Source organism: Pseudomonas sp. SL4(2022), assembly GCF_026625725.1.
Lineage (GTDB): Bacteria > Pseudomonadota > Gammaproteobacteria > Pseudomonadales > Pseudomonadaceae > Aquipseudomonas.
Genome location: NZ_CP113060.1, coordinates 1,060,001 through 1,115,582, shown reverse-complemented (window position 1 = coordinate 1,115,582; position 55,582 = coordinate 1,060,001). Strand labels below are relative to the sequence as shown.

Sequence of the window (55,582 nt, the reverse complement as noted above, 5' to 3'; positions counted from 1 at the left end):
ATGGCGGTCGGGCCGGTGAGTGGTCGGATCTCGATGACACGCGCACGGCTATCTGGCTGGCCGAGCAGTATGGGCTGCAGGTGAAGTCTCTGGCGGTGCTGGAGGCTGTGGCGGTGGTGGCGAACCAGAACCCGTTTCACCCGGTGCGGGATTACCTGCAGGGTTTGAAGTGGGATGGCACGCCGCGCTTGGCGTCTTGGGTGAAGGATTACTTGGGTGGCGTTGCGTTGGCTGGGAACGATCAGTATCCGGGCATCATGGGGATGCGCTACCTGGTGTCGGCGGTGGCGCGGGTGATGAAGCCCGGGGCGAAGGCTGACTGCGTGATCATCCTTGAGGGTGAGCAGGGGCTGAATAAGTCGTCTGCGCTGCGAGTGCTGGGTGGCGAGTGGTTTATGGATACGCCGATCCCCCTGGGTGAGAAAGAGGCTTATCAGGCTATTCAGGGTATGTGGATCATCGAGCTGGCCGAGCTGGATGCGTTCAACAAGGTTGAGAGTACCAAGGCGAAGTCGTTCTTCGGGGCTGAGGTGGATATCTTCAGGCCGAGCTATGGGCGGCGGAACATTCGCCTGCCGCGTCAGTGTGTGTTCGCTGGCTCGACGAACCAAGATGAGTACCTGCGCGACCCGACCGGGAACCGCCGTTACTGGCCGGTGCTGTGCATGAAGGTGAACCTGGCCGGCCTGCGCGCGGTGCGCGATCAGTTGTGGGCCGAGGCGCTGCACCTGTACGAAGCCGGTGAGCCATGGTGGCCGCAGGATGATGAAAAGGTGATGTTTGAGGAGGAGCAGGATGTGCGCTTCCAGGGTGATGCGTGGGAGCCGCGCATTGTGTCCTGGCTGCAGGCGAACCCGTGCGAGAGCGTGGGTGGTGATATTTTGCTGGAGAAGGCCTTGATGCTTGACCCTGGCCATTGGGGGCGGCCGGACCAGACGCGCTTGGGGCAGATTATGCATCGCCTCAAATGGCGTCGAAAGCGCATGGCACCAGAGGGCCGGGGCGGGGTGAGGCCTTACAAGTACGTGCGCCCGGACAGCTGGAAGGAGCCAGGCCAGATGCCACTGGCGCAGCGGGAGACGTTCGCATGATCAAGTATTTGGATGATGCGCTGCAGCTGTGGGCGGCCGAGTTGCACCCGCCGCATGGGGTGGAGAGGATCGGGCCGGGGTCTGGTGGGTGTTCGCTGGCGGCTCTGATAGACTCGCGCGGCGTGCTGATCCGCAGTACGCATGGCAGCCGTGTGCTGCTTGAGCAGGCAGCCGAGATCGAGCTGCTGGTGAACCGGCATCTGCCGGATAAGGAACGACAAGTGGTGATCGAGCATTACACCAACTACGACAGCCTGGACTCGCAGAAGTGGGCGGTGTGTGGGTGTAAGCGAACGCAGTACTACCAGCGATTGCACCAGGCGCATGAAAGCCTGGAGCGTGAGTTGATCAACCGGAAGCGCGCCGCATGAGGCGCGCTTTTCGTTTGTACCCCACTTGCCCTACCGGGTTTTGCCTGTGGGGCACGCTTGAGGCCGCGTGTTTGCTGGTTGCGTCCAACATCCCCACCTTTCCTATGGGCACGTATGTGCAGGTACGACGCGTGTGTACACGCGCACGCGTGCTCGCGCGCTCACACAATCTACTTATTCCTTTAGAAAGGTAGGGAAGTGGGGAACAGTTAGTAGGGACGCGGGGTGTAGCGTTGCCCCACCTTGAAAGCGGTGTAGGTCATGTGGGGTTGCGCCTGCGGCGCGGTAGCCGGGGTTTGTTATATGTGCGGTGCATTGCGGGTGCTTTGTTGTCGCTTTGCTGGTGCATTGCTGGGGTGGCAGCGTTAGGCCCTTGCTGCCACCGGAATCGAGGGGTATAAATCAGCCATCTTCGAAGAGGTCCGCAAGGGCAGCTTCACTACAAACCCGGCCACCGCGCCGGGTTTGTTGTTTATGGCGCCCCGTGGTTGCGGTGCCTTGCGCAGGGATGCGCTACCTATTCGAGCCTCGGCAGTTGCCGGGGCTTTTTTGTTTCTGGCATTAGGAGCCCGGTATGTCGACTGAACAGCAGATGCAACAGGGCTTGGCCGACTTGCCCACTTGGTTGCTGATTCTGGTTGCGCTGGCTGGCTTGGTTGGCGAGATGCGCCAGGCTGATGTGCCGGGTGTTGCGATGACTGAGATCATCAAGCGTGTGGTGCTGCGGTTCGGTAGCTCTGCTCTGTTCGGCATGGCCGCCCTGATGGTTGGCCTGGCCTGGTGGAACAACGCTTACCTTGCTGGTGCTGCTGGCATCGGCATTGGCCTGCTTGGCGCGGACATCGTGGGTGGGATCTACGCCCGCTACCTGGCCAAGCGCGCCGGGCTGGGTGGCTGATGCGTCCTGCCAAGAAGCCCAGCTCAACCTTCAAGGGTTACGGTTACCGGTGGAAGCTGGCGCGCGCTGACTTCCTGCGCCGCAACCCGCTCTGCCGGTTCTGTCAGGAAAAGGATCTGTTGGTCGCCGCTTCGATTGTCGACCACATCGTTGCCCACAAGCTGGGTGACGCCAAGTTGAGTGGCTGCCCTGACCAGATTGCGAAGGCCTGGAAGCTGTTCTGGGATCGCACCAACTGGCAGTCGCTGTGCAAGACCTGCCACGACTCGACCAAGCAGCGGATGGAGAAGTCGGGTCACCGTGGCTGCGCCGAGACTGGCCGCCCGCGCGATCCGCGCCACCACTGGAACCTCCAAGCCCCAGGGGGTAGGGGGGGTTAAAAACCCTCAAAAATTCGGATGTCGAACGACGGGGGGAACTCGCTTCGCAACGCCGGGAAAAATGGGGGGTGACCCCTTTCTGGTGGTACGCGTTGCTACGTGAAATCTGAGGTGTTCTATGTCTGGGAATGGCAACTCTGGCCGTACAGCCCAGCCTGCTGTGTTGCACCTGCTCCAAGGTAACCGGAGCAAACGCAACCCCAAGGATCTGCTTGAGGAAGTCGCCAAGCCTGCCGTTCCCGTTGCGGCACCAGATAAGCCTGACTGGCTTGATGACGCTGCTGGCCGCGAGTGGGATCAGCTGATCCCTGCTCTGCTCACGCTGGGGCTGGTCACCCGCTTGGATGGCCAGGCGCTTGGTCAGTATTGCGAAGCGGTGGCCGAGTACCAGCGTTTCACCCTTGCGATACGTGAGATCAACAACAACGTGCTGACGCCACGCGGCGGCGACGTACAGACATACCGCACGGGTGCCAAGGATCTCTCCATCTGGCGCAAGCTGCGCAATGACGCCCAGCGGCGTGCCGATGACCTCGGCCGCCAGTTCGGCCTCACGCCGCTTGCCCGCCGAGGCCTGAAGCCTTCTGCGCCGCAAGGTGAGTTATTCCCAAATGGACCAAAAGACGCCGCCGAGCGCTTCTTCACCTGAGCTGGCTGATCGTGTTACAGGCTTTGCGAATGCGGTGCTGGATGGCCTGACCGTGGCCGGGCCTGATGTACGAAACGCCTGCAAGCGCCACCTGCGTGACCTAGTTGAAGGCCCGCTGCGCGGGCTGGTTTGGGATCTGGAAGCGGCCAACCGGGCCATTGCATTTTTTGAAGAGGTGCTGTGCCTCAACGGTGGCGAGTACGAGGGGCAGCCATTCCTGCTTGCGCCCTGGCAAGCCTTCATCGTTGGCTCGCTATTCGGCTGGTACAACGTGGAAGGCTTTAGGCGTTTCCGGATCGCCTACATCGAGACGGGCAAGGGGTCTGGTAAGTCGCCGTTGCTGGCGGGTATTGGCCTGTACGGCCTGGCTGCTGATGGTGAGCAGCGCGCTGAGATCTATGCTGCCGCGACCAAGCGTGACCAGGCCATGATCCTGTTCCGCGATGCGGTGGCCATGGTGAACTTGTCGCCGCACCTGAGTGCGCGGCTGCAGCAGTCAGGCCGCGATGAAAAGGTCTGGAACCTTTACTACCCCAACAGCTTTTCATTCTTTCGCCCGATCAGCTCCGACGAAGGCCAGTCAGGCCCGCGTCCGCACATGGGGCTGATCGATGAGGTGCACGAACATAAGAACGCCAGCGCCATCGACATGATGCGCGCAGGCACAAAGAACCGCCGTAAAGCGCTGATCGCCATGATCACCAACAGCGGCTCAGACAAGAAAAGCGTTGCCGGCCAGTACCATGAACTCGGTATTCGCGTTTGCAATGGCTCGCAGGAAGGCGACAGCCTCTTTGCATTCATCTGCTCCCTTGATGAGGGCGATGACCCGATCAAGGATGAAAGCTGCTGGGCGAAGGTGAACCCCTCGCTGGACTTCATTGCAGAAGGCCAGACCGATGGCATCCCTGGTCGCCAGTACCTGCGAGAGCAGGTGCAGGAAGCACGCGGCATGCCCAGCAAAGAGTCAGTGGTTAGGCGGCTGAACTTCTGCGAGTGGACCCAGGCAACGTCACCGTGGATCGCTTATGACGTATGGACTGAAGCCTGCGAGCCAGTGGCAATGCGCATGCTCCGAGATCGCCCGTGTGTTGCTGGCCTCGATCTGGCCAGTACTCAAGACCTGACAGCGTTCGTGCTGCTGTTCTACCCGACTGTTGCAGATCCGCACTGGCGGCTTCTGCCGTACTTCTGGATACCCGATCACGAGCTTGAAGAGCGTGAGAAGCGCGACCAGGTGCCCTATGGCGTATGGATTCGTGAGGGGCATCTAGAAACAACGCCCGGCCGGGCTATCAGCAAGCTGCATGTGCTGCGGCGTCTGCAGACCATCTGCGCCTACTTCAGTGTTGATCAGATCGCCTATGACCGCTGGCGTATTGAGGATCTGCTGCAGCTGATGGAGGAACACGACATCAGCCTGCCGCCAATGAAAGGCTTCGGCCAGGGCTATCAGTCGATGTCACCAGCCGTTGATGAGTTTGAGCGCCGCTTACTCGGCATGGCCGCGCCGACCGAGGTGATTGACCTCAACGCAGAAGACTGGGAACTGGTCAGTGATGCCGCTGCTGAGGTGGTCGAGACCCTTCGCCATGACGGCAACCCGGTGATGACCTGGTGCGCCGGCAACGCGGTGATCACCTCAGACCCTGCGGGCAACCGCAAGGTCGATAAGTCAAAGGCCACCGGGCGCATCGACGGCATTGTTGCTGCCGTCATGTCCACCGGTATCAGTGGTTCCGCCTCGGTTGGTGGGGGCACCTCAATTTATGATCAAGGTGTCGGTATATGAAACTGCTCATCGCATCCTGGGTGGCTGGCCTGCTGGGCTTCGGCCTCATGGTGGCGGGCGTGGCCCAGCTCAACGTGCCGGCTGCCTGCATTGTTGCGGGCATCGGCTTGCTGTGCTGGTCGCGGCTAGCTGACCGCGCTGCCGCCGTGCAGCTCAACAATAAAGGGGCTTGAGCATGTTTCTTTCCAGTGCGCTTGGTCTCGGCCAGGGCAGTCTGACGGACGTAGGCAACGGGTCGTGGCGAGGCCTGATCGGCTCTGCTCGCAACAGTGCGGGGGTGGTTGTCACGCCGGAGTCGGCTCTGAGTCTGCCCATCCTGCAGAACTGCGTCACGCTGCTGGCAGAAAGCATGGCTCAGCTGCCGCTTGAGGTCTACGAACGTAAAGAGAAAGGCCAGCGCGAGCCGGCAATCAACCACCCGCTGTATGACGTTCTGCGCTACCAGCCCAACGGTTTTCAGACCCCATACGAATATCTGGAAGGGCGGCAGATTGCGCTCGGGCTGCGCGGCAATGGCTTCAGCTGGATTGACCGCCGTGAAGACGGCAACGTCACGGCGCTCTGGCCGCTGGACAATGACAAGACCCAGGTTTTGAAGGGCGGCGACATGCTGCCCTATTACCGTGTGGGTGCCGGTGAGCCGGTGCCGATGCGCATGATTCACCATGTGCGTTGGGGTAGCACCAACAACTACATGGGTATGTCGCCGATTGAGCTGCATGCCGAGTCGGTAGGCCTCGCCCAGGCGGTCCGGCAGTACACCAATAAGTCGTTTGCCAATGGTGTGGCAATCTCGGGCGTGATTGAGCGCCCGCGTGAGGCTCCGGCGATCAAGGAACAAGGGACTATCGACCGCATCCTGGATCAGTGGGGTGCCAAGTTCGGCGGCATGGATAACGCCAAAAAGGTCGCCATGCTGCAAGAGGGTATGACCTTCAAACCGGTATCCATGAATAACGTGGATGCCGAGATTGTGGCCATTCTCAAGCTGGCGGCGGCCGACATCGCGCGGATGTACAAAATCCCGCTGCCCATGCTCAACGACCTGGAGAAGGCCAACTACAACACCATCGAGCAGCTGTTGATCCAGTTCGTGGTGTTCGGCTTGCTTCCTTGGGTCAAGCGCCACGAGCAGTCGATGATGCGTGACTTCCTGCTGCCGCAGGATCGGCGCAACTACTTCATTGAGTTCAACCTGTCAGGCCTGCTGCGCGGTGATCAAAAGAGCCGCTACGAGGCCTATGCCATTGGCCGTCAATGGGGTTGGCTCAGCGTCAACGATATCCGCCGGCTGGAGAACATGCCTCCGGTCGATGGCGGCAACATCTACTTGCAGCCGTTGAATATGGTCGACTCCACCAAGGGTGGCGCAGACCTGACCAACCCGAAAGTACGCGCGCAGCTGGAAGCCCAGCAGCTCGAAATCGAAAGGATGCTTGCCCAATGAAACACTACCTACGAGCCGCCAGCCTGCTGTTCAACCAGCCGCTGCTGGTCGCGCCCGACATGCTCGACCTGGGCGTGCGCTGGGCCAATCACGCGATGAACCTGAACATCATCAACATTGGCGGCAGCGGTGCCGCCCTGATGCACGATGACAGCGATTACAGTGAACGCCTGGAGCGCATCGAAGAGCAGCGCCGCACCACCATTGCCCGCACCGGTATTGAGGTGATCGATGTGCACGGCGTGCTGGTCAGCCGGGGCAGCCATATCAACGCCTGCGAAACCATGACCAGCTACGAGGTACTGCGCCAACAGCTCAAGCAGGCTGTGGCCGACCCTATGGTCGAGCGCGTGGTGCTGGATATCGACAGCCCAGGCGGCGCGGCGGTGGGTGCGTTCGAGCTGGCCGCAGACATCCGCGCCCTGGCCCGGCAGAAGCCCATCACCGGCATCGTCAACTACATGGCCTACAGCGGTGGCTACCTGATCGGCTCTGCCTGCAGCGAGTTGGTGGTCAGCCAGACCAGCGGTGTTGGCTCCATCGGCGTGATTGCCAGCCACATGGATCGCTCCAAGATGGAAGAGAACATGGGGGTCAAAGTGACCACCGTGTTCGCCGGGGCGCATAAAAACGACCTCAACCCGCATGAGCCCCTGACGGAGCAATCGCTGAAGTTCCTGCACGAGCTGGTGCACGAGAGTTATCAGATGTTCGTGGCCGCCGTGGCCGATTATCGCGGGCTGTCCGCTGCCCAGGTGATTGCCACCGAAGCTGGCTTGTATCGCGGCCAGTCCGGTATTGCTGCTGGCCTGGCCGACCGCCTGAGCAGTCCGCAGGATGCGGTCGACGATCTATCGCGCGCGGTCGCGCAAAGCCGTGCCAGCCGGCAGGGCGGCCGTATTGCCCTGCGGGCCTCAGCCCTGAACATTCAAGCTCGACTCTGACCGCGTTCGCGGCAGTGACCCCAACCCGCTTCGGCGGGTTTTTTTATGCCTAGGAGGCAGTATGTCCCTTGTACTTCAACTGCGTAGCGAACGCGCCAAACTCAACGATCAGTTGCAGGCGCTGGCCAAAATCGAAGCGGGCGGCACTGCTCTGACCGCTGAGCAACTGGCTTCCTTTACGGATCTGGAAACCCAGATCAATGCCCTTACCGACAAGCTTGGCCGTGCCGAAATTGCTGAGCGTTCGGCGGCCGCTGCGGCGGTGCCGGTAAGTGAGGGCGCACAGGGCATCGCCAGCCCGCCTGCCTCGCACATTCATGTTGCAGGCCCTAATAACCCGGCCGCCACCAAGCCCGGCATCGCCATGGCGCAAATGGTGCGCTTGATCGTGCAGGCCGGCGGTAACCAGCACGAGGCCGCTAAGCTGGCCAAGAGCGGCGGCTATGGCGACGACGTGCAAATGGCGCTGTCCACTGTCACCCCAGGGTCTGGCGGCGTGCTGGTGCCGGAGAACTTCAGTACCAGCGTGATCGAGTCCCTGCGGCCCAAATCGGTTATCCGCCGCATGGGCGCGGTGAGTCTGCCGCTGAACAACGGCAACCTGACGTTGCCGCGTGTGCTGGGCAACACCACTGTTACCTACCTCGGTACCGAGGAAGATATCTCGGTTACCGATATGCAGTTCGGTGACCTCAAACTGGCTGCGAAAAAGGCTGCGGCCATCGTCCCGATCTCCAACGACCTGTTGGCCCATGCCGGCGTCAACCCGCGCATTGATGCGCAGGTGAGCGCGGATCTCGCCACCAGCATGGGGTTGTCGGAGGATCTGCACTTCATTCGTGGTGCTGGCACGGGTGATCTGCCCAAGGGCCTGCGTTACTGGGCACCGGCCGGCAACGTGCTGCCCGCGCCGGCGGGTGCCACTCTGGCGAATGTCGACACCTACCTGGGCGGCATGATGCTGCGCCTGGAGGCGGCCAACGTAGATCTGGCCGCCTGCGGCTGGATCATGGCCCCGCGTGTGCTGCGCTGGTTGCAGGCGCTGCGTGACGGCAATGGCAACAAGGCGTTCCCGGAAATCGACGGCGGCATGCTCAAGGGTTATCCGGTTGCCCTGACCACCCAGGTGCCAATCAATCTGGGTGCCGGCACCAATGAGACGGAGATCTACTTCGTCAACTTCGCCGACTGCTACATCGGTGAAGACACCAATCTGGCCATCGCCATCAGCACTGAGGCTTCCTACAAGGATGGTGGCGGCAACATGGTGAGCGCCTTCCAGCGTGACCAGACTCTGGTCCGTGTGATCAGCAAACACGACTTTGGCCCGCGCCACATCGAGTCCATTGCGGTGGGCACCGGCATTACCTGGGGTGCCGGCATGTAACCCGCGCGCCCCGACTCGTGCGGGGCGCACCTTTCTGCAATGCGAGGAATCTGTAATGAGCGAATTAAAACCCGTCACCTTCGCCAAGGTGTGGCGCGGCTATAACGTCGGTGAGACGGCCGGTTTTCCTGATGATGTGGCAGACACGTTGGTGAGCAATGGCACCGCCGTTGTATACGACGAGAATGCCGCCAAACCGAAGCGGGGCGGCAGGGCCGCGACTGCGGCACCTAAGCCTGCAGCTACTTCGGCCCCAGTATCACAGGCTCCCACTGGCGCTCCGGCACCAGTTGTTGATCCGGCTCTTGAGCCTAAACCCTAATGGCGCGTCGAATTGCCTACTCCGGCGCGCCGGCAATCACCCTGGCCGAGTTGGCGTTGCAGTGCCGTGCTGAGGCCGCTGACCTGGCACCGGAAAAGGCGCTGATCGAGGGCGTGATTATCCCTGGCGTTACTGCGCAGGCTGAGGAGCGTACCGGAGCGGCAGTTCGCGCGGCTGAGTATGTCGAGGATTGGCCGGCGCATTACAGCTCCGGCCGACCCTTGGACGTTGGCCAGGCCACTGAGATCGTTTCAGTGGCGCGCCTGCACAACGGCGGCGTGGATGTACTCACGGTGGCCACGGATCTGCGTCAGGGTAGTCGTGAGAGTTTTCTGCACTTTCCTGATGGCCGGCCTTCTGGCGAGCTGCGTATCACCTACAAGGCCGGTGTCGATTTTGCTGCCTACCCGGGTGTGCGTATGTGGCTGCTGATGAATGCGGCCACCGCGTATGAGTTTCGTGAGCGCTTTGTGGCGGGCACGATCCTGGCCGAGCTGCCGTCAACGTTCACGGATTCCATGCTGGCCGAGATCACCGTGCCGCCGAGGTTCTGATATGCGTGCTGGAACACTGCGCAATCGCGCCCAGGTGCTCAGCTTGTCGGCTGATCTTTGCACCATTGATCACGGTACGCGCTGGGTCAGTTTCCGCTCCAAGGCTGCTGGTGATGCCCCACAGGTGAGTGGCCTGCGGGCCAGCGCCATGGTTGAGGTGCGTGCTCGATTCAGTGATGAGCTGCAGCAGGGGCGCTATCTACGCCACGGTACACGCTTGCTGTACATCGCCAGCGCCCCGCGTGATCCCATGGGAACGCGGACCGAGCTGGTGTTGAGCTGTGATGAGCTGGTCGGCCAGCCGGCCGAGTATCGACCGCAGGGTGGGGTGCCGGTTTGTTGCCGGGTGCATCTGAGTCACCAGGCACCGTTCCTTGATGAGCTGGGCCAGGTTACGGACTACAAGACCAGGGTAGAGGTGGCCGTGATCGAGGTGGGGCGGCCTGAAGAGGGCGATCAGCTGTTGATCGCCGGCACGCTCTACAACGTGATTGGCTACGCGCGCGACAGTGATGATGGTGTGGTGCGCGGCCTTTGGCTGGAGGCGTTCTGATGAGGATCGGCATTAGCACCCAGGGCTTTGAGGCGGCCAAGCGGCAGCTTGAGAGCCTGGGTAAAAACATTGATCCGGTACTGCGCGGCGCGCTCAACACCACTGCTGCAGAGGTGCGCAAACGCCGCTACACGCCGGTGCTGGCGCGGATGTTCAAGAGCAGCAGTTGGGTGAATAAGCGCATCGTCATCAAGCGGGTAAACACCCGCAAGGGGCGGTTCGATGCCCGCCTGATCCCCAGCTCGGCGGGGGTGAATGTGACTGAGTACCGGCGCTGGGGTTACCAGGCCATCGACCAGACACGCGCCCGCATCTTGGTTGGAGTGTTCAAGGGCCACAAGATCGCGGCAGGCTTTGTGAACCCATCCAGCTTTGCCCGCCGGCCGTTGGCCACGCGCAGCAGCGTAACGCGCAACGTCAAGAAGCGCGGCGGGGCGTTCACTTACAAGTACGGCACTGGCACCCAGACTGGCGTTATGCCGGCCATGGGGCCGTCTGTGGCGTTCTTTTTCAAGCGTCTTACCTCGGCTACCACCGTCAGCTGGGCAAACCAGAAGCTGCAACAAGAGTTCCAGCGGCGCATGCGTCGCGAGCTGCTTAGAGGTTAATTCATGTCATCACTGCCCAAGGCCACCCAGGTCGGTAAAGACCTGCGCGCGCTGCTGGAACAAATCAAACCCATCAACGGTTACTACACCGACCTGCAGCGGGTGTATGGGCCGACCGAAACGGCGAAGGACAACGCCCCAAAACCCTATGCCCTGGTGCGGCCCGGCACCGACACACGAACCAGCACGGCCGGTTTCCAGGCCACGCGGCTTCGGTACTTCGATATCGAGGTGGTGTTCGCTAACGGCGAAGAAGTAGAGGCCGCGCTGGACGCTGTGCATATCGACATCCTGCGGGCGTTGGGGCTTGGGCGGGATCTGCCTGAGCGCAAGTTCCCTGGTCTGGTTGATGACGAAGATGAGGCCACACCCAGCTACGCCAGCAACGGCACCAAAACCCACAGCATCACCATCACCATCGGCGTGACCTACGTCGCGACCTATAACTGACGGCCGCAGGCCAGGAGCATCCAATGAGTCTCATGCTATACACCCAGCTATTTCGCGGCCCGACCGAAATTGCACCGTGGCCCAGTCGCGTGTTCGAGGAAGTGTTCAAGCTGCAGAACATGACCGCTGAACCCACCACTGCTGAAATCGGTCAGGCAGACCCCACGCGCGTTGGCTTGCCGCCGCTGGATAGCGTCACCTCTACCAGTGAAATTATCCTCACTGGTGAGGCGGTGAACTTCAGTCCCCAGGCTGCTGCTATTGCTATGTACGGCAGTGTTACCCGTGTGCCTGGTGGCTCGGTGGATGATGAAGAGGTGGATGCCTATATCGACCGCACCATCATGCTGCAGTACATCCCCCTGGTGGTTGCTAGCGTTAAGAGTGATGACGATGCGGTCACCTATACGCGCAACATCGACTACGCCATCACCGCTTCTGGCTTGCGCATCCTTCCGGGCGGGCCGCTGGCCGCGGCGATTACTGCAGCAGTGGCAGTGCCTGGTGAGCTGAAGCACGTGCCGATCAAGGTCACCTACACCTACATGACCTACGACCTGATCAAGCCTTTCACCACCGGACAGAAGTTCTGGCGGGTGCTGGTTGGCCAGGTCAACGAAGGCGGTAACAACGAGCGCCGCCGCATCGAGTGCTTCTACTGCAAGATCACGCTTAATGGCGGCATCCCACTCAACCAGGGGGCCGAGTTCGGTGTGATCCCGATTCAGATCAAGCTGCTGCCTGATCCGAACATCTTTGACCCGGATGAAGCTGCTATGTGGCAGTGGGAGGTTCAGGCTGTAGCGGCCTGACCTGCATGCTAAAGTCCCTCCCACGCCAACTGGGAGGGATGTCCTGTGCAGTGTCCAAAGTGTAATCATGAGCCAACTCTGGCTGAGATTCAGCGCTCGCCGGAGTGCTGTCCGTCATGCGGCGTGTACTACGCCAAAGTTTCGGTTTCGCCTGCTGCGGCCGGCTCTGGGTTAGTTGCTGATAATTCAATTAAGCCTGCGATAAAGTTCACCGACTGGCTTGACAGCAACCCGCGTATGAAAATAGTTGGAGCATTACTGCTGGGTATTGCAGTTGGTTATTTTGCTGGGCGTGAACACGTTAAATACGAAATCAAAAGCGCCATTCAGGGTTCGTTCAGTGAGCTTGCGGGTGCATTTTCTGGAGCGAACAAGTCGCAGCAGGGGCGCTCAGAGGTCAAGGTTGCTGTTGAGCCAGGCCCGGTTAGCGCATCATTCATCAGAAAGTCTTATCGCGATGATGGCAGTGGGCAAGACAGCATTGATATCGTCCTTGATTTTACGAATACAGGCCCGGTGGACATAAGAGCCTTTGATGGTGTTCTTCAGTTTACTGACTTGTTAGGGAACAAAATCCTTGACTCAAAGGTTGCTGTGAATGACTTGGTTGCAGCCGGAAAGATCCTGTCTTGGCAGGGCAGTATTGATTACAACCAGTACATCGATAGGCATAAGAATTTCAGGTTTGCAGATGAAGGAAGCATCAAGTTGAATTTTGTTTTGAATAAAGTTCTCTACGCAGATGGTCGATTGCAAGAGTATTGAGAACCCTAAATAAAACCCGCCTCGGCGGGTTTTTTATTGCCCCGAGGAAAGTATGAGCGAGCTAAAAATTCTGTACCCCCGGCCTGTTGTGGTGATGGTCGGGTTGCGTCAGGTGAGTATTCGTCCGGTGCAACTGCGTCACTTCGAGGTATTCGGTCAGGCCGCCGGTGGACTGATTGCGGTGATTAATACCGGCACCCCGGCTGCTGTGTATGCCTATGCCGGGAATGGCAGTGCTCTGAGCGCTTTACTGCGTACCTGTACCAACCTCTCCGCCTGGCGTATTCGCCGCATGCCAACGGCAGTGGCGCTGGAGCTGATGATCAAGGTTGTTGAGATCAACTCCGGTTTTTTCGACCAAGCCCTAGTCAAGGCAGCAAGCCAACTGGCTGGGGTTATGTCGCCCAAAGCCTGATTGCAGCCGGCCACAGTTTTGACGCGGTGGGCGGCTACACCTTTGACCAGGTTGAGCTGTTTCTGAAAGCGGTAGCCAGGCTGGATAAGGCCAATGCCCGCACAGCGATGATCGTAGCGCGCTCTGCTCAGGCCGATCAGAAAGGCTTCAAGAAGATGCTTAAGGGGTTCGACTGATGGCCGGCAAAGTTAAGACGCAGCTCATTATCGAGGGGAAAAACACCGCCCAAGGTGCGTTTGATCAGGGGGCTCGGCAGCTCAACACGTTCAGCTCGCAGGCCAAGGCTGCGGCGGGTGTCCTGGCGGGGGTGTTCTCTGTCAGTGTCTTGTCTGATTTTGTAAGGCAAAGCATTGATGCCGCCGATGCAGCAAAGAAGTCTGCGTCTGCTGTAGGCCTGGCGATCGAGGAATACACCGCGCTGCAGTACGCTGCCAAGTTGGCGGGCGTTGGCACGTCTGAGCTTGATGCCAGCCTCTCAAAATTCAACCGTACCATTGATGCTGCTGCAGGCGGCGGTAAGGCCCAGGCCGAGGCCTTTGATCGCATTGGCGTGTCAGTGCTGGATGCCGGCGGAAAGCTCAAGACCAGTGACCAGATACTGGCCGAGACAGCGGATAAGTTTCAGAGCATGCCGGACGGCATCCAGAAGTCGGCGCTTGCCATGGAGTTGTTTGGTCGCTCCGGCGCGAAGCTGATACCGCTGCTTAATGGTGGATCGGCCGGGCTCGAAGAGCTTCGCAAAGAGGCGGAAGCGCTCGGCGTAGTTATATCCACCGAGACGGCGGCGCAGGCAGAAGTCTTCAACGACAACATCTCCCGCCTTGGTGAAGCTAGTGCTGGTGCGGGTAATCAAATAGCGGCTGAGATGCTTCCTGCTTTGGTTGACGTCTCTGACCTGCTTGTTGATCTCAACAAGAATACTGAAGCATCTTCGATTTTTGCGAGCGTTCTAGCCGGTGCGCTCAAGGTTTTGGCCACGGCAGCAATTGTGGTTGGGGTGAGCTTTACCAGTACCGGCATCCTAATCGCTACAGCCGCTGCGGCAGCTGTTGCAGCAGCCAAAGGGGATTTTTCAGAAGCGCGCGAAATTCTGGCTGCTGGTCAGCGGGAGTATGTAGAGCAAACCGCTGCCGCGCTGACGCGAATCGGTACGCTCTGGTCTGACGCAGGTGAAGCGGCGGCCGCTACGGCGGTTGTGCAGAAAGAGCAGCAAGCCATCATGGCGGGTGACCTAAAACGCGCCACGGATGCAATGGGTGAGCAGCTCAAGCGGCAAGTCAAGGATGCTAAGGCTGCCCTGGCAGAGCGAGTAAAGGCTGAACGTGAGGCAGCCAAGCAGCTGGAGGAGGCTAAGCAGGCGCAGCTCGATACCGAAAAGCGCTATGCCGATGCGCTTGCTGGGCTTGGCACTGGTGCGGGTGATCCGTCATATGGCCAGGCCCAAGCGCTCAAGGTTGGCGCGCGAGAGGCGCTTGCCGGTGGTGATGTAGAGGGTGCCAAGAGGCAGGCTCAGGCCGCGCTCGAAGTGCTCAACAAACTGGGTGCGGCGGGCGAGAGCACCTATGGCTTTGAAGGGTTCATTCGCGAGCTGCAGGCGATTGAGAAATCTGCTGATCAGATCAACGTCGACAACGCGCAGGCTAGCCTCAGCAAGGCCGAGGAAGATGCCAAGCGGCTGAAAACCATTCTGGATGAGGCGACCAGCGCCAAGGTCAGTGTTGAGCTGCCGCCCGCTGAAGTGGAGCGTATCAAGGGTGTTATGCAGGCGCTTGCTGCAGAGATCAGTCAGGGCATGGTTATCACTCCGACGGTTGCGCTTCCTAAGGCAGGCGAGGCTGATGCTGAGGGCTATGTATTCGTCCCGAACATACCGACACCCCCCGGCTTCGCCAAAGGCACCAACAGCGCCCCGCCCGGAATGGCCTGGGTGGGTGAGCAAGGCCCGGAGCTGGTGAACTTCGGTGGCGGTGAGCAGGTGCTTACGGCTGCTGCCTCGCAAAACCTGATGGCGCGTATGGCCGGGCTGAGCATTCCCGATCTGAGCGCAGGGCTAGGCGAAACGGCGGCCAGTGCAGCACCTGCAATGCCAAACCTTGGCCGCATTGTTTTCGAGCGGGACGGCCAGCAGGCAATCCTTTATGCCGAGGCGGGTGAGGCACTGAACCTGCGAAGACTAGCCAACAAGTTTGGCCACAAAAAATAGCAGCCCGCCCCGTGCGGGCTTTTTTACGCCTGGAGTTTCCCAATGGCCGCACCTTTGATGCTGGGCAATATCGAGATTTTGCCGCATGCCGGTGCCCCCGAGCTTGGCGACGATGTGATCGGCGGCAGTTCAATCCTGCGCATGAGCAACGGTGACGGGCTCAAGATGACACGCTGGGAAAAGCTGGCGTTCACCATCAGCGCTGAAGGTCTGGTCCCGCCTGCCCTGGACGGGCTGAACTACAAAGAGCCGCTGGAGTTTCGCAGCAACCAGGTATCCAGCATGCAGCGCACTGACCGTGTTTTCACGCTGGTCAGTACGCCGCGCCCGGACTACGCCCCTTGGGGTTATGCGCTGGTTGGTGATCAGCTGCAGCGTGCCCCTGTTTCGGTGGTGGGCAACGTGGTCACTGTTGCTGATGTGCCGGGCGCGCGCTTGTACCAGGTGTGGTGGTTCCCGGTTTACTCGGTGATCGCCAAGCGCCCGACCAAAAGCCAATCTCCGACTAGCCGCCGTTGGGGCTGGTCCCTCGCGATGGAAGAAGCCTAATGCTAATCAATGGAGGCCCGCTCAACGGTGCGCCGTTGAATGGCGGGATTGCAGGCGGTGCTGCGCCGCCTGTGTACGTGGTTGCGGGCACCGGTTACCTCTGGCGCGAGCGGGTGCTGGTGGGTGGTACCGACATCAGCGACCAGCTGGTTGAGGGTTGGGACTCTGACCGGGAAGAGGGCGCGGCTGGTGTTGGCAGTATCGCCTTCTACCTGCCGCCTGGCCCGGTTACGCCCAGTGATTGGGTGGGCCGCGATGTCACCATCGACTACATCAGCACCAGTGCTGGGCTGACGACCGAGGATCGGGTGTTGACCGGCAAGGTGGTCACGCCGACTTGGGACCCTAGCTCGCGCGTGATGGTCTGCGAGTTGAGCGACCAGCTGCAGCAGCGGACGGAGGCCATGTCCATTGCCGAGATCGATGCGCTGACCGAGGGCGACTGGTCAGCTGATGTGTTCGATCCGGTTGAGGGGCGTAGCCGTTGGGAGTACGCCCAGGAACGGATGAGCACGCGCACCGCCAGCCTGGACTGTTCAGCCTACGGCGTGCCGCGCGTTACCAGCTGGTACGCGGCCGCGCCCGCGTTTGTATTCGGCCCCGGCCAGGTGCTGGATGGTACGCAGGGCTTTGAGCCTGTCGACCTGTCCCGTATGACCAACAAGGTGGTGATCGAGGCTGACTACCGCTACGCCCGGCTACGGCAGCGCAATGAGTACTTCAGCTGGGTCGGCGGTGGGTTCTGCGATTGGTACTTCAGCAACTCGAAAGAGCTGCCCACCGTCGAGATGGTTCAAGAGGCGGTGTCCAGTGCCGGCGGCAACCTGCTTGCCGGATACACGTGGGACTTGCTTCCACCCACCAGCCCCAACCCGTGCTTGATCGGCGTGCCATGGATCAACAGCTACGGAGATGAGGAGCTGCTGCTTTCGGCCAGCTTTGGTATGGGCCGGCGCTGGGCGCAAAGCGTGACTGAGCGCAATGTGCTGAGCGTTGAGGTGCCCACCAGTATTGCAGCTGCCGGCGCAGTTATTGAGCGCACGGGCGGCGCCCTTGAGATTGAAAGCCTGCTGGCCGAGACCTGGGGCGATACGCCGTTTACGGATGGGTTCAGCAGCCACACGGATGAGCGGGACGAACCACGGCGCGTGCTTTACCTGGTGGTGCAGTTGCTCCAAGGCGTGGCGATTGTGGTGCGGTCGCACCGTGGCACCACGGTGACCTGGCAGGTGCCCGCCAGCATGGCCATGGGCATCGACCTGACTCACACGCTGGAGCTGAATGACCTGATCCGCGCGCGCGGGAAGTGTGTGCGGATTGCGACGCGGGCTGACTACCAGGCCGGCACCGCAATCACCACGCTGACCATCGCCATCATGCGGGGCGGTGGTGATGTGGCAGATCCGCTGACGCCGCCGGCCTCGGTGGATGAGCCGCAGCCGCCACCGATTCCCACTCCGACCATCCTGCCGACCCAGCTTGGCAAGCGGCCAACATCGCCACCTTATGACGATGAGCTGCCGGGCTTCGCTGGCAATTACAGCGTGGGCGTGGGCATCGAGTACCCGCGCCGCTTCGATATCGATGCGGCCGAGATAGCCGCCGAGCAGCGTGATGAGCTGGTGGTGCCGATTGAGCGCATCTACCGGGTGCCGATCCCCAATGACCTGCTGGAGCTTTAGCCATGCCCACGCTTGCAGAGCAGCGCGCCGCGATCAGCGCAGGGGTTAACAGAACACGGGCCGCCACGGGCGCGGATGAGCGCCGCGCTACCGGCAAACGTATCGAGGCCGAGCGGCGTGGTACGTCAGTGGTTGAGGACATCAACCGTCTGATCACCCCGGTTCGGCAGCGGCGCACGCTGCGTAGCGTTGCCCCGGTCGGGGCGGTGCCCGTTACGCGGGGGCGCGGTAACTATGTGCCGCCACCTCCTCGGGGTGGGGGCGGCATGGCCAGCCCGCTCACCGAGCAGGACTACGCGGCCCGCGCATTCCATGCGCCTCGGTATCTGGAAACTAGCGATGGCCTCTTCACCCTGGAGCTACTGCCGCCGGCCAAGATCGTGATGACCGATGCGGACGGTGTTAACCATGATTTCAACTACGCGGCGCCACCATGATCGATGAGTTCTCGCTGAATTTTGGCCAGGTGCATATCTGGGGCTGGCCCTGGCATGGGCTCATCAGCCGAGCCAGTAGCTTTTCACCCAGCACGCTGCAGCTGCCCAATGGCATCCAGCGTGATCACGACATGCCCGAGCAGCCCTGGTACACCTACCGGCTAAAGGTGCCCGGCGTGGCGGAAGTTACGCGCACAGCGGAGCAAGTGGCCGCTGACCTGGCGCTGGGTATGCAGTGGCGCAACGAAGCAATTTTGTGTGGCAGCGGTTACCAGATGTACGGCAAAGACCTGGGCGGGTGGATCTACTGCGCCCCGGACGGCTCGCGCTGGATCATCAACCGTCAGGCCCGCACCGCCACCCGTATGGGCGCCATTGGCAAACCTGCTGATGTGCGCGCCCTGACGGTGAACATGCCGGCGGACAACGGGCAAGCCACCCCAGTGGTGAGTTTTGGCAGCGGCCCGGTGTTCGTGGTGATTGATGAGATGCCTTCGGACATTTCACCGGACGGTCGCCGCGCCATCCTTATGCAGTACTGCAACGACCCCGCTTATAGCCCCGGCGAGCGGCGCATACCGCTGGGCTTCTTGCTGGCAGAAGTGAGCGGCGGCCTGACCACGCCGTTTGCCCTTAACGTCACGGTGCTGCACAACCGGGCAGCCACCCTCGGGCTCAGCGCCTATGAGGACGCCATGACCGTGACCAATGACGCCTTTGGCACCCCCACTTCAGCGACGGGTTATGAGGTGCATGAATACACCGGGCGCATCTGGGCGGCCTGGTTTGATACTGAGGGTGGCTCCCAAACCTGCACCCTTGATCGGCGCTACCGCTTTCAGCAGGAATCCCCCCTGAGCGGCGCCTCGGGCTATCAGCACTTTACCCATCGCTGGCGGCTCAAGGTGGGTGGCGCGATTCGGGTGGAAGCCGAGCTGCAAAGCGAGTTTCAGTCCGCGCAGACCGGCAGCTTTAGCGGCGTTGGCACCCTCAACGGGGAAACAATCTACAACCAGACGATAGGCGGCTACCTGAAAGCCGAGCCGAAGGCCGGGCCCGGTGATGTGCTGAATCAGGTGATGTCGCGCAACTACACCTTGAGCGTCAACGCGGGTGACAGGATCGACCTGCTGCCGTTTGGCAACAACCTGTTGGCGTTCTACGTGCGGCTCACCGGTACCGGCAGCCCACAGCCTCAGCACCGTTACATCGGGGGCGCTACCCCGGTGGGTGTCGTGGCATTCAACACCACGGTTCTTGGCCCTGTTGAATCCAGCCCGCAGCGCAACGCACTGTATGGTCCGGCCTCATACGGCGCCTTAAACCCGGTTACCCGAGAATACGTTGCCCCCTCGGCGACCCCAATTGGTTGGACGTGATCATGCCTAAACGCCTGTTTCTGGATAACTGGACCGCCTTTCTTGAGGCGCCAGTCAGCGCTGCTGCTACAGCCCTGAGCGTTGGCGCCGCATTGGCCTCACGCTTCACCGGGTTAGGCAGTGGCGATTTCTACCCTGTGACGCTTTCACGTATTGAAACGGTAGACGGCCAACTGCGCGAAACCGCCTGGGAGGTGGTTCACGTCACCGCGAAGGCGGGCGGTGTTCTCACCGTTCTGCGCGCTCAGGAAGGCACCGCGGCTTTGGCTTGGTTGCAGGGCGATATGGTCAGTGTGCGCCTCACCCGTGCCGCGCTCACCGAGATATACGCCCGGCTTGCTGCTGTAGAGGCGGCCATACCTCCGGCGCCTACGGTCAGCGTGTTTAACCTCGGCCTGCTGGTCAAAGGGTCGATCTTTGGCAGCTTGGGCTGGGAATCGACGGGTGAAAACACCGGGGCAAGTGTTACCCCCTCTGGCTTGGCATTCGGGGGTGACATTGGCACCGTGCCGCTGCGTGGCATCTTTATCCAGCCGGGCATTGATGATGCTCCGGGCAGCTTCTACCTCAAGATCGCGCGTGAGTTTACGGGCGCGCAGTTGGTGAGCATTGCCGTCCAGGGCATCGGTACATTCAGTGGTGCGGGTGCCGAGTTCTTTGAGGCCTCCGGCGGTTTGTCTACCTGGACCTGGCCAATGCCTCCGCACAACTGGGCAGACGGCGTAACGCGCGCCCTCACGCTTACCTTCGAACTCTAAGCCCACCATAACGGAGTAGCCAGCCATGCAGCCGGCCCGCCTAGACCTGCGCATCATTCAGGGTGCCACCCTGCGCAAACCGCTGCTGCTGATGCAGCCGGTGTACCGCTACAAGCCGATCACCACCATCCAAGCCAGGGCACCGCTGTTGCTGACCGTGGAGGCGCATGACCTTAACGGGGAGTGGCCAATCTGGATTGAGGGCGTAATCGGTTGGAGTGAGCTGAGCCGCGACAAAACCCGCCAGCCCTTCCACCTGGCCAAGGTGGTAGACGCAAACACCCTGGAGCTGAATGCCTTCAATGGCACCGGCCGCAACGCCACTGGCGGCATGGTGGTTTACCAGCCACCTGTAGACCTAACCGGTTGCACTGCCCGCATGTTCATCCGTGATGCCGCCAGCGAACTGCTGCTGGAGTTGACCGCCGAGAATGATCGGCTGGTTATCGCGGCCCCTGGCCGCTTGATCATCACCCTCACTGCCGCTGAAACCGCCGCCATCACCTGGGCGCAAGGCCGCTATGACCTTGAGTTGACGATGAGCAATGGCGACGTCACCCGCTGGGCCGAGGGCGAGGTGGTGGTGAGCCGGGAGGTTACCCATGACTAGCTGCCCGCGCGTGCTGGTAACAGCCGAAGCTTTTGCGCTGGTGGTTGAGCCTGAGCAGGCGCCGGTTGTCTTAGTGGCGACGGGTGAGCAGGGGCCGCCAGGCCGGCCAGGCACCAACGGCGGCGAGACATTTCAGTTTGAACAGGCCACCCCATCGCCAGTGTGGACGGTCCCCCACAACTTGCAGCGCAGGCCCAGCGTCATGGTCACCGACCTTGCCGGCAATGCCGTGATCTCCGATATCCGCTACGTCGACGACAACATCATCCAAATCACGCACGGTCGGCCAGTTTCCGGCTTCGCCTACTGCAACTAGGAGCGCCCATGAAAATCACAAACCACCTAAACGCCGATGGCTTCCGGGTTCAGAACCTGGCCGACGCACTCAACCCGCAGGATGCTGTAACCAAGGCCCAGCTTGAGGCTGCTGTGCAGGGCTGGAAGTGGAAGGAGCCTGTGCGCGCATCCAGCACGGCCAACATCACGCTCTCTGGTGCGCAAACCATTGACGGCGTTAGCGTTGTAGCCGGTGACCGGGTGTTGGTTAAAAACCAAAGTTCGGCGGCCGCTAATGGCATTTACATTGCAGCCACTGGCGCATGGTCTCGATCTGCAGACTTTGATGCAGGCTCAGAGGTGGTTGGGGCAACTGTCTTTGTTTCTGAGGGAACTGCGAATGGCAACAGTCAGTGGAATATGACCACTGATGGCCCGATCACTATTGGTACCACTTCACTGGTATGGGTGCAGGTGGGTGGTGGCTCGAGCTACACCGCAGGAGCTGGCATCAACATCAGCAGTGGGGTGATCTCGATTGATGCGGCCGTGGTTGCCCGCAAGGTTAGCGCCACCATCGGCGACGGCAGCGCCACGACCATTTCAGTCACCCACAACCTCAACAGCCGGGACCTGATCGTGAGCGTGAAGGAAGTGTCGAGCAATGCCGGTGTTATTGCTGATTGGGTAGCCAACACCGACAACACCGTGCAGATCACATTTGGCACTGCCCCGACGACAGGACAGTACCGGGTCATGGTGGTGGCATGAGGCACGTAGGCCTGCGGAGTGATGCCAAAGACATTGTTTCGCAGGAGCAAGTTGATGTTTGGGCGCTCATCCCTATCGGCTCTCCATTCCCACTCTGGACTCACCTCGCCGGTGTGACGGCGCCGCCTACCGACAACGCTAACTATCGCTACATCAAGCTGACAGCCAGCGACAGCTATAACACGGGGGTTCTTACCGGCGAGTCAGTCAGTGGCTCAGCGCCGCAAGTACAGGCCACTGCGGTGATCAATGATCCTGGCAGCCCGATAAATGGGCAGACGATTCGCCTGATCAATACTGAACGGCGGGTACTCCGGGCTGGGCAGAGCGGGGTAGTGGAGGCTGACGATATTGCCAGCCATGCCCACACCGTAAATGTGAGTGCCTACAGTGGCACTCCGGGCACCTACAACTCTCGGCTCAGCGGTGGTTTTAACACTGATCTTTATCCAGCTTCCGGATTCTTCGGCATTAACAACAGTGGTGGTAGTGAAACCCGTGCCAAAAACATTGGTGCTGATTTCTACGTGAGGATTCGATAAATGCCCTATGCAGCAGAAGGCCGCATCAGTCGTGAACCGATTGAGGGCGGCCTGGAAGTCACCGAAGAACAATATGCGCAGGGCTTGGCCGGTATGCTTAAGGGGCAGGTGGTCAGCATTCAGGGCGGCTTCAGCGTTGCGCCTGTACCCGCTCCTGCGCCTGAACCTGACCCAACACCAGATCAACAATTGGCACGGCGGTTGATCACCAACAACATCGAGTATGAGCGCGCCACCCTCGCTGTTACCGCCGGTTACCCGCAACTGGAAAAGGACACCTGGCCAACCCAGGACAAAGAGTCAAAGGCATGGCTGGCCGACCCTGATAACGCGCTGACGCCTTGGATTGATCGTGCGGCGCTTACTCGGGGAATTGACCGTGTGGAGTACCTGCGGCGCACGCTGGCCAAGGCTCAGCAGTTTGAGATGGTCAGCTCCTACCTCACCGGTACACGGCAGAAGTATGAAGACCAGATCAAGGCCGGCGCCGATCCGGTGCTGGATTACACAATCCCTGGCAACCTCTACGCTGAAATGCAGGCGCAGGCCCTGTTGATCATGACTACCAATGCAGCGGAGCTGCAGGAGCTTTTATGATGCCGGTACAACTTGCGCTGTACAAAGGCAAAGGCCAGCTGGGCAATGCTGCCATCCGATGGTGGACTGGCAGCCCATACAGTCACTGTGAGCTGGTGGTGGACGGCTGGTGCTACTCCAGCTCAGTGATGGATAAGGGCGTGCGCCGCAAGCGGGTAGGGCCGGGTGCTGATGAAATCAGCCTGGGCGAAGATCACTGGGATCAAATCGAACTGCCGTGGGCAGAAGGCGCCGCAATCGTCCGCTACTTCGAAGCCACCGACAGCGACGTGTACGGTTGGCCATCACTGATTGCCAGTCAGGTTTTCAACCGCAATCGCCCGACCGAGCATGCGGCGTTCTGCTCCGAATGGTGCGCCCGGGCACTGAGTCTGCCGGCGCCATCGATCTATAACCCAGGCACGCTCGGCGAGCTTTGCGCTTGGCTTTCCACCCGCTGAAGCAGTGCTACGCTTGAAAAGCCAATGACGGCACCCCGCAAAAGGAACCTGCGATGAAGAAGAGGCGTTACGTTGAAATAGTCTTGAAGTACTTGGCCATCAGCGCGTTCGGGATATCAATGTTCTTTTTTGGGCTTCTCAATAACCCCAACAAACCCACTCTGGTGATGGAAGTCAGCGAGTGCGTTGCGCCTGAAGACGTGGCCCCGGTCACCGAGCTATAGCCTGTAGTACCCCAGATCATTACAAGCCCGCCCAGTGCGGGCTTTTTGTTGGGGTGCGATTCCCTAAACCAGGGAATACAGGCGCTCGGCTTCCTGCTGCAGGCGTTCAGAGATCGCGCGGATCTCGGCATATACCGCCACTCGTTCTTCCGCCGTTAACGGTTCATCAGCCAGGTCGGCCGGGGTTAGCTCGTACTCGGCCAGGGCCTCAGCGGCAAACCGGTTGGCCAATGCTTTTGCCAGCACCTTGCTGGGGAATTTGCTGCTCATAACAACCTCGATCAAATCGTCCGCGCGGAGCGGGCTTTAAAAACCGGAGTATCTCATGGCTCGAATCACAGCTGCCCAAGCGGGCGGCCCGAACGTGCTCGCCTTTCTGGATATGCTCGCCTGGAGCGAAGGCACCGACCGACCCGGCCAGTCGACCCGCGAACAGGGTTATGACGTGATCGTGGGGGGAGGGTTGTTCGCCGGCTATGCCGATCATCCGCGCAAGTTGATCCCGCTGCCAAAGCTCGGCATCAAGTCGACAGCCGCGGGCCGCTACCAGCTGTTGTCGCGCTACTACGATGCCTACAAGCGGCAGCTGGGGGTGCCGGATTTCAGCCCTCTCAGCCAAGACAAAATCGCAATCCAGCAGATCCGCGAGCGGCGAGCGCTGCCTGATATCCAGGCCGGCCGCATTGCTGAGGCCATCGCCAAATGCCGGAACATCTGGGCCAGCCTTCCAGGGGCGGGCTATGGCCAGCATGAGCACGCGCTGGATGACCTGATTGATCACTACCTGGCAGCTGGCGGGGTGTTGGCATGAGCGTTCTCGATCTGATCCCTGCGCCACTGCGCATGTGGGTGTTGCTCAGTCTGCTGGCTGCGTTGGTGGCCGGCGCGGCCGGGGCCACCTGGTGGGCAATCAGCCCACGTATCGAGTTGCAAGCCACTCGCGCTGATCGTGCCGAACAGGATCTGGCCGGCGAGCGTGAGCTGACTGCCCTGCAGGCGCGGGTGCTGGAAGCGCAGCAGGCCAGCTTTGCCCGGCTGGACGGGGTAGAGCAGCGCATGCAGCAGCTCGGCCAAACCCTGCAGCGCAACGCTGCCGACCATAACCGCGCCCTTGAGGAGCTGAAACGCAATGACCAAACGATTGCTGATTATCTGGCTGAGCCTGTGCCTGCTCGCCTCGGGCTGCTCTACGTCCGCCCCGAAACCACCGACCCCGCTGCCTACGTTGCCCCACCAGCCGTGCAACCTGGTGCCGTGCCGCCTACCGGCCCGGCCGCCACTACTGGTGAATGACCACTGGCGCCAGGCGCTCGATGAGTCGGACGCTGCCTTGGTGAGTTGTGCGGCGCAGGTGGTGCGGTGCATTGAACGAGATCGGGTGCAGCTGCCTGCCTCTATTCCACCAGCAAACTAATTGGCCCAGTGCCGCAGGATTATCTGCGGCACTGGGCCTTTTTTTGTGCCTGGGATATCTCCCCGATGGTCTTGCCGTCCGCCGATCAGGGGGCCGGGCCTATCATGTGATGATATTGCACCGTGTAACTCGCTGGGCTAATGTGCCGGCATAGCAACGCGAGACCTTCCTTGTGATATTCAGCAGCACCCTTCTGATGCGAGTCATCAAAGCCCACGCCCGCTGGCGTTGGCGCGCCTGATACCCCCTCGTTCTGGCCTTGCCAGACGCTTTAGTGTTGCCCTGAAACAGACCGCCAATTGATCAATACCCAGCTGCACAAATAGCGGGTATATAAGCGGGTACGGTTTTCGGGGTCTAGAAGATAAGCGCAGTAAAATCAAAGGGTTAGAACTAAAATGCTGCTGATGATCGATAACTACGACTCCTTCACCTACAACGTGGTGCAGTACCTCGGCGAACTGGGGGCTGACGTGCACGTGATCCGCAACGACGAGCTGTCGATTGCCGAAATTGAGGCGCTGCAGCCTGAGCGCATCGTGGTTTCGCCCGGCCCGTGTACGCCGACCGAAGCCGGGGTGTCCATCGAGGCCATCCTGCACTTTGCCGGCAAGCTGCCGATTCTCGGCGTGTGCCTGGGCCACCAGAGTATTGGGCAAGCTTTTGGCGGTGATGTGGTGCGTGCCCGTCAGGTGATGCACGGCAAGACCAGTCCGGTGTTCCACCGCGATCTGGGCGTCTTCGCCGGCCTGAACAACCCGCTGACGGTCACCCGCTATCATTCCCTGGTGGTCAAGCGCGAAACCTTGCCGGACTGCCTGGAAATCACCGCCTGGACGCAGCACGAGGACGGTTCGGTGGATGAGATCATGGGCCTGCGCCACAAGACCCTGCATGTTGAGGGCGTGCAGTTCCACCCGGAGTCGATTCTCACCGAACAGGGCCACGAGCTGTTTGCCAACTTCCTCAAACAACAAGTAGGCCTGCGCGGATGAATATCAAGGAAGCCCTCAACCGGGTGGTCAATCAACTCGACCTGAGCACCGAAGAAATGCAGGACGTCATGCGCGAGATCATGACGGGCCAGTGCACGGATGCGCAGATCGGCGCCTTTCTGATGGGCATGCGCATGAAGAGCGAGACCATCGACGAGATCGTCGGTGCCGTTTCGGTCATGCGTGAGCTGGCCAGCCATGTGCACTTGCAGACCCTCGATCATGTGGTCGATGTGGTCGGCACCGGCGGCGATGGTGCGAACATCTTCAACGTCTCCACGGCGGCAAGCTTTGTGGTTGCGGCTGCAGGCGGCAAGGTGGCCAAACACGGCAATCGGGCCGTTTCTGGCAAGAGCGGCAGTGCTGACCTACTGGAGACTGCAGGGATCTACCTGAGTCTGACGCCCGAGCAGGTGGCGCGCTGTATCGAGGGCGTCGGCGTCGGCTTCATGTTTGCCCAGGTGCATCACTCGGCGATGAAATATGCCGCCGTGCCACGTCGTGAGCTGGGCCTGCGTACCCTCTTTAATATGCTTGGCCCGCTGACCAATCCGGCCGGGGTCAAGCATCAGGTGGTGGGCGTGTTCAGCCAGGCACTGTGCCGGCCGCTGGCCGAGGTGCTCAAGCGTCTGGGCAGTCAGCACATCCTGGTGGTGCATTCGCGCGATGGCCTGGATGAGTTCAGCCTGGCGTCGGCGACTCATGTCGCCGAATTGAAGGATGGGCTCATCACCGAATACGACGTGCTGCCGGAAGACCTCGGGCTGAAGAGCCAGAGTTTGGTCGGCCTGGCGGTGGAAAGCCCGGAGGCCTCGTTGGCACTCATTCGTGATGCCCTGACGAAGCGCAAGACCGAAGCCGGGCAGAAAGCGGCCGACATGATTGCCCTGAATGCCGGTGCGGCGCTGTATGCAGCGGACCTGGCGAGCAGCCTCAAGCAAGGCGTGCAGCTGGCCCATGACGCCTTGCACACCGGCCTGGCCTGGGAAAAATTGCAGGAGTTGGTGTCCTTTACCGCTGTATTCAAAGAGGAGAATGCCGGGTGAGTATTCCAACCGTTCTGGAGAAGATTCTCGCGCGCAAGGCAGAAGAAGTCGCCGCGCGCCGCGCCGTTGTCTCACTGGCCGAGCTTGAACAGCAAGCCCGCACTGCCGATCCGGTGCGCGGTTTTGCCGAGGCACTGATCAGCCAGGCCAAGCGTAAGCAGCCGGCGGTGATCGCTGAAATCAAGAAGGCCTCACCGAGCAAGGGCGTGTTGCGCGAGCATTTCGTGCCGGCCGAGATTGCCCAGAGCTATCAGAGCGGCGGCGCCACCTGCCTGTCAGTGCTCACCGATATCGACTTCTTTCAGGGCGCGGATCGTTACCTGCAGGAAGCCCGTGCCGCCTGCACGCTGCCGGTGATTCGCAAGGATTTCATGATCGATCCGTACCAGATCGTTGAAGCCCGCGCCCTGGGCGCTGACTGCGTGCTATTGATCGTCTCGGCCCTGGGAGACGCGCAAATGGCTGAGTTGGCTGCCACGGCCAAGGCATTCGGCCTCGATGTGCTGGTGGAGGTGCACGACGGCGAGGAGCTGGAGCGGGCGCTGAAAACCCTGGATACGCCGCTGGTGGGGATCAACAACCGCAACCTGCACACCTTTGAGCTGAGCCTGGAAACCACTCTCGACCTGCTGCCACGGATTCCGCGTGACCGCCTGGTGGTGACCGAGAGCGGCATCCTCAACCGTGCCGATGTCGAGCTGATGGAAATCAGCGAGGTGTACGCCTTTCTGGTCGGTGAGGCGTTTATGCGTGCCGACAATCCGGGGGCCGAGCTGGAGCGCCTGTTCTTCCCTGGGCGCAAGCGGGTGATCGCCTCTCCTGATGTGGAATGAATCCATCGCACAATAAAAAAGCCGGCGCATGCGTCGGCTTTTTTATGTCTGCAGTCTTCCGCGGGTGGCTTAGCGCGTGCCGAACACCACCATGGTCTTGCCTTTGACGCTGACCAGGCCCTGTTCTTCCAGGGCTTTGAGGACACGCCCCACCATCTCGCGCGAGCAACCGACGATGCGGCCGATCTCCTGACGGGTGATCTTGATCTGCATGCCGTCGGGATGGGTCATGGCGTCAGGCTGCTTGCACAGATCGAGCAGGGTACGCGCGACGCGGCCGGTGACGTCCAAGAAGGCCAGGTCGCCGACCTTGCGCGTGGTGTTGCGCAGGCGCTCAGCCATCTGGCTGCCCAGGGCATAGAGAATGTCCGGGTCCTGTTGGGTGAGTTCGCGAAACTTGGCGTAGCTCAGCTCCGCCACTTCGCACTCGGTCTTGGCACGCACCCAGGCGCTGCGTTCTTTTTCGGCCCCGTCCTTTTCGAACAGGCCCATTTCGCCGAAGAAATCCCCGGCATTAAGGTAAGCGATGATCATTTCCCGACCATCATCGTCTTCGATCAGGATGGTGACCGAACCTTTGACGATGAAGAACAGCGTTTCACAGCGATCGCCTGCATAGATAATGGTGCTCTTGGCGGTGTAGCGGCGGCGGTGGCAATGCGCGAGAAGCTTGTCGAGATTTTTTATTTTAGGTGTAAGGGTAATAGCTACCATGCCCGAATCCCGAATTTATAAAGGTAAGCCGTTGTGCGGCTGAAGTTCTAATAATAGTTATCTCTACAAGTGTGCCAGTAAATCGCTATCTGCTTAACCACCAGTCCAATACTAGGTGTTGTTTTGCGACCTGGCTAACACTCAGCGGCGAGCTTTTGGCTCTCTTGGCACTCAAAGAGGTTGTCGCGGTGCTGTGCTAAGCTGCCTCCCTTTTTAACAGCGGAGCCCAAGTAATGAAAGCGCGTATTCAGTGGGCCGGCGAAGCCCTGTTTATCGGAGAGTCGGGCAGCGGCCATGCGGTGGTAATGGATGGCCCGCCAGAGAGCGGTGGGCGCAACCTGGGTGTGCGCCCTATGGAGATGGTGCTGATCGGCCTCGGTGGTTGCAGTAACTTCGATGTAGTCAGCATCCTGAAAAAATCCCGCCAGGCGGTAGAGAGTTGTGAGGCCTTTCTGGAAGCTGAGCGCGCTACGGAAGAACCCAAGGTGTTTACCAAAATTCATCTGCATTTTGTGGTCAAGGGGCGCGGTCTGAAGGACGCTCAGGTCAAGCGTGCAGTCGAGTTATCGGCGGAGAAGTACTGCTCGGCCTCGATCATGCTGGGTCGCGGCGGCGTCGCGATCACCCACGACTACGAGATTGTCGAGCTGGGCGAGTAAGCGGTTGCAGATACCTCGTGACATGAAAAAGGGCACCTCGGTGCCCTTTTCTGTGCCTGCGATTCAGTTCTATACGCGGTAGGTGGTGCTGGTCATTACCTTGGCCAGCAGGCTCATGCCGAACTTCACCGGTGCCGGGAAGCGCAAGCCACCAGCGTCCAGTGCGTTGCAGGCATGTTGCTCTTCATCGACACGCATCTGCTCGAGAATCGCACGGGATTTCTGGTCTTCCTGCGGGATCTGCTGCAAGTGATCGTCCAGGTGTTTGACCACTTGATCTTCAGTGGCGGCAACAAAGCCCAGGCTGACCTTGTCGCTGATCAGACCAGCCGCAGCGCCGACACCGAACGACAAGCCGTAGAACAGTGGATTGAGGATGCTCGGTTGGCTGCCCAGCTGACGGATGCGTTGTTCGCACCAGGCCAGGTGATCGATTTCTTCATCGGCGGCATGCTCCATCGCCTGACGTACCTGCGGCAGCTTGGCGGTTAGCGCCTGGCCCTGATACAGCGCCTGGGCGCAGACTTCACCGGTATGGTTGATGCGCATCAGCCCGGCCACATGCTGGGCTTGGCGCTCGTCCAGTTCGGCCTCCGGCTGCACGATAGCCGGTGATGGCCGTGCCGGCTGGCCGCTGAATGGCAGCAGGGTGCGCAAGGCAGCATCGGCTTGCAGCAGCAGGCGATCAACAGGTGAGAAGTGACGTTCGCTGGCCATAGGGACCTCCTGCGATGATTACGGCGCTCAGTTTACTCCACGCGCGGGAGAAGGTCTGTTGACGTTTCGTCGCAGCCTGGCTGCGCTTCGGCCTCAGGGCAGTTCGCGCAGCACGCGAAAACCCAGGGCGTAGTCCTTGTGTTGTGGCTGCTTCATGTCGCGCTGGCTGCTGCGCAGGTAGCTCGGGCCGCTGTTCCAGGCGCCGCCGCGGACCACCCGCGGGCTCTGATCCATCAAACCGGCGCGGTGCTGTTCGCTGCCGTCGAAAGGGCTGGCGAAGCGCGAGGCGGTCCACTCCCAGACATTGCCGGCGGTGTCATGCAGGCCGAAGGCATTGGCAGCGAACTGGCCGACACGCTCGGTCTTGCTCTGAATCAGGCGCGAAGTGGCACAGCCACGGCAATGCGCGCGCGGTCGGTTTTCCGGGCTGTCTAGCTGTTCGCCCCACCAGTAGTAGCTGGTGCTGCCGGCGCGCGCGGCGTATTCCCATTCAGCCTCGGTGGGCAGGCGGTAGCGCTGCCCGGTGACCTTCGACAGCCACTGGCTGTAAGCCGCAGCCTGGTGCCATGACACATGGATCACCGGCCGCTGCGCCGACAGCCCCCAGCCCTCGTTGTCCGGCATTGCCGTGGCGGTGGCTTCGGCGTAGTGCTGCCAGTCGGCGAAGCTCACTTCATAGCGGCCGATGGCGAAGGATTGGTTGATCTCAATCGGCGTCAGTGGCCGCTCGTTATGGTTGCCACGGCCGCTGTGGTCACCCAGCAGATAGCGCCCGGCCGGCACCACAACCAGCTGTGGTCCTTGCTGGCCCTGTGGCAATACGTCGTTAAATACGCTGCCAACCGTATGCGCCTGCGTTGGATTGCCAATCAGCAGGGCGAGCATGCTCAGCGCGCCGAGTAATGCGCGATTCAACCCGGTGGCCATGTCATCTGCCGCTGACCCAGTACATGCATATGGATGTGATGCACCGTCTGGCCGCCCAGATCATTGCAATTCATCACCACGCGAAAGCCTTCTTCACAGCCGTGCTCTTGGGCCAGGCGCTGGGCGGTAAAGAGGATATGCCCGGCCAGCGGCGTGTCAGCGGTGCTCAGATCATTGAGGGTGCTGATGTGTTTTTTCGGGATAACCAGAAAGTGCACCGGAGCCTGTGGACCGATATCGTGAAAGGCCACCACCTGATCATCTTCATAAAGCTTGCGCGCTGGTACCTCACCAGCGACGATCTTGCAAAACAGACAGTCCATGACAGTCCCCCCGGTCACTCAAAAGAGGGCCGAGTTTAGTAGACAAGGAGTGCGGGTGAAAAACGATATTCATGATCTGGGCCTGGTGTTGGATTCCAAGACCAAGCTGGTGCTGATCGAATCCTGGGACGAGCCGCGGGTGCTGGAAACCCTGACCGGGCTCGCCGTACGCCGTGGCCTTGGCTTGCAGGTGTGGTCGGTAACCGAGGGTTTGCAGCGTGTGGGCTATTCCATTCAGGAACCGGTCGACAGTGCCACCCTGGAGCCGGAAACCGCGCTGCGTCTGATCAAGGCGGATACGCAGCCGACACTGTATGTGCTGTGCGATCTGCATCCGTTTCTTGAGGACAACCCCAAGCTGGTGCGCCTGCTCAAGGAAATCGCTATGAGTGAGGACCCCAGCAAGCCGACGCTGGTGCTGGTGTCTCATGCCTGCAAGTTGCCGCCAGAGGTGCAGCGATACGCCTCACGCTTTAGCCTGTCTCTGCCTTCCGAGGAGGAGTTGCTGGCCATCGTACGCGAGGAAGCCACCGGCTGGAGTGCGCGCAACCGCAATGCCCGCGTGCGTACCGATAACCGCACCTTGCAGCAGGTAGTGAAGAACCTGCGTGGCCTTAGCCACGCCGAAGCGCGGGCGCTGGCGCGCAATGTGATCTGCGATGACGGGGCAATCACTCAGGAAGACCTGCCGGAACTGAACAAGACCAAGTTCAGCTTGCTTGACCTCGATGGCGTGCTGAGTTTCGAGTACGACACCGCGCGATTCGCTGAAGTCGGTGGGTTGAACAATCTCAAGCGTTGGCTGGGGGAGCGGCAGGGCATCTTCCTCGAAGGTAAAGGTGTCGATCTGCCCAAAGGCGTGCTGCTGGTGGGGGTGCAGGGCGGCGGCAAGAGTCTCGCCGCTAAGGCTATCGCGGGTCTGTGGGGCTTGCCCCTACTGCGTCTGGATTTTGCCTGCCTGTACAACAAGTTTTTTGGCGAGACCGAGCGTAACCTGCGTGAAGCCCTCAAGCTTGCCGAGCAGATGGCTCCCTGTGTGCTGTGGATGGACGAGATCGAGAAGGGCCTGGCCAGCGGTGATCACGATGGTGGCGTCAGCCAGCGCGTACTGGGCACTCTGCTGACCTGGATGGCCGAGCGCAAGGCTCCGGTATTTATGGTGGCCACCGCCAACGTGATTTCCCGGCTACCGCCGGAGCTGGTGCGCAAGGGGCGCTTCGATGAGCTGTTCTTTGTCGATTTGCCGGACGCGGCGGTGCGTGCCGAAATCTTCCGTATCCACTTGGCGCGGCGCGAGCTTGAAGTTGCGGGTTTCGATTTGACGCAACTGGCGGCGGCCTGCGAAGGGTTTTCCGGTGCGGAGATTGAGCAGGCGGTGGTCAGCGCCCTCTATGCATCGCAAGCCCAGCAACAGACGGTCACCCAGGCCTTGCTGCTGCAGAGTATCCAGGGGACGGCGCCACTGTCGGTGGTGATGGCCGAAGACCTTGCCGCTCTACGTGCCTGGGCGGATGGACGCACGGTCAACGCGGGCTAATGGCTCGTGAAGCTCGGTAAACCAGTTTTAGATTGGCTTGCCGAACTGGCGATTCATTCGTGCGCTGATTCGCCGGACCAGCCAGCGCGGTCCTAATCGAGGGCTGAGAGCAATCAGGCGATTGCGCCAGCCTGGGATGATGATTGCGCGGTTTTTCTCCAGGGCCTTAACAGTGATCAGCGCCACTTCTTCGCAGCTCATCATCAGCTTGCTGCCTTGCAGGGCTTTGACGTCCATGCTGGCTGTGCGGAAGAACGCACTGCGAGTGGGGCCCGGACACAGCACGGAAACTTTCACCCCGTCCGCTTTCAGCTCCTCGCGCAGGCCTTCGGAGAAATGCAGCACATAGGCCTTGCTGGCGTAGTAGTTGCTCATGCCTGGGCCTGGCTGAAACCCGGCAACCGAGGCCACGTTGAGAATCTGGCCGCTGCCCTGGCCGGCCATGATGCTGCCGATGGCGTGGCACAGACGCGCCAGAGCCAGGATATTCAGTTCGATCAGTTGCTGTTCGCGGGCCCAGTCCTGGGCCACGTAGGCGCCAGAGCTGCCGATACCAGCGTTGTTTACCAGCAAATCGATAGTGCGTTCGCCTTGCTCCAGCTCATGCAGCAGGCCGCTGACCTGCAGCGGCTGGCTGAGGTCGCAGACGCGAAATAGCACCTCCACGGAGAAGCGTTGAGTCAGCTCGCAGGCAATGCTTTCCAGCGCATCGCGTTGACGTGCCACCAGAATCAGATTGCGGCCACGCCGGGCCAGGGCCTCGGCCAGGGCCAGGCCAATGCCACTGGAGGCTCCGGTGATAAGCGCGTAACGGGTCATAGGACTCTCCGGGATGGGGCCTTTCGACCCCACGCACCGTGCAAGGTTGCGTTTTAGAGCGCGGCGTCTGCATAGCCCATATAGGCGGGCAGGGCGATGGCTGCGACGATGCCAAGGATGATCATCGCAATCCACAGCAGGGCGAGGACTTTTACCGCCTTGCTGTTGGGCGGTGGCGGTGGGCCGAAGCGGTTAGCCTCGGTGCTGCCGGGGATGATGAACATCAGCAGCGAGAACACCCCGCCGACAACCGGCACTAGGGTGACCAGCAGCAACCAGCCAGACCAGCCGATGTCATGCAGCCGCTGCACGCCGAACATGATGCCAACCACCGCCACGGCGATGCCCACTACCACCATCAGCAGACCGCCAAGAATCTCCGATGCGGCGAAGAAACCACCGGCGATGCCGAATAATGGCAAGCAGGCCAGCATCAGCACCATTGACCAGGCCAGGTAGCGCAAACGGCCGATTCGCCCGTCGGTGGTAAAGACTTTTAGCTCGCCGAACTCCGGCAAGGCTTCAGCCACTGCAGCTTTAGGCGTGGCGTAGGGCGTGGTTGCTGCGCTGAGCACTTCTGGCGGGTTCTCAGCGAGCATGGCCTGACGGGCGATGAATTTCTCGATAACGATGCCGCATGCCGAGCATTCGATGGCTTTGCTTTGCTGGTGACCGCACTTTGGGCATGTCATCAGTACGTTGCTTTCGGCTTCGCTGCTTTCCGTACGATGGTCATCGGTTTCCACCAGGCTCAGGCTGGCGGCCAGATCCTGTTCCTTGCGCACTTTGGCGCCGGCACTTTGCAAGGCTTTGAGGTACTGGTCGGCCTCGTTCTCGCTAAGGTCGCGTTTAATATCGACCGGTTTGCCGATGAACAGCGAGTTGATCCGGGTCAGGTCGCTCTTGAACAGCCGAGCAAGGTTTTCCTTGGTGGTTTCCAGGCTTGCGTCCGGCATCAACTCGCCGTTGAACACAATCTTGTAGCGGGCTTGGGTCATGTCGGCGTCCTTGTCGGTGCCAGGATGGAGTTGCGCTACAGACTAGCCGGCCTGCAGGCCAGTAAACAAGCCGCTTTGCCTGCAAATATGTGCATCCCTAGAGATGCTTCACGCTCTGCCGTGCGCTGCCCAGCTGCCCACTAGACGGCCGTTGCGCAGCAGTACGAGTTGGTTGAACAGTTCGAACAGCACCTCCGAACGGTGCGGGTGGAGGAATACCCAGTCATCGACCTGCAGACCTGTGTTGTGTGAGCCGATTAGCCGCTCCTGGTTGGCGCTGCGACCATACAGGCGGTCATAGCTCAGCCCGGCAGGAGAGACCGGGGTGGCTGGCCACTGTCCGCCATACAGGTAGTAGGCCTGCTGACGGTTACGATCCCAGCGTTGCATCAAGGGCTGCGCCGAGGCGAGAAACGGCAACTGCCCAGGCAGTGCCTTGAGCACCGGGCTGGCGATCCACAAGGCCGCCTGCAGGCCGTCGAGCAAGGGGCTGTCAAAATCGCTGGGTTTGAGTAACGCGGAGCCTACCGCCACCTCATTCAATGGTGTGGCGAGGCGCGTGTGCAAGGTATAGGTCAGGCTTCCGGCACCATTGAGCAGCGGTTGCGCCGGCCATAACTCGCTAAAGGCGGCGGCACTGGCAATAAACGCCTGGTAACGCGCTGCGCTTTGGGCAAAGGCGTTGTCTTGATCCACCCAGGCGGGCGTATGGGCCAGGTGCGCGTCATAGCCCATCAGGCCGCGAACGCGCAGCCGGTTGGGTGTGTTACGCAGCCAGGTGAGCGCTGCAGCGAGTTCGGCGGGTGTGGCAAAGCCGCCACGGGCCAGGCCGATGTCGATTTCAAAGGCAATCTGCAGCGGTTGGTCGAGCGCGTTGGCCAGGGCGGCGTATTCCTGCAAGCGGTTCTGGCTGTCGATCAGCCACGTCAGTTGCTCGGCGGGGACAAAGCCGCTGCCCTGCGGCAGTTGCTGGTAGAAACTCAGAGCCGCTGCGCTGGGCAAGGGCTTGCCGAGCAGCAGGTCGGACCGCGGGAAGTTCAGCGCGAGCTGATTGATCTGTGGCTGGTGGAAGACCATAAAACGCTGCGTGCCGAGCTTCTTCGCCAGGTACTCAAGCAAGCCGGTGGTGGCCAGTGATTTGGCTACCAGGCGCAGCGGCAGTTGGCTGCCGAGCTGCTCAGCCAGCCGCTCGGCATTCTGATCCAGGCGTGCGAGGTCAATCACCAGCAGGGGAATACCGCGGCCCTCACGGCGCAGCAACTGGTTAAGTGCCGCGAAGTAGGGCGCGTGCGGCTGGCCAAGGTCGCTCGGGCGCAGCGCCCAGCCGGCCAGCAGCCCGAACGCGCCGATGCTGAGCAGGCTGCGTCGCTTCATCGCGGCCAGCGTTGTTGCAGCTGCAGGCTGTGCGTGAGGGCGGCGCGGTATTCGCTGTCGAGGCGGGCGATCAACTGCTCGACGCTGGGCAGGTCGTGGATATTGCCGACGCCCTGCCCGGCCGACCACACGGTTTTCCAGGCCTTGGCTTCTTCGTCCATGGGTTTGAGTTTCTCGCCGTAATTGACTTCGCCTTTGTTCTGCAGCTGTTTGAGGTCGTAACCCGCCTGCTCCAGGCTCTGGCGCATAAAGCTCGCCGGGACGCCGGAGACGGCGGGGGTGTGAATGATGTCGGCGGCTTTGGCGTCGAGGATCATCTGCTTGTACGCAGCGGAAGCGGCGTTTTCCTGGGTGGCGATCAGGCGGGTGCCGAGGTAGGCAAGGTCGGCGCCAAGCAGTTGCGCAGCCAGTACTTCGTGGCCCTGATTGAGGCAGCCGGCGAGGAGCAGGGTCTTGTCGAAGAACTGGCGGATTTCCGCGATCAGCGCGAACGGGCTCCAGGTACCGGCGTGTCCGCCTGCGCCGGCAGCGACTGCGATCAGCCCATCGACGCCGGCTTCGGCGGCTTTCTCGGCATGCCGGCGGGTGGTCACGTCGTGGAACACCAGGCCGCCGTAGCTGTGCACCGCGTCCACCACCTCTTTCACTGCACCGAGGCTGGTGATCACGATCGGTACACGCTGTTCGACGCAGATCGCCAGGTCCGCCTGCAGGCGCGGGTTGCTGCCGTGCACGATCAGGTTGACCGCATAAGGCGCGGCTTTGCTGTCCAGCCCCGCTTCGATCTCCTCCAGCCAGCCTTTGAAGCCGCTGCTCTCACGCTGGTTCAGCGCGGGGAAGCTACCGACGATGCCGTTGTTGCAGCAGGCCAGCACCAGTTGCGGGTTGGACACCAGAAACATCGGTGCGGCGACGACGGGCAGGCGCAGGCGTTGTTCGAGCAGGGCGGGCAGTGACATGCAGTAATCCTCTTGTTGGCGTTAGAAAGGGCGAACCACGACCAGAATGACAATACCAAGCAGGGCTAGTACGGGTGCTTCATTGAACCAGCGGTAAAACACGTGACCGCGCTGGTTCTCGCCCCGGGCAAATGCCTTGAGTTGGGTGCCGCACATAAACTGGTAGACCACCAGCAGGGCCACCAGGCTCAGCTTGGCGTGCATCCAGCCTTGGCTGAAGTAGTGGCTCGGGTTAAGGCTAATCAGCCACAGGCCGAGGCCGAGGGTAAGAATCAGCGACGGCCACATGATTCCGCGATAGAGCTTGCGCTCCATGATGCAGAAGCGTTCACGGCTGATTTCGTCGGTGCTCATGGCGTGGTAGACGAACAGGCGTGGTAGGTAGAAAAGGCCAGCGAACCAGCAGACCATGGCGATGATGTGAAAAGCCTTGAGCCATAGATAGAGCATTATCCGTACTCGTTGCTGAAAAGTGCCCCGATAGTAGTGGGCATGGCCGTATCCGTCATCACCGGCGGTTGGCCCCTGGCGGAAGCGCCCGTATTATCGGCAGCTTTCCACTGTTGGTATTGCAAAGGGGCAAGTGATGATCAAGGTTGGAATCGTCGGCGGCACGGGGTACACCGGTGTCGAACTGTTGCGTCTCTTGGCGCAACACCCGCAAGCGCAGGTTGAAGTGATCACCTCGCGCTCCGAGGCCGGCATGCGTGTCGACGAGATGTATCCGAACCTGCGCGGTCATTACGACAGCCTGGCGTTCAGTGTGCCGGATGCCGCCACCTTGGGCGCCTGTGATGTGGTGTTCTTCGCCACGCCGCACGGTGTAGCCCATGCCCTGGCCGGCGAGTTGCTGGAGGCGGGGACCAAGGTGATCGACCTGTCAGCCGACTTCCGCCTGCAGGATGCCAATGAGTGGGCCACGTGGTATGGCCAGCCCCACGGTGCGCCGGATCTGCTGCCGGAGGCGGTTTATGGGCTGCCCGAAGTCAATCGCGAAGCCATCAAGCAGGCGCGCCTGATCGCCGTACCGGGCTGCTACCCCACGGCCGCGCAACTGGCGCTGATTCCGCTGCTGGAGGCCGGCCTGGCCGACACCACGCAAGTGATCGCTGACTGCAAATCGGGTGTCAGCGGTGCGGGTCGCGGGGCCAGCGTCGGTTCGCTGTTCAGCGAAGCCGGTGAAAGCATGAAAGCTTACGGTGTGAAGGGCCATCGGCATCTGCCGGAAATTCGCCAGGGCCTGCGCCGGGCTGCCGGTAAGGATGTCGGTCTGACCTTTGTACCGCACTTGACGCCGATGATCCGCGGTATCCATGCGACGCTTTACGTCACGGTGGTCGACCGCTCGGTAGACCTGCAGGCGCTGTTCGAGAAACGTTATGCCAACGAGCCCTTCGTCGATGTGATGCCGGCCGGCAGCCATCCGGAAACCCGCAGCGTGCGTGGCGCCAACGTCTGCCGTATCGCCGTGCATCGGCCGCAAGACGGTGACCTGGTGGTGGTGCTCTCGGTGATCGACAACCTGGTCAAAGGTGCTTCGGGGCAGGCCGTGCAGAATATGAACATCCTCTTCGGCCTCGATGAGCGTCTGGGGCTGTCACACGCAGCCTTGCTGCCCTGATGCCGGGCTGGGAGGTTCGCCTGCACGATCCGGCGCGTGCCCGGCGCATGCGTCTGTTCGCCGTGTTGCTGGTACTGTGCATTCCGCTGGCCTTCTATGCCGGGAGCGTGTGGCAACTGCAGCGTCAGCCGGCGGTAGCGTTGGAGCCGGCGAGCGTGGTAGTGCGTGATGAGCAGTTGCTGCGCGAGGTGGAGGCGTTACGCCAGCGCCTGGCGGTGCTCGGTAGTGCTGAGAAAGTCAGTCAGCAAGCCAATGAGCAGAGCCGTCTGAGCATCAAGCTGCTGGAAGAGCAAATCTATAGGCAGCAGCAGGACCTGGCCTTCTACAAGGGCGTGCTGGCTCCGGCCAGCCGCCGTGAAGGGCTGCGGATCAAAACCTTTGAGCTGCAGGCCACGGACAGGCCCGAGCTTTTCCGCTACAAGATACTCCTGAGCCGTGTCGGGAAAGGCGAGACGCCGCTGGAAGGTCAGCTGCAGGTCTCTATAGTGGGTAAACAGGGTGAGCAGGAGGTCACGCTTGAACTGGCCGCGCTGACTGCCGGTTTGCCGGACGCGTTGCCGGGGCAAGCGATTGCCTTTGCCTTCAAGCACTTCCAGGCCATCCCAGAGGCCGGGCGCTTTGCCGAGCTGAAGTTGCCTGAGGGCTTTATCCCGCGTGAAATCAAGGTGCGTGCTGAGGTGCAGGGCGAGAAGCCGCTGCAGCGCACGTTCAAGTGGAACAACGAGGAGTAACTGTTCCTTATGTGGAATAAAGACAAGGCGCGCCCTGATGTACAGCGTTTCGCCGGCAAGACCAGCCTGATTGCGGTAGGCGCCGAGCTGCATGGCGACCTGAGGTTTCAGGGCGCGGTACAGGTCGATGGTCAGGTCCATGGCAACTTGCTGGCCAGCGAAGGCATGGTGCGCATCAGCGTGCAGGGGCGGGTTGAAGGCGAGATCCGTGCGCCCCATGTAGTGATCGACGGCGAAGTCATTGGCGATGTGCACGCCAGTACTCACCTGGAGCTCGGTTCGCGTGCGCGCGTGCGCGGCAATCTTTACTACGCCCTGATGGAAATGGCCATGGGTGCACAAATCGAAGGGCGCCTGTGCCGCTTGCAAGACGAGGCGCGACCGTTGGAGCTGCCGCAACCGCAGGATGCTGCACAATAGTTGACCGCTTTTCTAGGGTAAGCGGATAATGCCGATCAGAATGCAGTATGGCGCTTAGCGCCGGGAGTTAATCAGCATGAGCGTCGAAACCTTCACCCCCAGTGCGATGCAATTTACGCAGGGTGCGGCGAACAAGGTGAAGAACTTGGTCGATGAAGAAGGCAACCCGCGTTTGAAGTTGCGCGTCTTCGTAACGGGAGGCGGCTGTTCCGGCTTCCAGTATGGTTTTACCTTCGATGAAGAAGTGGCCGAGGATGACACCATCATCGAACGCGAGGGTGTCAGCCTGGTGGTTGATCCGATGAGCTTCCAGTACCTGGCAGGTGCCGAAGTCGATTATCAGGAAGGGCTGGAAGGGTCGCGTTTTGTGATCAAGAACCCCAATGCAACCACCACCTGCGGTTGCGGTTCTTCGTTCTCGATCTGAATCTGGCTGTTCACTGCAACGCCGTGCCTTGTGCACGGCGTTGTCGTTTCTGGCTCTGGCTTTGCGTGGGTTTCAGGCGGGGTAGATCGCGCCGAGAATCCGCAGACCGCGTGCGCCTGTGACGCTGGGGCGGTTGCCCGGAATGCCTTCCAGGCAACAATGCGCCAGCCAGGCAAAGGCCATGGCTTCCACCCAGTCGGCGGGTACGCCCTGCGTATCGGTGCTGCTGACTTGGCATTGCGGCAGCAGTTGGGCCAGGCGCTGCATCAACCTGTGATTGTGCGCGCCACCGCCGCAGACCAACAGTCGCTCGGTGTTCTGCTGAGCGACCTTGAGCGACGCGGTAATGCTGATTGCTGTTAGCTCCAGCAGGGTGGCCTGCACGTCCACTGCGGCCAATACCGGCAGGGTTTGCAGCTGCTGATCCAGCCAGGCCATGTTGAACAGTTCACGGCCTGTGCTCTTCGGGCCTTCCGTCTGGAAGTAAGGGTTGCTCAGTAGCGTTTGCAGCAGTTGCGGCTGCATCTGGCCACTGGCTGCCCACGCGCCGTGCTGGTCATAGGCCACGCCTTGATGGCGCTGTATCCAGGCATCCAGCAGCACGTTGCCCGGCCCGCAATCAAAGCCGTGCACCGGGCGCTCAGGCTCCAGCAGGCTGAGGTTGCTGAAGCCGCCAATGTTGAGAATCGCTTGAGGGCTGTCTGGGCGGGCAAACAACGCCTGATGAAAGGCCGGAACAAGTGGCGCGCCCTGACCACCTGCGGCCACATCACGGCGGCGAAAATCGCTGATCACGCTGATGCCAGTCAGTTCGGCCAGCAGTGCCGGATTACCGATCTGGATAGTGAACCCTCGCGCGGGCTCGTGGCGTACGGTTTGACCGTGGCTGCCGATTGCGCGAATACGTTCGGCGGCTATGTCGTGTTGGCTGAGTAGGTTCTTGATGCCCTGCGCCGCCAGATCAGCCCACTGTTGCTCGGCAATAGCCGCGCGGGCCAGTTCATCCGTGCCTGGGGCGCACAGGCTGAGCAGGTCGCTACGCAGCGCGTCGGGCATGGGCAGGTAGTGGGTGCCGAGCAGCTGGGTGCTCTCGGTTTGCTCAATCAGCGCGATGTCCAGCCCGTCGAGGCTGGTACCGGACATCACGCCCAAGTAGAGAGGCATGGTTCAGCGCTGATTGTTGAGGGCAAGCAGGGTGGACTTTTCTTTGTCCATTTGTGCCATCAGTGGTTTGCTCAACTGCATGAAGCGTGCTTTCTCGCTGCTGGCAATAGGGTCGGCCATCGGCAGTTTCTGGCTCAGCGGGTCAACGTGCACGCCATTGACCTGGAACTCATAGTGCAGGTGCGGTCCGGTGGATAAGCCGGTGGTGCCGATATAGCCGATGATCTGGCCCTGCTTGACGTTGATGCCGTTGCGGATGCCTTTGGCAAAGCCGTTCATATGGGCGTACAGGGTGCGATAGCGCTGGCCGTGCTGGATGATCACTGCATTGCCATAACCGCCATGACGGCCGGCCAGGGTGATCCGGCCGTCGCCGGCGGCCTTGATCGGCGTGCCACGTGGCGCAGCGTAGTCCACACCTTTGTGGGCGCGAATTTTATTCAATACCGGGTGGCGTCGACCGGTCGAGAAGCGTGAGCTGATTCGAGCGAAATCCACCGGGGTGCGGATAAAGGCTTTGCGCATGCTCTCGCCATTGGCGTTGTAGTAGCTGCTGATGCCTTGCTTGTTTGTGTAGCGCACTGCAGTGTAAGTCTTGCCGCGGTTGGTGAAGCGTGCGGAGAGAATATTGCCGGTGCCGATCTGTTTGCCGTTGACCACTTTTTTCTCGTAGATCAACTCAAACTCGTCACCTTCGCGAATGTCCATGGCGAAATCGATGTCATAGCCGAATACGTTGGCCAGGTCCATGGTCAGGTTGTGTGATAAGCCGGCTCGCTTGGCCGAGAGAAACAGTGAGCTGTTGATTACTCCATGGGTATAGGTGGTATGGATTTCAGGTTTCACCAGCTCGCGCTTGAAGTTGAAACCTTTCTCGCTCTTGGTTAAGGCAATGCTTTCCAGATCGCTAAGTTTGCTGTGCAGGCTTTCAAGCTGGCCTTCGGCGTTCAGATTGAACTCTAGGGCTTGACCTACCTTCAGGCGTGTCAGCTGCTTGGCTTCCTTGCTGCTGTTAAGCACGGCATGCAGGCTAGTGGCACTCAGGCCGACCTTGGCAAAAACCGTGGACAACGTATCGCCATTTTCAACGCGGACAACGCGGTGTAGCGGATCTGTTTCCTGAGTTTCTTCAGGTTGCTTTGCTTGTAGTTCTACTTCGTTTGTGTCCGCTGAACCTGCAGCGAATGGGGACTCGCTCGGGGTCATGCTCAGTGACTGTGTCGCTTCGGGGGCATTCTGCTGCTCGGAGTACTCAGCATTATGATCCAGATCCAGATTAATGAAGGTCTTCTTAGCTTCTACTTCGCGGGAGGGGAAAACCAGAAGTGCCAGGCTCAGCAGGGCGGCAACGCCACTGGCCGCCAGGATATGGCTTTTCGGATATAGCGGCGGCGCTTTAGTTGTAGAGGTCATAGGCGGCTTTTTGACTTTGGAAAAATGAAAAGAAAAAATAGATAAACGAAATGATGAATATGCAGTAACTGTATAAAATATAACCAAATCGCTGGCTAGGCAAGCTTGCTTGGCGCGTGATGATCTTAGCGTGTGTGAGTGGCGGGCAGAACTTGTGATTTGTCTGCGATCTTGTATGGTTGGTTCCCTTTTGAGTTGAGTGGTTGTGAGTGCAGTCATGAAGTCGGTTGAAGAGCAGTTAGCGCTGATCAAGCGTGGCGCGGAAGAAGTTCTGGTTGAGGCTGAGCTGATTGAGAAGCTCAAGCGCGGTCAGCCGCTGCGCATTAAGGCGGGCTTTGATCCGACCGCGCCTGATCTACATCTTGGGCATACGGTGCTTATTAATAAGCTGCGTCAGTTCCAGGACCTTGGTCATCAGGTGATTTTCCTGATTGGCGACTTTACCGGGATGATTGGTGACCCTAGCGGCAAGAGCGCGACTCGCCCGCCCTTGACTCGCGAGCAGGTGCTGGAAAATGCCGAGACCTATAAGAATCAAGTGTTCAAGATTTTGGATCCGGCAAAAACCGAAGTCGCATTCAACTCCACCTGGATGGATAAGATGGGGCCGGCTGACTTCATTCGCCTGACCTCTCAATACACCGTGGCACGTATGCTCGAGCGGGATGACTTCAGTAAGCGTTACTCAACCAATCAGCCGATTGCAATCCACGAGTTCCTTTATCCGCTGGTTCAGGGGTATGACTCCGTTGCGCTGCAGGCAGATGTTGAGCTGGGTGGTACTGATCAGAAATTTAATCTGCTGATGGGGCGCGAATTGCAGCGTTCGTATGGGCAGGCCTCGCAATGCATTGTCACCATGCCGCTGCTTGAAGGGCTGGATGGCGTCAAGAAGATGTCCAAGTCGCTGGGTAATTACATTGGTATCCAGGAGGCGCCAGGCATCATGTACAACAAGCTGGTCTCCATGCCGGATGCGTTGATGTGGCGTTATTTCGAGTTGCTCAGCTTTCGCTCCATGGACGAGATTGGCCAGTTCAAGCGTGATGTTGAGCAGGGCGCTAATCCGCGTGACATCAAAATCAAATTGGCCGAGGAAATCGTGGCGCGCTTCCATGGCGAGGAAGCTGCACTCAATGCTCATCGTTCAGCGGGTAATCGCATGAAAGAGGGTGAGCTGCCGGAAGATCTGCCAGAAATCGAGGTTCTATCTACCGAAGACATGCCTATCGCAGCATTGCTCAACAAAGCTGGTCTGGTGAAAAACGCAGCGATGGCTCGCGATCTGTTAGGTGCCGGCAGTGTGCGTGTCGATGGTGAGGTTGTAGATCGTGCCTTTATATATAAGCTAGGTGCGGTGCACGTTTGCCAAGCTGGCAAGAAAGCCTTTGCGCGTATTGCGCTCAAGGCGGAGTAACCTATCCGCTGACTGTTGCGCGGTGTTTTCGGCAAAGCCGTTGAAGCGCAAGCTTCAACGGCTTTGTCGTATCTACAGGCTGTGCGGTGCTTGGTTCTGTTCGCAGTGGCTGCCGTGTCGGCGAAACAAATATGAAACAATCAGTTGACCTCAGGGTTTGAGTCCCTATAATGCGCAGCTCTTAAGGCACATGCGGCTCCTTAAACTTCTTATAAAACAAGAAGTTAGATTTAAATAAGGGGTTGCAAAGCAGCGAAAGCTGCGTAGAATGCGCCTTCTCTTCAGGGGTGATGTTTGAGTCTGAAGGGTTCGGTCGAGGTGATCGGAAGCGGTAAAAGAGGATGTTGACAGTGGTTTTAAACGCTGTAGAATTCGCCTCCCGCTGACGAGAAGCTAGGTGTTGATCGAAAGCGCAAGTGGTTGAGATTGAAAAGAAATTTTCGAAATCGCTTGACGGAGGATGAGGCTGCTGTAGAATGCGCGCCTCGGTTGAGACGAAAGACTTAACCAACCGCTCTTTAACAACTGAATCAAGCAATTCGTGTGGGTGCTTGTGAGGTAAGACTGTTAGTCGCAAGATTATCAGCATCACAAAGCAACACTCGTTAATTCGAGAGTTACCTTTCATTAAATTGAAAGTTTTGCGATTGCTGAGCCAAGTTTAGGGTTTTCTCAAAACCCAAGCAGTATTGAACTGAAGAGTTTGATCATGGCTCAGATTGAACGCTGGCGGCAGGCCTAACACATGCAAGTCGAGCGGTAGAGAGAAGCTTGCTTCTCTTGAGAGCGGCGGACGGGTGAGTAATGCCTAGGAATCTGCCTAGTGGTGGGGGATAACGTTCGGAAACGGACGCTAATACCGCATACGTCCTACGGGAGAAAGCGGGGGATCTTCGGACCTCGCGCCATTAGATGAGCCTAGGTCGGATTAGCTAGTTGGTGAGGTAATGGCTCACCAAGGCGACGATCCGTAACTGGTCTGAGAGGATGATCAGTCACACTGGAACTGAGACACGGTCCAGACTCCTACGGGAGGCAGCAGTGGGGAATATTGGACAATGGGCGAAAGCCTGATCCAGCCATGCCGCGTGTGTGAAGAAGGTCTTCGGATTGTAAAGCACTTTAAGTTGGGAGGAAGGGCAGTAACCTAATACGTTATTGTTTTGACGTTACCGACAGAATAAGCACCGGCTAACTTCGTGCCAGCAGCCGCGGTAATACGAAGGGTGCAAGCGTTAATCGGAATTACTGGGCGTAAAGCGCGCGTAGGTGGTTCAGTAAGTTGGAAGTGAAATCCCCGGGCTCAACCTGGGAACTGCTTTCAAAACTGCTGAGCTAGAGTACGGTAGAGGGTGGTGGAATTTCCTGTGTAGCGGTGAAATGCGTAGATATAGGAAGGAACACCAGTGGCGAAGGCGACCACCTGGACTGATACTGACACTGAGGTGCGAAAGCGTGGGGAGCAAACAGGATTAGATACCCTGGTAGTCCACGCCGTAAACGATGTCAACTAGCCGTTGGAATCCTTGAGATTTTAGTGGCGCAGCTAACGCATTAAGTTGACCGCCTGGGGAGTACGGCCGCAAGGTTAAAACTCAAATGAATTGACGGGGGCCCGCACAAGCGGTGGAGCATGTGGTTTAATTCGAAGCAACGCGAAGAACCTTACCTGGCCTTGACATGCTGAGAACTTTCTAGAGATAGATTGGTGCCTTCGGGAACTCAGACACAGGTGCTGCATGGCTGTCGTCAGCTCGTGTCGTGAGATGTTGGGTTAAGTCCCGTAACGAGCGCAACCCTTGTCCTTAGTTACCAGCACCTCGGGTGGGAACTCTAAGGAGACTGCCGGTGACAAACCGGAGGAAGGTGGGGATGACGTCAAGTCATCATGGCCCTTACGGCCAGGGCTACACACGTGCTACAATGGTCGGTACAAAGGGTTGCCAAGCCGCGAGGTGGAGCTAATCCCATAAAACCGATCGTAGTCCGGATCGCAGTCTGCAACTCGACTGCGTGAAGTCGGAATCGCTAGTAATCGTGAATCAGAATGTCACGGTGAATACGTTCCCGGGCCTTGTACACACCGCCCGTCACACCATGGGAGTGGGTTGCACCAGAAGTAGCTAGTCTAACCGCAAGGGGGACGGTTACCACGGTGTGATTCATGACTGGGGTGAAGTCGTAACAAGGTAGCCGTAGGGGAACCTGCGGCTGGATCACCTCCTTAATCGAAGACTTCAGCTTCTTCATAAGTTCCCACACGAATTGCTTGATTCATTGAGAAAGACGATTGGGTCTGTAGCTCAGTTGGTTAGAGCGCACCCCTGATAAGGGTGAGGTCGGCAGTTCGAATCTGCCCAGACCCACCAATTGTTGTGGGGTTTGGCCTTGTAAGAATATGGGGCCATAGCTCAGCTGGGAGAGCGCCTGCCTTGCACGCAGGAGGTCAGCGGTTCGATCCCGCTTGGCTCCACCATACACAGTCTCGTTTAGAGTTCAGAAATGAACGTTCCTGCTTGTCAGATGAATGTTGATTTCTGGTCTTTGACCAGTAACAAATCGTTCTTTAAAAATTTGGGTATGTGATAGAAGTGACTGATTGATTACTTTCACTGGTAATTAATCTGGTCAAGGTAAAATTTGTAGTTCTCAATTGCAAATTTTCGGCGAATGTCGTCTTCACGTTAGAGACAATAACCAGATTGCTTGGGGTTATATGGTCAAGTGAAGAAGCGCATACGGTGGATGCCTTGGCAGTCAGAGGCGATGAAAGACGTTGTAGCCTGCGATAAGCTCCGGGGAGTCGGCAAACAGACTTTGATCCGGAGATCTCTGAATGGGGGAACCCAGCCAGCATAAGCTGGTTATTACACACTGAATACATAGGTGTGTAAGGCGAACCAGGGGAACTGAAACATCTAAGTACCCTGAGGAAAAGAAATCAACCGAGATTCCCTTAGTAGTGGCGAGCGAACGGGGACTAGCCCTTAAGTTGATTTGAGAATAGTGGAAGGCTCTGGAAAGTGCCGCCGTAGTGGGTGATAGCCCCGTACACGAAATTCTCTTATCAATGAAATCGAGTAGGACGGAGCACGAGAAACTTTGTCTGAATATGGGGGGACCATCCTCCAAGGCTAAATACTACTGACTGACCGATAGTGAACTAGTACCGTGAGGGAAAGGCGAAAAGAACCCCGGAGAGGGGAGTGAAATAGATCCTGAAACCGTATGCGTACAAGCAGTGGGAGCCCACTTTGTTGGGTGACTGCGTACCTTTTGTATAATGGGTCAGCGACTTATATTCAGTGGCGAGCTTAACCGAATAGGGGAGGCGTAGCGAAAGCGAGTCTTAATAGGGCGTTTAGTCGCTGGGTATAGACCCGAAACCGGGCGATCTATCCATGGGCAGGTTGAAGGTTAGGTAACACTGACTGGAGGACCGAACCGACTACCGTTGAAAAGTTAGCGGATGACCTGTGGATCGGAGTGAAAGGCTAATCAAGCTCGGAGATAGCTGGTTCTCCTCGAAAGCTATTTAGGTAGCGCCTCGTGTATCACTGCTGGGGGTAGAGCACTGTTTCGGCTAGGGGGTCATCCCGACTTACCAAACCGATGCAAACTCCGAATACCAGCAAGTGTCAGCACGGGAGACACACGGCGGGTGCTAACGTCCGTCGTGAAAAGGGAAACAACCCAGACCGTCAGCTAAGGTCCCAAAGTTATGGTTAAGTGGGAAACGATGTGGGAAGGCTTAGACAGCTAGGAGGTTGGCTTAGAAGCAGCCACCCTTTAAAGAAAGCGTAATAGCTCACTAGTCGAGTCGGCCTGCGCGGAAGATGTAACGGGGCTCAAACCATACACCGAAGCTACGGGTTCAACGTAAGTTGAGCGGTAGAGGAGCGTTCTGTAAGCCTGTGAAGGTGAGTTGAGAAGCTTGCTGGAGGTATCAGAAGTGCGAATGCTGACATGAGTAACGACAATGGGAGTGAAAAACTCCCACGCCGAAAGACCAAGGTTTCCTGCGCAACGTTAATCGACGCAGGGTGAGTCGGCCCCTAAGGCGAGGCAGAAATGCGTAGTCGATGGGAAACGGGTTAATATTCCCGTACTTCTAATTACTGCGATGGAGGGACGGAGAAGGCTAGGCCAGCACGGCGTTGGTTGTCCGTGTTTAAGGTGGTAGGCTGATTTCTTAGGTAAATCCGGGAAATCAAGGCCGAGAACTGATGACGAGTTATCTTTTAGATGACGAAGTGGTTGATGCCATGCTTCCAGGAAAAGCTTCTAAGCTTCAGGTAATTAGGAACCGTACCCCAAACCGACACAGGTGGTTAGGTAGAGAATACCAAGGCGCTTGAGAGAACTCGGGTGAAGGAACTAGGCAAAATGGCACCGTAACTTCGGGAGAAGGTGCGCCGGTGAGGGTGAAGTATTTACTACGTAAGCCCATGCCGGTCGAAGATACCAGGCCGCTGCGACTGTTTATTAAAAACACAGCACTCTGCAAACACGAAAGTGGACGTATAGGGTGTGACGCCTGCCCGGTGCCGGAAGGTTAATTGATGGGGTTAGCTAACGCGAAGCTCTTGATCGAAGCCCCGGTAAACGGCGGCCGTAACTATAACGGTCCTAAGGTAGCGAAATTCCTTGTCGGGTAAGTTCCGACCTGCACGAATGGCGTAACGATGGCGGCGCTGTCTCCACCCGAGACTCAGTGAAATTGAAATCGCTGTGAAGATGCAGTGTATCCGCGGCTAGACGGAAAGACCCCGTGAACCTTTACTATAGCTTTGCACTGGACTTTGAGTTTGCTTGTGTAGGATAGGTGGGAGGCTTTGAAGCGTGGACGCCAGTTCGCGTGGAGCCATCCTTGAAATACCACCCTGGCAACCTTGAGGTTCTAACTCTGGTCCGTTATCCGGATCGAGGACAGTGTATGGTGGGTAGTTTGACTGGGGCGGTCTCCTCCTAAAGAGTAACGGAGGAGTACGAAGGTGCGCTCAGACCGGTCGGAAATCGGTCGTAGAGTATAAAGGCAAAAGCGCGCTTGACTGCGAGACAGACACGTCGAGCAGGTACGAAAGTAGGTCTTAGTGATCCGGTGGTTCTGTATGGAAGGGCCATCGCTCAACGGATAAAAGGTACTCCGGGGATAACAGGCTGATACCGCCCAAGAGTTCATATCGACGGCGGTGTTTGGCACCTCGATGTCGGCTCATCACATCCTGGGGCTGAAGCCGGTCCCAAGGGTATGGCTGTTCGCCATTTAAAGTGGTACGCGAGCTGGGTTTAGAACGTCGTGAGACAGTTCGGTCCCTATCTGCCGTGGACGTTTGAGATTTGAGAGGGGCTGCTCCTAGTACGAGAGGACCGGAGTGGACGAACCTCTGGTGTTCCGGTTGTCACGCCAGTGGCATTGCCGGGTAGCTATGTTCGGAAAAGATAACCGCTGAAAGCATCTAAGCGGGAAACTTGCCTCAAGATGAGATCTCACTGGAACCTTGAGTTCCCTAAAGGGCCGTCGAAGACTACGACGTTGATAGGTTGGGTGTGTAAGCGCTGTGAGGCGTTGAGCTAACCAATACTAATTGCCCGTGAGGCTTGACCATATAACACCCAAACAATTTGATGTTTGTGTGTCTCTATGAAGACTGCAACAGCCGAAAATTTGCTCAACTACAAACCAAGACATCACATACCCAATTCGGGATAGCGTCTCGCGACGATATCCCAGCTGAATCGCTTGACGACCATAGAGCATTGGAACCACCTGATCCCATCCCGAACTCAGTAGTGAAACGATGCATCGCCGATGGTAGTGTGGGGTTTCCCCATGTGAGAGTAGGTCATCGTCAAGCACCTATACCAAAACCCCCGATCGTGAAAACGGTCGGGGGTTTTACTATTAGTACAAGCATGAAGTTTTGAGCGATCAAAAAGTAAGTGCTAGTAAGTTAAGCAACGCAAGTGGTTGAGATTGAAAAGAAATTTTCGAAATCGCTTGACGGAGAATGAGGCTGCTGTAGAATGCGCGCCTCGGTTGAGACGAAAGACTTAACCAACCGCTCTTTAACAACTGAATCAAGCAATTCGTGTGGGTGCTTGTGAGGTAAGACTGTTAGTCGCAAGATTATCAGCATCACAAAGCAACACTCGTTAATTCGAGAGTTACCTTTCATTAAATTGAAAGTTTTGCGATTGCTGAGCCAAGTTTAGGGTTTTCTCAAAACCCAAGCAGTATTGAACTGAAGAGTTTGATCATGGCTCAGATTGAACGCTGGCGGCAGGCCTAACACATGCAAGTCGAGCGGTAGAGAGAAGCTTGCTTCTCTTGAGAGCGGCGGACGGGTGAGTAATGCCTAGGAATCTGCCTAGTGGTGGGGGATAACGTTCGGAAACGGACGCTAATACCGCATACGTCCTACGGGAGAAAGCGGGGGATCTTCGGACCTCGCGCCATTAGATGAGCCTAGGTCGGATTAGCTAGTTGGTGAGGTAATGGCTCACCAAGGCGACGATCCGTAACTGGTCTGAGAGGATGATCAGTCACACTGGAACTGAGACACGGTCCAGACTCCTACGGGAGGCAGCAGTGGGGAATATTGGACAATGGGCGAAAGCCTGATCCAGCCATGCCGCGTGTGTGAAGAAGGTCTTCGGATTGTAAAGCACTTTAAGTTGGGAGGAAGGGCAGTAACCTAATACGTTATTGTTTTGACGTTACCGACAGAATAAGCACCGGCTAACTTCGTGCCAGCAGCCGCGGTAATACGAAGGGTGCAAGCGTTAATCGGAATTACTGGGCGTAAAGCGCGCGTAGGTGGTTCAGTAAGTTGGAAGTGAAATCCCCGGGCTCAACCTGGGAACTGCTTTCAAAACTGCTGAGCTAGAGTACGGTAGAGGGTGGTGGAATTTCCTGTGTAGCGGTGAAATGCGTAGATATAGGAAGGAACACCAGTGGCGAAGGCGACCACCTGGACTGATACTGACACTGAGGTGCGAAAGCGTGGGGAGCAAACAGGATTAGATACCCTGGTAGTCCACGCCGTAAACGATGTCAACTAGCCGTTGGAATCCTTGAGATTTTAGTGGCGCAGCTAACGCATTAAGTTGACCGCCTGGGGAGTACGGCCGCAAGGTTAAAACTCAAATGAATTGACGGGGGCCCGCACAAGCGGTGGAGCATGTGGTTTAATTCGAAGCAACGCGAAGAACCTTACCTGGCCTTGACATGCTGAGAACTTTCTAGAGATAGATTGGTGCCTTCGGGAACTCAGACACAGGTGCTGCATGGCTGTCGTCAGCTCGTGTCGTGAGATGTTGGGTTAAGTCCCGTAACGAGCGCAACCCTTGTCCTTAGTTACCAGCACCTCGGGTGGGAACTCTAAGGAGACTGCCGGTGACAAACCGGAGGAAGGTGGGGATGACGTCAAGTCATCATGGCCCTTACGGCCAGGGCTACACACGTGCTACAATGGTCGGTACAAAGGGTTGCCAAGCCGCGAGGTGGAGCTAATCCCATAAAACCGATCGTAGTCCGGATCGCAGTCTGCAACTCGACTGCGTGAAGTCGGAATCGCTAGTAATCGTGAATCAGAATGTCACGGTGAATACGTTCCCGGGCCTTGTACACACCGCCCGTCACACCATGGGAGTGGGTTGCACCAGAAGTAGCTAGTCTAACCGCAAGGGGGACGGTTACCACGGTGTGATTCATGACTGGGGTGAAGTCGTAACAAGGTAGCCGTAGGGGAACCTGCGGCTGGATCACCTCCTTAATCGAAGACTTCAGCTTCTTCATAAGTTCCCACACGAATTGCTTGATTCATTGAGAAAGACGATTGGGTCTGTAGCTCAGTTGGTTAGAGCGCACCCCTGATAAGGGTGAGGTCGGCAGTTCGAATCTGCCCAGACCCACCAATTGTTGTGGGGTTTGGCCTTGTAAGAATATGGGGCCATAGCTCAGCTGGGAGAGCGCCTGCCTTGCACGCAGGAGGTCAGCGGTTCGATCCCGCTTGGCTCCACCATACACAGTCTCGTTTAGAGTTCAGAAATGAACGTTCCTGCTTGTCAGATGAATGTTGATTTCTGGTCTTTGACCAGTAACAAATCGTTCTTTAAAAATTTGGGTATGTGATAGAAGTGACTGATTGATTACTTTCACTGGTAATTAATCTGGTCAAGGTAAAATTTGTAGTTCTCAATTGCAAATTTTCGGCGAATGTCGTCTTCACGTTAGAGACAATAACCAGATTGCTTGGGGTTATATGGTCAAGTGAAGAAGCGCATACGGTGGATGCCTTGGCAGTCAGAGGCGATGAAAGACGTTGTAGCCTGCGATAAGCTCCGGGGAGTCGGCAAACAGACTTTGATCCGGAGATCTCTGAATGGGGGAACCCAGCCAGCATAAGCTGGTTATTACACACTGAATACATAGGTGTGTAAGGCGAACCAGGGGAACTGAAACATCTAAGTACCCTGAGGAAAAGAAATCAACCGAGATTCCCTTAGTAGTGGCGAGCGAACGGGGACTAGCCCTTAAGTTGATTTGAGAATAGTGGAAGGCTCTGGAAAGTGCCGCCGTAGTGGGTGATAGCCCCGTACACGAAATTCTCTTATCAATGAAATCGAGTAGGACGGAGCACGAGAAACTTTGTCTGAATATGGGGGGACCATCCTCCAAGGCTAAATACTACTGACTGACCGATAGTGAACTAGTACCGTGAGGGAAAGGCGAAAAGAACCCCGGAGAGGGGAGTGAAATAGATCCTGAAACCGTATGCGTACAAGCAGTGGGAGCCCACTTTGTTGGGTGACTGCGTACCTTTTGTATAATGGGTCAGCGACTTATATTCAGTGGCGAGCTTAACCGAATAGGGGAGGCGTAGCGAAAGCGAGTCTTAATAGGGCGTTTAGTCGCTGGGTATAGACCCGAAACCGGGCGATCTATCCATGGGCAGGTTGAAGGTTAGGTAACACTGACTGGAGGACCGAACCGACTACCGTTGAAAAGTTAGCGGATGACCTGTGGATCGGAGTGAAAGGCTAATCAAGCTCGGAGATAGCTGGTTCTCCTCGAAAGCTATTTAGGTAGCGCCTCGTGTATCACTGCTGGGGGTAGAGCACTGTTTCGGCTAGGGGGTCATCCCGACTTACCAAACCGATGCAAACTCCGAATACCAGCAAGTGTCAGCACGGGAGACACGGCGGGTGCTAACGTCCGTCGTGAAAAGGGAAACAACCCAGACCGTCAGCTAAGGTCCCAAAGTTATGGTTAAGTGGGAAACGATGTGGGAAGGCTTAGACAGCTAGGAGGTTGGCTTAGAAGCAGCCACCCTTTAAAGAAAGCGTAATAGCTCACTAGTCGAGTCGGCCTGCGCGGAAGATGTAACGGGGCTCAAACCATACACCGAAGCTACGGGTTCAACGTAAGTTGAGCGGTAGAGGAGCGTTCTGTAAGCCTGTGAAGGTGAGTTGAGAAGCTTGCTGGAGGTATCAGAAGTGCGAATGCTGACATGAGTAACGACAATGGGAGTGAAAAACTCCCACGCCGAAAGACCAAGGTTTCCTGCGCAACGTTAATCGACGCAGGGTGAGTCGGCCCCTAAGGCGAGGCAGAAATGCGTAGTCGATGGGAAACGGGTTAATATTCCCGTACTTCTAATTACTGCGATGGAGGGACGGAGAAGGCTAGGCCAGCACGGCGTTGGTTGTCCGTGTTTAAGGTGGTAGGCTGATTTCTTAGGTAAATCCGGGAAATCAAGGCCGAGAACTGATGACGAGTTATCTTTTAGATGACGAAGTGGTTGATGCCATGCTTCCAGGAAAAGCTTCTAAGCTTCAGGTAATTAGGAACCGTACCCCAAACCGACACAGGTGGTTAGGTAGAGAATACCAAGGCGCTTGAGAGAACTCGGGTGAAGGAACTAGGCAAAATGGCACCGTAACTTCGGGAGAAGGTGCGCCGGTGAGGGTGAAGTATTTACTACGTAAGCCCATGCCGGTCGAAGATACCAGGCCGCTGCGACTGTTTATTAAAAACACAGCACTCTGCAAACACGAAAGTGGACGTATAGGGTGTGACGCCTGCCCGGTGCCGGAAGGTTAATTGATGGGGTTAGCTAACGCGAAGCTCTTGATCGAAGCCCCGGTAAACGGCGGCCGTAACTATAACGGTCCTAAGGTAGCGAAATTCCTTGTCGGGTAAGTTCCGACCTGCACGAATGGCGTAACGATGGCGGCGCTGTCTCCACCCGAGACTCAGTGAAATTGAAATCGCTGTGAAGATGCAGTGTATCCGCGGCTAGACGGAAAGACCCCGTGAACCTTTACTATAGCTTTGCACTGGACTTTGAGTTTGCTTGTGTAGGATAGGTGGGAGGCTTTGAAGCGTGGACGCCAGTTCGCGTGGAGCCATCCTTGAAATACCACCCTGGCAACCTTGAGGTTCTAACTCTGGTCCGTTATCCGGATCGAGGACAGTGTATGGTGGGTAGTTTGACTGGGGCGGTCTCCTCCTAAAGAGTAACGGAGGAGTACGAAGGTGCGCTCAGACCGGTCGGAAATCGGTCGTAGAGTATAAAGGCAAAAGCGCGCTTGACTGCGAGACAGACACGTCGAGCAGGTACGAAAGTAGGTCTTAGTGATCCGGTGGTTCTGTATGGAAGGGCCATCGCTCAACGGATAAAAGGTACTCCGGGGATAACAGGCTGATACCGCCCAAGAGTTCATATCGACGGCGGTGTTTGGCACCTCGATGTCGGCTCATCACATCCTGGGGCTGAAGCCGGTCCCAAGGGTATGGCTGTTCGCCATTTAAAGTGGTACGCGAGCTGGGTTTAGAACGTCGTGAGACAGTTCGGTCCCTATCTGCCGTGGACGTTTGAGATTTGAGAGGGGCTGCTCCTAGTACGAGAGGACCGGAGTGGACGAACCTCTGGTGTTCCGGTTGTCACGCCAGTGGCATTGCCGGGTAGCTATGTTCGGAAAAGATAACCGCTGAAAGCATCTAAGCGGGAAACTTGCCTCAAGATGAGATCTCACTGGAACCTTGAGTTCCCTAAAGGGCCGTCGAAGACTACGACGTTGATAGGTTGGGTGTGTAAGCGCTGTGAGGCGTTGAGCTAACCAATACTAATTGCCCGTGAGGCTTGACCATATAACACCCA

General features: G+C 58.5%; 55 protein-coding genes, 4 tRNA genes and 5 rRNA genes (1 of these 64 only partly in view). 52 read left to right on the top strand and 12 right to left on the bottom strand.

Going from position 1 to position 55,582, the window contains the following annotated elements; translation table 11 throughout:
- From OU997_RS05320 to OU997_RS05175, 30 genes are all read left to right on the top strand, one after another.
- Positions 1-1,091: the 3' end of a VapE domain-containing protein gene (locus tag OU997_RS05320; RefSeq protein WP_267809329.1), read on the top strand. 1,150 nt of this gene lie to the left of the window's left edge; only the last 1,091 of its 2,241 coding nucleotides appear in the window; its start codon lies off the left edge, out of view; it ends in the stop codon at positions 1,089-1,091.
- The gene (locus OU997_RS05315; protein ID WP_267809328.1) at positions 1,088-1,462 is read left to right on the top strand and encodes a hypothetical protein; all 375 of its coding nucleotides are present in this window, start codon (positions 1,088-1,090) and stop codon (positions 1,460-1,462) included. The genes OU997_RS05320 and OU997_RS05315 overlap by 4 nt, the downstream gene beginning before the upstream one ends.
- A gap of 574 nt (positions 1,463-2,036) precedes the next feature.
- Entirely contained in the window at positions 2,037-2,360 is a 324-nt protein-coding gene (locus OU997_RS05310) for a phage holin family protein (RefSeq protein ID WP_267809327.1), read from the top strand.
- Positions 2,360-2,740: an HNH endonuclease gene (locus tag OU997_RS05305; protein ID WP_267809326.1), complete on the top strand. Its 381-nt coding sequence runs from the start codon at positions 2,360-2,362 to the stop codon at positions 2,738-2,740. Before OU997_RS05310 ends, OU997_RS05305 begins: the two co-directional genes overlap by 1 nt.
- Before the next feature lie 118 nt (positions 2,741-2,858).
- The gene (locus OU997_RS05300; protein ID WP_267809325.1) at positions 2,859-3,389 is read left to right on the top strand and encodes a P27 family phage terminase small subunit; all 531 of its coding nucleotides are present in this window, start codon (positions 2,859-2,861) and stop codon (positions 3,387-3,389) included.
- Complete coding sequence (locus OU997_RS05295) at positions 3,352-5,181, top strand: terminase large subunit (protein ID WP_267809324.1); 1,830 nt, start codon at positions 3,352-3,354, stop codon at positions 5,179-5,181. Before OU997_RS05300 ends, OU997_RS05295 begins: the two co-directional genes overlap by 38 nt.
- Positions 5,178-5,354, top strand: a complete 177-nt coding sequence (locus tag OU997_RS05290; RefSeq protein ID WP_267809323.1) for a hypothetical protein — start codon at positions 5,178-5,180, stop codon at positions 5,352-5,354. Before OU997_RS05295 ends, OU997_RS05290 begins: the two co-directional genes overlap by 4 nt.
- 2 nt (positions 5,355-5,356) lie before the next feature.
- Positions 5,357-6,628: a phage portal protein gene (locus OU997_RS05285; RefSeq protein WP_267809322.1), complete on the top strand. Its 1,272-nt coding sequence runs from the start codon at positions 5,357-5,359 to the stop codon at positions 6,626-6,628.
- Positions 6,625-7,572, top strand: coding sequence for a S49 family peptidase (locus OU997_RS05280; RefSeq protein WP_267809321.1), 948 nt, complete (start codon positions 6,625-6,627; stop codon positions 7,570-7,572). Before OU997_RS05285 ends, OU997_RS05280 begins: the two co-directional genes overlap by 4 nt.
- Before the next feature lie 61 nt (positions 7,573-7,633).
- Entirely contained in the window at positions 7,634-8,959 is a 1,326-nt protein-coding gene (locus tag OU997_RS05275; RefSeq protein ID WP_267809320.1) for a phage major capsid protein, read from the top strand.
- A gap of 55 nt (positions 8,960-9,014) precedes the next feature.
- Positions 9,015-9,281 (top strand): hypothetical protein, encoded by a 267-nt coding sequence (locus OU997_RS05270; protein ID WP_267809319.1) that lies wholly within the window; start codon positions 9,015-9,017, stop codon positions 9,279-9,281.
- On the top strand, positions 9,281-9,835 hold the full coding sequence (locus OU997_RS05265) for a hypothetical protein (RefSeq protein WP_267809318.1): 555 nt from the start codon (positions 9,281-9,283) through the stop codon (positions 9,833-9,835). The genes OU997_RS05270 and OU997_RS05265 overlap by 1 nt, the downstream gene beginning before the upstream one ends.
- A gap of 1 nt (position 9,836) precedes the next feature.
- Positions 9,837-10,388, top strand: coding sequence for a head-tail joining protein (locus tag OU997_RS05260; protein WP_267809317.1), 552 nt, complete (start codon positions 9,837-9,839; stop codon positions 10,386-10,388).
- Entirely contained in the window at positions 10,388-10,996 is a 609-nt protein-coding gene (locus OU997_RS05255) for a hypothetical protein (RefSeq protein WP_267809316.1), read from the top strand. Before OU997_RS05260 ends, OU997_RS05255 begins: the two co-directional genes overlap by 1 nt.
- A 3-nt stretch (positions 10,997-10,999) precedes the next feature.
- The gene (locus OU997_RS05250) at positions 11,000-11,446 is read left to right on the top strand and encodes a hypothetical protein (protein ID WP_267809315.1); all 447 of its coding nucleotides are present in this window, start codon (positions 11,000-11,002) and stop codon (positions 11,444-11,446) included.
- 23 nt (positions 11,447-11,469) lie between these two features.
- Entirely contained in the window at positions 11,470-12,258 is a 789-nt protein-coding gene (locus OU997_RS05245) for a hypothetical protein (protein ID WP_267809314.1), read from the top strand.
- Between the two features lie 123 nt (positions 12,259-12,381).
- A complete protein-coding gene (locus tag OU997_RS05240; protein ID WP_267809313.1) occupies positions 12,382-13,023 on the top strand; it encodes a hypothetical protein in 642 nt (213 codons plus the stop codon).
- 52 nt (positions 13,024-13,075) lie between these two features.
- Entirely contained in the window at positions 13,076-13,438 is a 363-nt protein-coding gene (locus OU997_RS05235; protein WP_267809312.1) for a hypothetical protein, read from the top strand.
- A gap of 175 nt (positions 13,439-13,613) precedes the next feature.
- Positions 13,614-15,641, top strand: a complete 2,028-nt coding sequence (locus OU997_RS05230) for a phage tail tape measure protein (RefSeq protein ID WP_267809311.1) — start codon at positions 13,614-13,616, stop codon at positions 15,639-15,641.
- 42 nt (positions 15,642-15,683) lie between these two features.
- On the top strand, positions 15,684-16,190 hold the full coding sequence (locus tag OU997_RS05225; RefSeq protein WP_267809310.1) for a hypothetical protein: 507 nt from the start codon (positions 15,684-15,686) through the stop codon (positions 16,188-16,190).
- Complete coding sequence (locus OU997_RS05220) at positions 16,190-17,872, top strand: hypothetical protein (protein WP_267809309.1); 1,683 nt, start codon at positions 16,190-16,192, stop codon at positions 17,870-17,872. Before OU997_RS05225 ends, OU997_RS05220 begins: the two co-directional genes overlap by 1 nt.
- 2 nt (positions 17,873-17,874) lie before the next feature.
- Positions 17,875-18,309, top strand: coding sequence for a hypothetical protein (locus OU997_RS05215; protein WP_267809308.1), 435 nt, complete (start codon positions 17,875-17,877; stop codon positions 18,307-18,309).
- Positions 18,306-19,688, top strand: coding sequence for a hypothetical protein (locus OU997_RS05210; RefSeq protein ID WP_267809307.1), 1,383 nt, complete (start codon positions 18,306-18,308; stop codon positions 19,686-19,688). The genes OU997_RS05215 and OU997_RS05210 overlap by 4 nt, the downstream gene beginning before the upstream one ends.
- 2 nt (positions 19,689-19,690) lie before the next feature.
- Entirely contained in the window at positions 19,691-20,446 is a 756-nt protein-coding gene (locus tag OU997_RS05205) for a hypothetical protein (protein WP_267809306.1), read from the top strand.
- Between the two features lie 25 nt (positions 20,447-20,471).
- Positions 20,472-21,056, top strand: coding sequence for a hypothetical protein (locus OU997_RS05200; protein WP_267809305.1), 585 nt, complete (start codon positions 20,472-20,474; stop codon positions 21,054-21,056).
- Entirely contained in the window at positions 21,049-21,372 is a 324-nt protein-coding gene (locus OU997_RS05195; RefSeq protein ID WP_267809304.1) for a hypothetical protein, read from the top strand. The genes OU997_RS05200 and OU997_RS05195 overlap by 8 nt, the downstream gene beginning before the upstream one ends.
- An 8-nt stretch (positions 21,373-21,380) precedes the next feature.
- Positions 21,381-22,103: a head decoration protein gene (locus tag OU997_RS05190; RefSeq protein WP_267809303.1), complete on the top strand. Its 723-nt coding sequence runs from the start codon at positions 21,381-21,383 to the stop codon at positions 22,101-22,103.
- Positions 22,100-22,645 (top strand): hypothetical protein, encoded by a 546-nt coding sequence (locus tag OU997_RS05185; protein WP_267809302.1) that lies wholly within the window; start codon positions 22,100-22,102, stop codon positions 22,643-22,645. Before OU997_RS05190 ends, OU997_RS05185 begins: the two co-directional genes overlap by 4 nt.
- Complete coding sequence (locus OU997_RS05180) at positions 22,646-23,242, top strand: hypothetical protein (RefSeq protein ID WP_267809301.1); 597 nt, start codon at positions 22,646-22,648, stop codon at positions 23,240-23,242. It begins immediately after the preceding gene.
- The gene (locus tag OU997_RS05175) at positions 23,242-23,682 is read left to right on the top strand and encodes a hypothetical protein (RefSeq protein ID WP_267809300.1); all 441 of its coding nucleotides are present in this window, start codon (positions 23,242-23,244) and stop codon (positions 23,680-23,682) included. The genes OU997_RS05180 and OU997_RS05175 overlap by 1 nt, the downstream gene beginning before the upstream one ends.
- 287 nt (positions 23,683-23,969) lie before the next feature.
- Here OU997_RS05175 and OU997_RS05170 read toward each other — a convergent pair whose 3' ends face one another.
- Positions 23,970-24,176, bottom strand: a complete 207-nt coding sequence (locus tag OU997_RS05170) for a hypothetical protein (protein ID WP_267809299.1) — start codon at positions 24,174-24,176, stop codon at positions 23,970-23,972.
- A 55-nt stretch (positions 24,177-24,231) separates the two neighbouring features.
- On the opposite strand from OU997_RS05170, the gene OU997_RS05165 reads away from it, so the two are divergent.
- The 6 genes from OU997_RS05165 to trpC all read left to right on the top strand — a co-directional run bounded on the left by OU997_RS05165 (position 24,232) and on the right by trpC (position 28,194).
- Positions 24,232-24,717 carry a glycoside hydrolase family 104 protein gene (locus OU997_RS05165; protein ID WP_267809298.1) on the top strand — a complete coding sequence of 162 codons (486 nt, stop codon included), beginning with the start codon at positions 24,232-24,234 and terminating at the stop codon, positions 24,715-24,717.
- Entirely contained in the window at positions 24,714-25,199 is a 486-nt protein-coding gene (locus OU997_RS05160) for a hypothetical protein (RefSeq protein ID WP_267809297.1), read from the top strand. The genes OU997_RS05165 and OU997_RS05160 overlap by 4 nt, the downstream gene beginning before the upstream one ends.
- Positions 25,123-25,320 (top strand): hypothetical protein, encoded by a 198-nt coding sequence (locus OU997_RS20955; protein ID WP_420713270.1) that lies wholly within the window; start codon positions 25,123-25,125, stop codon positions 25,318-25,320. Before OU997_RS05160 ends, OU997_RS20955 begins: the two co-directional genes overlap by 77 nt.
- Positions 25,321-25,718: 398 nt before the next feature.
- Entirely contained in the window at positions 25,719-26,315 is a 597-nt protein-coding gene (locus OU997_RS05155; protein WP_267809296.1) for an aminodeoxychorismate/anthranilate synthase component II, read from the top strand.
- Positions 26,312-27,361, top strand: a complete 1,050-nt coding sequence (gene trpD / locus OU997_RS05150; RefSeq protein WP_267809295.1) for an anthranilate phosphoribosyltransferase — start codon at positions 26,312-26,314, stop codon at positions 27,359-27,361. Before OU997_RS05155 ends, trpD begins: the two co-directional genes overlap by 4 nt.
- Complete coding sequence (trpC, locus tag OU997_RS05145; RefSeq protein ID WP_267809294.1) at positions 27,358-28,194, top strand: indole-3-glycerol phosphate synthase TrpC; 837 nt, start codon at positions 27,358-27,360, stop codon at positions 28,192-28,194. Before trpD ends, trpC begins: the two co-directional genes overlap by 4 nt.
- Positions 28,195-28,263: 69 nt before the next feature.
- Here trpC and crp read toward each other — a convergent pair whose 3' ends face one another.
- Positions 28,264-28,908, bottom strand: coding sequence for a cAMP-activated global transcriptional regulator CRP (gene crp / locus OU997_RS05140; protein WP_108488573.1), 645 nt, complete (start codon positions 28,906-28,908; stop codon positions 28,264-28,266).
- A 233-nt stretch (positions 28,909-29,141) separates the two neighbouring features.
- On the opposite strand from crp, the gene OU997_RS05135 reads away from it, so the two are divergent.
- Entirely contained in the window at positions 29,142-29,567 is a 426-nt protein-coding gene (locus OU997_RS05135) for an OsmC family protein (protein WP_108488574.1), read from the top strand.
- Between the two features lie 69 nt (positions 29,568-29,636).
- Here the strand turns inward: OU997_RS05135 and coq7 are convergent, their stop codons facing one another.
- The 3 genes from coq7 to OU997_RS05120 all read right to left on the bottom strand — a co-directional run bounded on the left by coq7 (position 29,637) and on the right by OU997_RS05120 (position 31,534).
- Positions 29,637-30,284, bottom strand: a complete 648-nt coding sequence (gene coq7 / locus OU997_RS05130) for a 2-polyprenyl-3-methyl-6-methoxy-1,4-benzoquinone monooxygenase (protein WP_108488575.1) — start codon at positions 30,282-30,284, stop codon at positions 29,637-29,639.
- 93 nt (positions 30,285-30,377) lie between these two features.
- Positions 30,378-31,211, bottom strand: coding sequence for a formylglycine-generating enzyme family protein (locus OU997_RS05125; RefSeq protein ID WP_267809293.1), 834 nt, complete (start codon positions 31,209-31,211; stop codon positions 30,378-30,380).
- Entirely contained in the window at positions 31,196-31,534 is a 339-nt protein-coding gene (locus OU997_RS05120) for a histidine triad nucleotide-binding protein (protein WP_108488577.1), read from the bottom strand. Before OU997_RS05120 ends, OU997_RS05125 begins: the two co-directional genes overlap by 16 nt.
- A 55-nt stretch (positions 31,535-31,589) precedes the next feature.
- On the opposite strand from OU997_RS05120, the gene OU997_RS05115 reads away from it, so the two are divergent.
- Complete coding sequence (locus OU997_RS05115) at positions 31,590-33,071, top strand: AAA family ATPase (RefSeq protein WP_267809292.1); 1,482 nt, start codon at positions 31,590-31,592, stop codon at positions 33,069-33,071.
- A 27-nt stretch (positions 33,072-33,098) separates the two neighbouring features.
- Here OU997_RS05115 and OU997_RS05110 read toward each other — a convergent pair whose 3' ends face one another.
- From OU997_RS05110 to hemJ, 5 genes are all read right to left on the bottom strand, one after another.
- Entirely contained in the window at positions 33,099-33,890 is a 792-nt protein-coding gene (locus tag OU997_RS05110; protein WP_108488579.1) for an SDR family NAD(P)-dependent oxidoreductase, read from the bottom strand.
- A gap of 53 nt (positions 33,891-33,943) precedes the next feature.
- On the bottom strand, positions 33,944-34,888 hold the full coding sequence (locus OU997_RS05105) for a DUF805 domain-containing protein (RefSeq protein WP_108488580.1): 945 nt from the start codon (positions 34,886-34,888) through the stop codon (positions 33,944-33,946).
- 108 nt (positions 34,889-34,996) lie between these two features.
- Positions 34,997-36,262, bottom strand: a complete 1,266-nt coding sequence (locus OU997_RS05100; protein WP_267809291.1) for an alanine racemase — start codon at positions 36,260-36,262, stop codon at positions 34,997-34,999.
- On the bottom strand, positions 36,259-37,221 hold the full coding sequence (locus OU997_RS05095; protein ID WP_108488582.1) for an NAD(P)H-dependent flavin oxidoreductase: 963 nt from the start codon (positions 37,219-37,221) through the stop codon (positions 36,259-36,261). The genes OU997_RS05100 and OU997_RS05095 overlap by 4 nt, the downstream gene beginning before the upstream one ends.
- Positions 37,222-37,242: 21 nt before the next feature.
- Entirely contained in the window at positions 37,243-37,671 is a 429-nt protein-coding gene (gene hemJ, locus OU997_RS05090; protein WP_108488583.1) for a protoporphyrinogen oxidase HemJ, read from the bottom strand.
- Positions 37,672-37,807: 136 nt separating this feature from the next.
- Between hemJ and argC the strand changes: the two genes are divergently transcribed.
- The 4 genes from argC to erpA all read left to right on the top strand — a co-directional run bounded on the left by argC (position 37,808) and on the right by erpA (position 40,420).
- Complete coding sequence (gene argC / locus OU997_RS05085; protein WP_267809290.1) at positions 37,808-38,842, top strand: N-acetyl-gamma-glutamyl-phosphate reductase; 1,035 nt, start codon at positions 37,808-37,810, stop codon at positions 38,840-38,842.
- On the top strand, positions 38,842-39,573 hold the full coding sequence (locus tag OU997_RS05080) for a DUF6776 family protein (protein ID WP_267809289.1): 732 nt from the start codon (positions 38,842-38,844) through the stop codon (positions 39,571-39,573). Before argC ends, OU997_RS05080 begins: the two co-directional genes overlap by 1 nt.
- 9 nt (positions 39,574-39,582) lie before the next feature.
- A complete protein-coding gene (locus OU997_RS05075; RefSeq protein ID WP_108488586.1) occupies positions 39,583-39,993 on the top strand; it encodes a bactofilin family protein in 411 nt (136 codons plus the stop codon).
- Positions 39,994-40,069: 76 nt separating this feature from the next.
- A complete protein-coding gene (gene erpA, locus OU997_RS05070) occupies positions 40,070-40,420 on the top strand; it encodes an iron-sulfur cluster insertion protein ErpA (RefSeq protein ID WP_108488587.1) in 351 nt (116 codons plus the stop codon).
- Positions 40,421-40,492: 72 nt separating this feature from the next.
- Here the strand turns inward: erpA and OU997_RS05065 are convergent, their stop codons facing one another.
- Both OU997_RS05065 and OU997_RS05060 read right to left on the bottom strand, forming a co-directional pair.
- A complete protein-coding gene (locus tag OU997_RS05065; protein ID WP_267809288.1) occupies positions 40,493-41,584 on the bottom strand; it encodes an anhydro-N-acetylmuramic acid kinase in 1,092 nt (363 codons plus the stop codon).
- A 3-nt stretch (positions 41,585-41,587) separates the two neighbouring features.
- Complete coding sequence (locus OU997_RS05060; protein WP_108488589.1) at positions 41,588-42,997, bottom strand: peptidoglycan DD-metalloendopeptidase family protein; 1,410 nt, start codon at positions 42,995-42,997, stop codon at positions 41,588-41,590.
- Between the two features lie 217 nt (positions 42,998-43,214).
- Between OU997_RS05060 and tyrS the strand changes: the two genes are divergently transcribed.
- The 10 genes from tyrS (at position 43,215) to OU997_RS05010 (ending at position 55,572) form a co-directional block, all read left to right on the top strand.
- Complete coding sequence (gene tyrS / locus OU997_RS05055; RefSeq protein WP_108489037.1) at positions 43,215-44,414, top strand: tyrosine--tRNA ligase; 1,200 nt, start codon at positions 43,215-43,217, stop codon at positions 44,412-44,414.
- A gap of 691 nt (positions 44,415-45,105) precedes the next feature.
- Positions 45,106-46,641 (top strand): 16S ribosomal RNA (locus OU997_RS05050).
- 65 nt (positions 46,642-46,706) lie between these two features.
- Positions 46,707-46,783: transfer RNA gene (locus OU997_RS05045), tRNA-Ile, on the top strand.
- 31 nt (positions 46,784-46,814) lie between these two features.
- Positions 46,815-46,890 (top strand) — tRNA-Ala (locus tag OU997_RS05040).
- Positions 46,891-47,132: 242 nt separating this feature from the next.
- Positions 47,133-50,023 (top strand): 23S ribosomal RNA (locus OU997_RS05035).
- A gap of 133 nt (positions 50,024-50,156) precedes the next feature.
- Positions 50,157-50,272 (top strand): 5S ribosomal RNA (rrf, locus tag OU997_RS05030).
- 384 nt (positions 50,273-50,656) lie between these two features.
- Positions 50,657-52,192 (top strand): 16S ribosomal RNA (locus OU997_RS05025).
- A 65-nt stretch (positions 52,193-52,257) separates the two neighbouring features.
- A tRNA-Ile gene (locus OU997_RS05020) sits at positions 52,258-52,334 on the top strand.
- Positions 52,335-52,365: 31 nt separating this feature from the next.
- Positions 52,366-52,441, top strand: a tRNA-Ala gene (locus OU997_RS05015).
- Positions 52,442-52,683: 242 nt separating this feature from the next.
- Positions 52,684-55,572 (top strand): 23S ribosomal RNA (locus tag OU997_RS05010).
- Together the 16S, 23S and 5S rRNA genes with 4 tRNA genes alongside form the textbook arrangement of a ribosomal RNA operon.
- Positions 55,573-55,582 lie beyond the last annotated feature (10 nt).

Excerpts from the sequence above, each read along its gene's own strand:
- OU997_RS05315 (WP_267809328.1), top strand. The coding sequence starts at position 1,088 with ATGATCAAGTATTTGGATGATGCGCTGCAGCTGTGGGCGGCCGAGTTG.
- OU997_RS05310 (WP_267809327.1), top strand. The coding sequence starts at position 2,037 with ATGTCGACTGAACAGCAGATGCAACAGGGCTTGGCCGACTTGCCCACT.
- OU997_RS05305 (WP_267809326.1), top strand. The coding sequence starts at position 2,360 with ATGCGTCCTGCCAAGAAGCCCAGCTCAACCTTCAAGGGTTACGGTTAC.
- OU997_RS05300 (WP_267809325.1), top strand. The coding sequence starts at position 2,859 with ATGTCTGGGAATGGCAACTCTGGCCGTACAGCCCAGCCTGCTGTGTTG.
- OU997_RS05295 (WP_267809324.1), top strand. The coding sequence starts at position 3,352 with ATGGACCAAAAGACGCCGCCGAGCGCTTCTTCACCTGAGCTGGCTGAT.
- OU997_RS05290 (WP_267809323.1), top strand. The coding sequence starts at position 5,178 with ATGAAACTGCTCATCGCATCCTGGGTGGCTGGCCTGCTGGGCTTCGGC.
- OU997_RS05285 (WP_267809322.1), top strand. The coding sequence starts at position 5,357 with ATGTTTCTTTCCAGTGCGCTTGGTCTCGGCCAGGGCAGTCTGACGGAC.
- OU997_RS05280 (WP_267809321.1), top strand. The coding sequence starts at position 6,625 with ATGAAACACTACCTACGAGCCGCCAGCCTGCTGTTCAACCAGCCGCTG.
- OU997_RS05275 (WP_267809320.1), top strand. The coding sequence starts at position 7,634 with ATGTCCCTTGTACTTCAACTGCGTAGCGAACGCGCCAAACTCAACGAT.
- OU997_RS05270 (WP_267809319.1), top strand. The coding sequence starts at position 9,015 with ATGAGCGAATTAAAACCCGTCACCTTCGCCAAGGTGTGGCGCGGCTAT.
- OU997_RS05265 (WP_267809318.1), top strand. The coding sequence starts at position 9,281 with ATGGCGCGTCGAATTGCCTACTCCGGCGCGCCGGCAATCACCCTGGCC.
- OU997_RS05260 (WP_267809317.1), top strand. The coding sequence starts at position 9,837 with ATGCGTGCTGGAACACTGCGCAATCGCGCCCAGGTGCTCAGCTTGTCG.
- OU997_RS05255 (WP_267809316.1), top strand. The coding sequence starts at position 10,388 with ATGAGGATCGGCATTAGCACCCAGGGCTTTGAGGCGGCCAAGCGGCAG.
- OU997_RS05250 (WP_267809315.1), top strand. The coding sequence starts at position 11,000 with ATGTCATCACTGCCCAAGGCCACCCAGGTCGGTAAAGACCTGCGCGCG.
- OU997_RS05245 (WP_267809314.1), top strand. The coding sequence starts at position 11,470 with ATGAGTCTCATGCTATACACCCAGCTATTTCGCGGCCCGACCGAAATT.
- OU997_RS05235 (WP_267809312.1), top strand. The coding sequence starts at position 13,076 with ATGAGCGAGCTAAAAATTCTGTACCCCCGGCCTGTTGTGGTGATGGTC.
- OU997_RS05230 (WP_267809311.1), top strand. The coding sequence starts at position 13,614 with ATGGCCGGCAAAGTTAAGACGCAGCTCATTATCGAGGGGAAAAACACC.
- OU997_RS05225 (WP_267809310.1), top strand. The coding sequence starts at position 15,684 with ATGGCCGCACCTTTGATGCTGGGCAATATCGAGATTTTGCCGCATGCC.
- OU997_RS05220 (WP_267809309.1), top strand. The coding sequence starts at position 16,190 with ATGCTAATCAATGGAGGCCCGCTCAACGGTGCGCCGTTGAATGGCGGG.
- OU997_RS05215 (WP_267809308.1), top strand. The coding sequence starts at position 17,875 with ATGCCCACGCTTGCAGAGCAGCGCGCCGCGATCAGCGCAGGGGTTAAC.
- OU997_RS05210 (WP_267809307.1), top strand. The coding sequence starts at position 18,306 with ATGATCGATGAGTTCTCGCTGAATTTTGGCCAGGTGCATATCTGGGGC.
- OU997_RS05205 (WP_267809306.1), top strand. The coding sequence starts at position 19,691 with ATGCCTAAACGCCTGTTTCTGGATAACTGGACCGCCTTTCTTGAGGCG.
- OU997_RS05200 (WP_267809305.1), top strand. The coding sequence starts at position 20,472 with ATGCAGCCGGCCCGCCTAGACCTGCGCATCATTCAGGGTGCCACCCTG.
- OU997_RS05195 (WP_267809304.1), top strand. The coding sequence starts at position 21,049 with ATGACTAGCTGCCCGCGCGTGCTGGTAACAGCCGAAGCTTTTGCGCTG.
- OU997_RS05190 (WP_267809303.1), top strand. The coding sequence starts at position 21,381 with ATGAAAATCACAAACCACCTAAACGCCGATGGCTTCCGGGTTCAGAAC.
- OU997_RS05185 (WP_267809302.1), top strand. The coding sequence starts at position 22,100 with ATGAGGCACGTAGGCCTGCGGAGTGATGCCAAAGACATTGTTTCGCAG.
- OU997_RS05180 (WP_267809301.1), top strand. The coding sequence starts at position 22,646 with ATGCCCTATGCAGCAGAAGGCCGCATCAGTCGTGAACCGATTGAGGGC.
- OU997_RS05175 (WP_267809300.1), top strand. The coding sequence starts at position 23,242 with ATGCCGGTACAACTTGCGCTGTACAAAGGCAAAGGCCAGCTGGGCAAT.
- OU997_RS05170 (WP_267809299.1), bottom strand. The coding sequence starts at position 24,176 with ATGAGCAGCAAATTCCCCAGCAAGGTGCTGGCAAAAGCATTGGCCAAC.
- OU997_RS05165 (WP_267809298.1), top strand. The coding sequence starts at position 24,232 with ATGGCTCGAATCACAGCTGCCCAAGCGGGCGGCCCGAACGTGCTCGCC.
- OU997_RS05160 (WP_267809297.1), top strand. The coding sequence starts at position 24,714 with ATGAGCGTTCTCGATCTGATCCCTGCGCCACTGCGCATGTGGGTGTTG.
- OU997_RS05155 (WP_267809296.1), top strand. The coding sequence starts at position 25,719 with ATGCTGCTGATGATCGATAACTACGACTCCTTCACCTACAACGTGGTG.
- trpD (WP_267809295.1), top strand. The coding sequence starts at position 26,312 with ATGAATATCAAGGAAGCCCTCAACCGGGTGGTCAATCAACTCGACCTG.
- crp (WP_108488573.1), bottom strand. The coding sequence starts at position 28,908 with ATGGTAGCTATTACCCTTACACCTAAAATAAAAAATCTCGACAAGCTT.
- OU997_RS05135 (WP_108488574.1), top strand. The coding sequence starts at position 29,142 with ATGAAAGCGCGTATTCAGTGGGCCGGCGAAGCCCTGTTTATCGGAGAG.
- coq7 (WP_108488575.1), bottom strand. The coding sequence starts at position 30,284 with ATGGCCAGCGAACGTCACTTCTCACCTGTTGATCGCCTGCTGCTGCAA.
- OU997_RS05125 (WP_267809293.1), bottom strand. The coding sequence starts at position 31,211 with ATGGCCACCGGGTTGAATCGCGCATTACTCGGCGCGCTGAGCATGCTC.
- OU997_RS05120 (WP_108488577.1), bottom strand. The coding sequence starts at position 31,534 with ATGGACTGTCTGTTTTGCAAGATCGTCGCTGGTGAGGTACCAGCGCGC.
- OU997_RS05110 (WP_108488579.1), bottom strand. The coding sequence starts at position 33,890 with ATGACCCGTTACGCGCTTATCACCGGAGCCTCCAGTGGCATTGGCCTG.
- OU997_RS05105 (WP_108488580.1), bottom strand. The coding sequence starts at position 34,888 with ATGACCCAAGCCCGCTACAAGATTGTGTTCAACGGCGAGTTGATGCCG.
- OU997_RS05100 (WP_267809291.1), bottom strand. The coding sequence starts at position 36,262 with ATGAAGCGACGCAGCCTGCTCAGCATCGGCGCGTTCGGGCTGCTGGCC.
- OU997_RS05095 (WP_108488582.1), bottom strand. The coding sequence starts at position 37,221 with ATGTCACTGCCCGCCCTGCTCGAACAACGCCTGCGCCTGCCCGTCGTC.
- hemJ (WP_108488583.1), bottom strand. The coding sequence starts at position 37,671 with ATGCTCTATCTATGGCTCAAGGCTTTTCACATCATCGCCATGGTCTGC.
- argC (WP_267809290.1), top strand. The coding sequence starts at position 37,808 with ATGATCAAGGTTGGAATCGTCGGCGGCACGGGGTACACCGGTGTCGAA.
- OU997_RS05080 (WP_267809289.1), top strand. The coding sequence starts at position 38,842 with ATGCCGGGCTGGGAGGTTCGCCTGCACGATCCGGCGCGTGCCCGGCGC.
- OU997_RS05075 (WP_108488586.1), top strand. The coding sequence starts at position 39,583 with ATGTGGAATAAAGACAAGGCGCGCCCTGATGTACAGCGTTTCGCCGGC.
- erpA (WP_108488587.1), top strand. The coding sequence starts at position 40,070 with ATGAGCGTCGAAACCTTCACCCCCAGTGCGATGCAATTTACGCAGGGT.
- OU997_RS05065 (WP_267809288.1), bottom strand. The coding sequence starts at position 41,584 with ATGCCTCTCTACTTGGGCGTGATGTCCGGTACCAGCCTCGACGGGCTG.
- OU997_RS05060 (WP_108488589.1), bottom strand. The coding sequence starts at position 42,997 with ATGACCTCTACAACTAAAGCGCCGCCGCTATATCCGAAAAGCCATATC.
- tyrS (WP_108489037.1), top strand. The coding sequence starts at position 43,215 with ATGAAGTCGGTTGAAGAGCAGTTAGCGCTGATCAAGCGTGGCGCGGAA.